General features: G+C 70.0%; 48 protein-coding genes, 1 tRNA gene and 1 pseudogene (2 of these 50 running past the window's edge). 19 read left to right on the top strand and 31 right to left on the bottom strand.

Annotated features, from left to right (window positions below; translation table 11 throughout):
* Together OHS58_RS45040 and OHS58_RS45035 are read right to left on the bottom strand one after the other, a co-directional pair.
* A protein-coding gene (locus OHS58_RS45040) for an isoniazid inducible protein IniA (protein ID WP_328646336.1) crosses the window boundary here: on the bottom strand, positions 1-670 show its 5' end (the start). Its footprint begins 1,112 nt before the window's first position; the window shows 670 of its 1,782 coding nt (coding positions 1-670); the start codon lies at positions 668-670; its stop codon lies off the left edge, out of view.
* 92 nt (positions 671-762) lie between these two features.
* Positions 763-1,758 carry an IniB N-terminal domain-containing protein gene (locus tag OHS58_RS45035; RefSeq protein WP_247061581.1) on the bottom strand — a complete coding sequence of 332 codons (996 nt, stop codon included), beginning with the start codon at positions 1,756-1,758 and terminating at the stop codon, positions 763-765.
* Positions 1,759-2,058: 300 nt separating this feature from the next.
* On the opposite strand from OHS58_RS45035, the gene OHS58_RS45030 reads away from it, so the two are divergent.
* Together OHS58_RS45030 and OHS58_RS45025 are read left to right on the top strand one after the other, a co-directional pair.
* Positions 2,059-3,204 (top strand): molecular chaperone DnaK, encoded by a 1,146-nt coding sequence (locus tag OHS58_RS45030; protein ID WP_326946704.1) that lies wholly within the window; start codon positions 2,059-2,061, stop codon positions 3,202-3,204.
* Positions 3,201-5,714 carry a helix-turn-helix transcriptional regulator gene (locus tag OHS58_RS45025; protein ID WP_328646335.1) on the top strand — a complete coding sequence of 838 codons (2,514 nt, stop codon included), beginning with the start codon at positions 3,201-3,203 and terminating at the stop codon, positions 5,712-5,714. The genes OHS58_RS45030 and OHS58_RS45025 overlap by 4 nt, the downstream gene beginning before the upstream one ends.
* A gap of 22 nt (positions 5,715-5,736) precedes the next feature.
* On the opposite strand, the gene OHS58_RS45020 is transcribed toward OHS58_RS45025, so the two are convergent.
* From OHS58_RS45020 to OHS58_RS45010, 3 genes are read right to left on the bottom strand one after another with little or no spacing between them, the layout of a single operon-like run.
* Entirely contained in the window at positions 5,737-6,480 is a 744-nt protein-coding gene (locus OHS58_RS45020) for a ferredoxin reductase (RefSeq protein ID WP_328646334.1), read from the bottom strand.
* Entirely contained in the window at positions 6,450-7,049 is a 600-nt protein-coding gene (locus OHS58_RS45015) for a sulfite oxidase-like oxidoreductase (protein WP_328646333.1), read from the bottom strand. The genes OHS58_RS45020 and OHS58_RS45015 overlap by 31 nt, the downstream gene beginning before the upstream one ends.
* 28 nt (positions 7,050-7,077) lie before the next feature.
* Positions 7,078-7,689: a pentapeptide repeat-containing protein gene (locus OHS58_RS45010; RefSeq protein WP_328646332.1), complete on the bottom strand. Its 612-nt coding sequence runs from the start codon at positions 7,687-7,689 to the stop codon at positions 7,078-7,080.
* Positions 7,690-7,732: 43 nt separating this feature from the next.
* Here OHS58_RS45010 and OHS58_RS45005 point away from each other — a divergent pair, with 43 nt between their 5' ends.
* Positions 7,733-8,626, top strand: a complete 894-nt coding sequence (locus OHS58_RS45005) for an ornithine cyclodeaminase family protein (protein WP_328646331.1) — start codon at positions 7,733-7,735, stop codon at positions 8,624-8,626.
* Between the two features lie 161 nt (positions 8,627-8,787).
* On the opposite strand, the pseudogene OHS58_RS45000 reads toward OHS58_RS45005, so the two are convergent.
* A pseudogene (locus tag OHS58_RS45000) lies at positions 8,788-9,655 on the bottom strand (IS5 family transposase).
* A 402-nt stretch (positions 9,656-10,057) separates the two neighbouring features.
* Here OHS58_RS45000 and OHS58_RS44995 point away from each other — a divergent pair.
* A complete protein-coding gene (locus OHS58_RS44995) occupies positions 10,058-10,312 on the top strand; it encodes a hypothetical protein (RefSeq protein ID WP_247061574.1) in 255 nt (84 codons plus the stop codon).
* Between the two features lie 285 nt (positions 10,313-10,597).
* Entirely contained in the window at positions 10,598-11,425 is an 828-nt protein-coding gene (locus tag OHS58_RS44990) for a hypothetical protein (RefSeq protein ID WP_328646330.1), read from the top strand.
* 105 nt (positions 11,426-11,530) lie between these two features.
* On the opposite strand, the gene OHS58_RS44985 is transcribed toward OHS58_RS44990, so the two are convergent.
* The 6 genes from OHS58_RS44985 to OHS58_RS44960 all read right to left on the bottom strand — a co-directional run bounded on the left by OHS58_RS44985 (position 11,531) and on the right by OHS58_RS44960 (position 18,888).
* Positions 11,531-12,097: a hypothetical protein gene (locus tag OHS58_RS44985; RefSeq protein ID WP_328646329.1), complete on the bottom strand. Its 567-nt coding sequence runs from the start codon at positions 12,095-12,097 to the stop codon at positions 11,531-11,533.
* On the bottom strand, positions 12,094-13,695 hold the full coding sequence (locus OHS58_RS44980; protein ID WP_328646328.1) for a substrate-binding domain-containing protein: 1,602 nt from the start codon (positions 13,693-13,695) through the stop codon (positions 12,094-12,096). Before OHS58_RS44980 ends, OHS58_RS44985 begins: the two co-directional genes overlap by 4 nt.
* Positions 13,692-14,807, bottom strand: a complete 1,116-nt coding sequence (locus OHS58_RS44975) for a toxic anion resistance protein (RefSeq protein ID WP_328646327.1) — start codon at positions 14,805-14,807, stop codon at positions 13,692-13,694. Before OHS58_RS44975 ends, OHS58_RS44980 begins: the two co-directional genes overlap by 4 nt.
* A gap of 1 nt (position 14,808) precedes the next feature.
* Positions 14,809-15,876: a hypothetical protein gene (locus OHS58_RS44970; protein ID WP_328646326.1), complete on the bottom strand. Its 1,068-nt coding sequence runs from the start codon at positions 15,874-15,876 to the stop codon at positions 14,809-14,811.
* A gap of 97 nt (positions 15,877-15,973) precedes the next feature.
* Positions 15,974-17,467 (bottom strand): carboxylesterase/lipase family protein, encoded by a 1,494-nt coding sequence (locus OHS58_RS44965; RefSeq protein WP_328646325.1) that lies wholly within the window; start codon positions 17,465-17,467, stop codon positions 15,974-15,976.
* On the bottom strand, positions 17,467-18,888 hold the full coding sequence (locus tag OHS58_RS44960; protein WP_326955586.1) for an ATP-binding protein: 1,422 nt from the start codon (positions 18,886-18,888) through the stop codon (positions 17,467-17,469). Before OHS58_RS44960 ends, OHS58_RS44965 begins: the two co-directional genes overlap by 1 nt.
* 44 nt (positions 18,889-18,932) lie before the next feature.
* Between OHS58_RS44960 and OHS58_RS44955 the strand changes: the two genes are divergently transcribed.
* Positions 18,933-20,150 (top strand): RNA-guided endonuclease InsQ/TnpB family protein, encoded by a 1,218-nt coding sequence (locus OHS58_RS44955; protein ID WP_328646324.1) that lies wholly within the window; start codon positions 18,933-18,935, stop codon positions 20,148-20,150.
* A 14-nt stretch (positions 20,151-20,164) separates the two neighbouring features.
* Here the strand turns inward: OHS58_RS44955 and OHS58_RS44950 are convergent, their stop codons facing one another.
* The 9 genes from OHS58_RS44950 to OHS58_RS44910 all read right to left on the bottom strand — a co-directional run bounded on the left by OHS58_RS44950 (position 20,165) and on the right by OHS58_RS44910 (position 31,299).
* On the bottom strand, positions 20,165-21,817 hold the full coding sequence (locus OHS58_RS44950) for an FAD-dependent oxidoreductase (RefSeq protein ID WP_328646323.1): 1,653 nt from the start codon (positions 21,815-21,817) through the stop codon (positions 20,165-20,167).
* Positions 21,818-21,826: 9 nt separating this feature from the next.
* The gene (locus OHS58_RS44945; RefSeq protein ID WP_326946689.1) at positions 21,827-22,753 is read right to left on the bottom strand and encodes a ribonuclease Z; all 927 of its coding nucleotides are present in this window, start codon (positions 22,751-22,753) and stop codon (positions 21,827-21,829) included.
* Between the two features lie 15 nt (positions 22,754-22,768).
* Positions 22,769-23,332 (bottom strand): HdeD family acid-resistance protein, encoded by a 564-nt coding sequence (locus OHS58_RS44940; RefSeq protein WP_328646322.1) that lies wholly within the window; start codon positions 23,330-23,332, stop codon positions 22,769-22,771.
* Positions 23,333-23,393: 61 nt separating this feature from the next.
* Positions 23,394-24,920 (bottom strand): TIGR03767 family metallophosphoesterase, encoded by a 1,527-nt coding sequence (locus OHS58_RS44935; protein WP_328646321.1) that lies wholly within the window; start codon positions 24,918-24,920, stop codon positions 23,394-23,396.
* Positions 24,920-25,984: an ABC transporter ATP-binding protein gene (locus tag OHS58_RS44930; RefSeq protein WP_326946686.1), complete on the bottom strand. Its 1,065-nt coding sequence runs from the start codon at positions 25,982-25,984 to the stop codon at positions 24,920-24,922. The genes OHS58_RS44935 and OHS58_RS44930 overlap by 1 nt, the downstream gene beginning before the upstream one ends.
* A complete protein-coding gene (locus OHS58_RS44925) occupies positions 25,984-26,787 on the bottom strand; it encodes an ABC transporter permease (protein ID WP_247061559.1) in 804 nt (267 codons plus the stop codon). The genes OHS58_RS44930 and OHS58_RS44925 overlap by 1 nt, the downstream gene beginning before the upstream one ends.
* The gene (locus OHS58_RS44920; protein ID WP_247061558.1) at positions 26,784-27,662 is read right to left on the bottom strand and encodes an ABC transporter permease; all 879 of its coding nucleotides are present in this window, start codon (positions 27,660-27,662) and stop codon (positions 26,784-26,786) included. Before OHS58_RS44920 ends, OHS58_RS44925 begins: the two co-directional genes overlap by 4 nt.
* Before the next feature lie 52 nt (positions 27,663-27,714).
* Entirely contained in the window at positions 27,715-28,845 is a 1,131-nt protein-coding gene (locus OHS58_RS44915) for an ABC transporter substrate-binding protein (RefSeq protein ID WP_326946684.1), read from the bottom strand.
* Positions 28,846-29,085: 240 nt separating this feature from the next.
* Positions 29,086-31,299, bottom strand: a complete 2,214-nt coding sequence (locus OHS58_RS44910; RefSeq protein WP_326955594.1) for an RICIN domain-containing protein — start codon at positions 31,297-31,299, stop codon at positions 29,086-29,088.
* Positions 31,300-31,579: 280 nt separating this feature from the next.
* On the opposite strand from OHS58_RS44910, the gene OHS58_RS44905 reads away from it, so the two are divergent.
* Positions 31,580-31,652: transfer RNA gene (locus tag OHS58_RS44905), tRNA-Ala, on the top strand.
* A gap of 462 nt (positions 31,653-32,114) precedes the next feature.
* Here the strand turns inward: OHS58_RS44905 and OHS58_RS44900 are convergent.
* Positions 32,115-32,441 carry a hypothetical protein gene (locus OHS58_RS44900; RefSeq protein WP_328646320.1) on the bottom strand — a complete coding sequence of 109 codons (327 nt, stop codon included), beginning with the start codon at positions 32,439-32,441 and terminating at the stop codon, positions 32,115-32,117.
* Positions 32,442-33,410: 969 nt separating this feature from the next.
* Between OHS58_RS44900 and OHS58_RS44895 the strand changes: the two genes are divergently transcribed.
* Positions 33,411-33,839: a hypothetical protein gene (locus OHS58_RS44895; protein ID WP_326955596.1), complete on the top strand. Its 429-nt coding sequence runs from the start codon at positions 33,411-33,413 to the stop codon at positions 33,837-33,839.
* Here OHS58_RS44895 and OHS58_RS44890 read toward each other — a convergent pair.
* The 4 genes from OHS58_RS44890 to OHS58_RS44875 form a co-directional block, all read right to left on the bottom strand.
* Positions 33,836-34,339, bottom strand: coding sequence for a hypothetical protein (locus OHS58_RS44890; protein WP_328646319.1), 504 nt, complete (start codon positions 34,337-34,339; stop codon positions 33,836-33,838). The genes OHS58_RS44895 and OHS58_RS44890 overlap by 4 nt on opposite strands.
* A 91-nt stretch (positions 34,340-34,430) precedes the next feature.
* Positions 34,431-36,635, bottom strand: coding sequence for a DEAD/DEAH box helicase family protein (locus tag OHS58_RS44885; RefSeq protein ID WP_326955598.1), 2,205 nt, complete (start codon positions 36,633-36,635; stop codon positions 34,431-34,433).
* A gap of 1,897 nt (positions 36,636-38,532) precedes the next feature.
* Entirely contained in the window at positions 38,533-38,733 is a 201-nt protein-coding gene (locus tag OHS58_RS44880; RefSeq protein ID WP_328646318.1) for a hypothetical protein, read from the bottom strand.
* Positions 38,734-38,942: 209 nt separating this feature from the next.
* The gene (locus OHS58_RS44875) at positions 38,943-39,170 is read right to left on the bottom strand and encodes a hypothetical protein (RefSeq protein WP_326955600.1); all 228 of its coding nucleotides are present in this window, start codon (positions 39,168-39,170) and stop codon (positions 38,943-38,945) included.
* A gap of 493 nt (positions 39,171-39,663) precedes the next feature.
* On the opposite strand from OHS58_RS44875, the gene OHS58_RS44870 reads away from it, so the two are divergent.
* Together OHS58_RS44870 and OHS58_RS44865 are read left to right on the top strand one after the other, a co-directional pair.
* On the top strand, positions 39,664-40,446 hold the full coding sequence (locus OHS58_RS44870; RefSeq protein ID WP_328646317.1) for a hypothetical protein: 783 nt from the start codon (positions 39,664-39,666) through the stop codon (positions 40,444-40,446).
* A gap of 98 nt (positions 40,447-40,544) precedes the next feature.
* Positions 40,545-41,093, top strand: coding sequence for a hypothetical protein (locus OHS58_RS44865; protein ID WP_328646316.1), 549 nt, complete (start codon positions 40,545-40,547; stop codon positions 41,091-41,093).
* A gap of 15 nt (positions 41,094-41,108) precedes the next feature.
* On the opposite strand, the gene OHS58_RS44860 is transcribed toward OHS58_RS44865, so the two are convergent.
* The 3 genes from OHS58_RS44860 to OHS58_RS44850 all read right to left on the bottom strand — a co-directional run bounded on the left by OHS58_RS44860 (position 41,109) and on the right by OHS58_RS44850 (position 45,734).
* Positions 41,109-43,901 carry a helix-turn-helix transcriptional regulator gene (locus OHS58_RS44860; protein WP_328646315.1) on the bottom strand — a complete coding sequence of 931 codons (2,793 nt, stop codon included), beginning with the start codon at positions 43,899-43,901 and terminating at the stop codon, positions 41,109-41,111.
* Positions 43,902-44,139: 238 nt separating this feature from the next.
* Positions 44,140-45,150, bottom strand: coding sequence for a hypothetical protein (locus OHS58_RS44855; RefSeq protein ID WP_328646314.1), 1,011 nt, complete (start codon positions 45,148-45,150; stop codon positions 44,140-44,142).
* Between the two features lie 29 nt (positions 45,151-45,179).
* On the bottom strand, positions 45,180-45,734 hold the full coding sequence (locus OHS58_RS44850; RefSeq protein ID WP_328646313.1) for an RNA polymerase sigma factor: 555 nt from the start codon (positions 45,732-45,734) through the stop codon (positions 45,180-45,182).
* On the opposite strand from OHS58_RS44850, the gene OHS58_RS44845 reads away from it, so the two are divergent.
* From OHS58_RS44845 to OHS58_RS44805, 9 genes are all read left to right on the top strand, one after another.
* Positions 45,733-47,358, top strand: a complete 1,626-nt coding sequence (locus tag OHS58_RS44845; protein WP_328646312.1) for an FAD-binding protein — start codon at positions 45,733-45,735, stop codon at positions 47,356-47,358. The two genes, OHS58_RS44850 and OHS58_RS44845, sit on opposite strands and share 2 nt — an antisense overlap.
* Before the next feature lie 126 nt (positions 47,359-47,484).
* Positions 47,485-48,108 (top strand): thermostable hemolysin, encoded by a 624-nt coding sequence (locus tag OHS58_RS44840; RefSeq protein WP_326955605.1) that lies wholly within the window; start codon positions 47,485-47,487, stop codon positions 48,106-48,108.
* Entirely contained in the window at positions 48,108-49,691 is a 1,584-nt protein-coding gene (locus tag OHS58_RS44835; protein WP_328646311.1) for an AMP-binding protein, read from the top strand. Before OHS58_RS44840 ends, OHS58_RS44835 begins: the two co-directional genes overlap by 1 nt.
* Before the next feature lie 2 nt (positions 49,692-49,693).
* Complete coding sequence (locus tag OHS58_RS44830; protein ID WP_326946634.1) at positions 49,694-50,635, top strand: TauD/TfdA family dioxygenase; 942 nt, start codon at positions 49,694-49,696, stop codon at positions 50,633-50,635.
* An 11-nt stretch (positions 50,636-50,646) separates the two neighbouring features.
* A complete protein-coding gene (locus tag OHS58_RS44825) occupies positions 50,647-51,390 on the top strand; it encodes a class I SAM-dependent methyltransferase (protein WP_326946633.1) in 744 nt (247 codons plus the stop codon).
* A 10-nt stretch (positions 51,391-51,400) separates the two neighbouring features.
* A complete protein-coding gene (locus tag OHS58_RS44820; RefSeq protein WP_326946632.1) occupies positions 51,401-52,474 on the top strand; it encodes a hypothetical protein in 1,074 nt (357 codons plus the stop codon).
* Positions 52,475-52,513: 39 nt separating this feature from the next.
* The gene (locus tag OHS58_RS44815) at positions 52,514-53,716 is read left to right on the top strand and encodes an MFS transporter (RefSeq protein WP_328646310.1); all 1,203 of its coding nucleotides are present in this window, start codon (positions 52,514-52,516) and stop codon (positions 53,714-53,716) included.
* Between the two features lie 167 nt (positions 53,717-53,883).
* The gene (locus OHS58_RS44810; protein WP_328646309.1) at positions 53,884-55,311 is read left to right on the top strand and encodes a M1 family metallopeptidase; all 1,428 of its coding nucleotides are present in this window, start codon (positions 53,884-53,886) and stop codon (positions 55,309-55,311) included.
* A 5-nt stretch (positions 55,312-55,316) separates the two neighbouring features.
* A complete protein-coding gene (locus OHS58_RS44805; RefSeq protein ID WP_328646308.1) occupies positions 55,317-56,402 on the top strand; it encodes an RNA polymerase subunit sigma-70 in 1,086 nt (361 codons plus the stop codon).
* Here the strand turns inward: OHS58_RS44805 and OHS58_RS44800 are convergent.
* Both OHS58_RS44800 and OHS58_RS44795 read right to left on the bottom strand, forming a co-directional pair.
* On the bottom strand, positions 56,308-56,853 hold the full coding sequence (locus OHS58_RS44800; RefSeq protein WP_328649963.1) for a dihydrofolate reductase family protein: 546 nt from the start codon (positions 56,851-56,853) through the stop codon (positions 56,308-56,310). The genes OHS58_RS44805 and OHS58_RS44800 overlap by 95 nt on opposite strands.
* A 101-nt stretch (positions 56,854-56,954) precedes the next feature.
* Positions 56,955-57,671, bottom strand: the 3' portion of a protein-coding gene (locus OHS58_RS44795; protein ID WP_328649962.1) for a DUF72 domain-containing protein. It continues 108 nt past the right edge of the window; 717 of the gene's 825 nt are visible here — the last part of the coding sequence; the start codon falls outside the window, past its right edge — the gene reads right to left on this strand; the stop codon is at positions 56,955-56,957.

Here is a 57,671-nt window from a genome sequence, read left to right as displayed (position 1 = left end):
GCAGCACCGGCGCGTCGATCCCCGCCTCGGCGAGCATCGCGCGGTCGCGTTCGGCGACGGCGCGCCAGCCCGGGGAAGCGTCGATCTTGGTCAGCGCCAGCACGACGTGCGGGCACCAGGTGCGCACGTGCCGGGCCAGCGCGAGCTCGGCGGGGCTCAGCGGCGCGGTCGCGTCGGAGACGAGGATCACCGCGTCCGCTTCGGCGAGCAGGTCGAGCGCGGCGGCGGTGCGCGGCGAGCGCGGGTCACCGACCGGCGGGGTGTCGACCAGGATGAGCCCGGCCGAGAGGAGTTCGCGGGGCACACCGACTTCGACGCGGCTGAGCGTGCCGGCGGGCCGGGCACCGAGCTCACCGGTGAGCCGTTCGACCGCGACGGGGATGCGTTCGAGGGACCGGCCGACCAGGGTGGCGGCGGGTTCGTCGGCGTACCCGATCTCGGTCGGCACGGCGGGGGTGGCGGCGTCGCCGACCGCGCACACCGGCGCGTTCAGGACGGCGTTGAGCAGGTAGCCCTTGCCCTGTTTGGGAAAGCCGAGCACGCCCAGCCGGATCTGCTCGGCGGGGGCGTCACGGCGTCTGCGCAGGAGCTCGGCGAGATCGGCGCGGCCGTGGGTGCGGCACGCGTCCAAGGTCTCGTTGAGCACTTCGAGCCAAGCTGGGGCGGTCACGACGAAGGAGTCTCCCCCGTACGAGTGATGGACGCGAGCCGGGTGCCCGTTCCGCGGTCGCACCCTGACCGCGGAACGGGCACCGGAGGGGATCAGTGACCCAGGTGGATGTCGTTGTGACCGAGGTCGCCGACGTGGATGTTGCCCAGCGCGTTGTGGCTGAGGTTGTCGGTGACGCCCGACACCACGTCGTGCACCGCGTCGACACCGTTGTTGCTCGCGATGTCGCCGACCGCGTTGTGGTCGACGCCGCCGACGGCACCGGTCACCGTGGTGACGGTGTTGTGGGTGATGTCGCCCAGGCTGTTCTGCACCGCGCTGGTCAGGTCGCCGCCGACGTGCTTGACGTCGAGGTCGCCCACGTTCTTCAGCGTGCCGGTGAAGTCGCCGATGTGGTTGGTGACCTCGCCGACGGGGCTCACCGCGCCGGTGACGGCACCGGCCAGGTCGCCGCCGTGGACCGGGGCCGCGACGGTGCCCGTGACGCCGGTGACGACCTGCTCGACCTGGCCGACGCCGTTGTGGCCGTCGACGGCGCCGGTGACGGCACTGCCCAGGCCGAGCGAACCGGCGTCGATGCCGTGGGCGAGGTCGCCGCCCAGGCCGAGGGAGTTGGTGACACTGCCCGCGAGGGCCGTCACGTTCGCGGCGTTGGTGACGTCGGTCACGCTCGACAGCTGCTGGCCGCCGAAGACCGCGCTGGTCGGCAGGCCGAGGTCGCCGACGACGGGCAGCTCGCCGACGCCGCCGACACCGAGGTCGCCGACACCCGGCAGCACCGAGGTGGCCGGCAGGCCGAGGCCCGCGGTCAGGGCGGTGAGCTGGTCGATCGCGCCCTGGATGCCCGTGGTGTCGGTGCCCAGCGAGGTCAGGTCGCCGACCACCGGGAGACCGCCGACGGCGGGGAGGCTGTCGACCGGGACGTAGTCGAGCACCAGCGGGATGACCTCGTGCACGTCGGCGGCACTGACGTCGCCGAGGCCGGCGAGGGCGAGCGCCTGCTGCGGGTCCGTCCCGAAGGCCGCGAGGGCGGTCGGGTCGTTGAGCAGGTTGAGGGCGAAATCGTGCAACGTCTGCACGGAGTCCATGGAGGTTCTCCTGATCCGGTGGTTCGGGGGACGGCATCGGCCGCTGGGACCGGTGTCCATGGCCAAGTTAGGGAGCCGGTCCCCCCACGCACATCGGGGATCACTCCGAGTCGCATCCGGCTCAGCCGATAGGGGATCGATATGTCATCGTTAGGGAGTTAGGGGCTCATCCGAGATGCTCGCAGTTGGGTTAAATCCCCCCAGACCCTTGCCTGACTAACCCGTTTGGGTGAGGATGCCCCGAGCCCTAGGGGGCTTTGCCGCCCCCGATCGGCCCCGCGAGGTGAGGAGGAAGCGCCGTTGCCCTACGTCCTCGGGATCGATGTGGCCCAGGGGCGGACCCACGCCGCGATCAGCCACCGCCACGGCCCCGGCTGGGGTGCCCCCGAACCCCTGTGGCTGGGTGAACGGTCCCCGGCCGCGGCGTCCGCGCTGTTCCTGGACGACGAGGGGTACCTGCTCACCGGCGACGCGGCGGCGCAGGCGGGCACCCGGGTCCCGTCCCGGCTGCTCACCGGCTTCCACCGGCGCATCGGCGACGACGTGCCGATGGTCGTCGAAGGTGAGTCCTTCCCGCCGGAGACGCTGACCACCGTGCTCGTCGAAGGCATCGCCGAGCACGCCGAGAACCAGTTCGGCGGCCCCCCGCAGCACCTGGTGATGACACACCCCGGCGACTGGGGCGGCTACCGCCGTGACGTGCTGCGGCGGGCACTGGCCGACGCCGGGTTCACCGCGGTCACGCTGGTCCCCGGCTCGATCGCGGCGCTCGGCGCGCACCTGCCCGTGCCCGGCCCGGGGGTGACCGGCGCCGGGGTCTGCGAGTTCGGCGCCGACGGCGTGAGCGTCACGCTGGCCACCCCGAGCGGCGCGAACGGCTGGCAGATCGGGGCGAGCGCCGAAGGCGTGTCCCCGGCGGCCGCGTTGAGCACGCTGTTCGCGCTCGCCGGCTCCGCGTCGACGTCCCCGAGGGGCCTCGCCGGCGTGGTCTTCTGCGGTGACGTCCCGCCGCACGCGCTGCCCGCCCGGCCGCCGTGCCCGATGTTCGCGGGACCGGTTCCGCCGGCCACCACCGCGCTCGGCGCGGCCGCCCTCGCCGGGCTGCGCGCCGAGGGCCGGGGCACCGCCCAGGAACCGCCCGCCGTCGAGACCACCCTGCTCCCCAAGATGGACACGCTCGGTGAGCTCGGCGAACGGCCACCCCGCCCGCCGGTCGAGATCACGCCGTTCGAGCTCCCCGAACGCACCGGCCCGATGGACCTGTTCCGGCGACGGCGTCCCCTCGCCGCCGCGGTCCTCGTGCTCGCCGCGGCCGTCTCGGCCGTCCTGATCACCATCACCGCCCGCGAAGCCACCGCCGGCCCCGACCAGCCCCCGGCTCCCAGCCAATCCACCCCGAGCCACTGCGCCGCTCCCGGCGCCCCCTCCGGTGAAGGTCACTGTTGAACACTCTGCTCACGCAGGCCGCCTCGCTCCACCCCGTCCCCGTGCACCCGGCGGCCCGGCAGCTGCTGCGCCAGGTCGCCGCCGACCCGGCCGCGCCGCTGCGGATCGCCGTCGTCGCCCCCGGCGGCTACGGCAAGAGCGTGCTGCTCGCCGCGCTCGCCCGCGCCTACCGGGACGCCGGCGCCGACGCGCTGCTCGTCGACGACGCCGACCGGATCGACGCCGACCAGCTCGAAGAGCTGCTGGCGGGCGCCGACGGCCCGATCGTCGTCGCGCACCGCCCGGCCGCGGTCGCGGCCGGCTGGACGCTGCTGCAGCTCGCCCCGCTCGGCGTCAACGATGTCGCGCGGCTGGTCGAGGCGCTGACGGGCACCCCGGCCGAGCCGGCCGCGGTGGCCGAGCTGCACCGGGTGAGCGGTGGCGTGCCCCGGCTGGCCGAGCGCGCGCTGCTCGGGCGGCTGGAGGAGTTCCGGCCCGAGCTCGACGAGCTCGACGACGACGTCCTGCGGTACCTGATCGCGGCGGAGGCCGGCGCGGGCCGCAACCTCGACCTGCTGTGCGTGCTGCTGGACCGCACGCCGGACCAGCTGCCGGGCATCGTCGACGGCGCCCGCGCGACGGGCCTGCTCGCCCCGGACGACACGCTGCTGCCGCTGGCCTCGGCCGCCGTCCGCGACTTCGGCCCGCCGGCGCGCCGGCTGACCACGGTGCAGCGGCTGGTCGAGCTGCAGCTGGCGAACGGCCTCCCGGTGCTCGACCTGGCGCGTTCGCTGCTGGGCACGGGCAGCACGGGCACGTCGGCGGCGGCCGCCTTCGCCGCGGCGGCCGCCGAAGCCCTGCCGACGGACGCCCGCCTGGCAACCAAGCTCTTCGAAGCCGCGGCCGAAGCGGGCGACCGTTCGGCGTCGGTCACCGCGGGCTGGGCCCGAGCGGCGGCGTTGTCGGGCGACCTGGACACGGCATTGCGCCTCGGCGACGGCATGCTCGGCGCCCCGGACGCCGAAACCCGCGCGGCGGGCGCGGAGATCGCGGCCACGGTGCTGGCCCACCGAGGCGAACTGGCCCGCGGCGCGGAGCTGTACCAGTGGGCCGCCCTGGGCGGGCAGACCCCGGGCCAGCACGCGGCCGACCCGTACTCGACGGGCCACGGCCCCAGCTCCCCGGCGGGGTGGACCGACCCACGGCACTCGACGGGCCACGGCACCGGCCCCGGCTCCCCAGCGGGGCGGGGTGGCACCGATGCCTTCGCGGTGATGGCCCTGGTCGGCACTGGTGACCTCGATGGTGCCCGCCGGCTGCTCGACTCCCCCGCTCCCGGCGTCGCGCCGACGTTGTTCGCCGGTGCGGCTACCCGGATGGCTCGCGGTATCGCCGACTCGGTGTCCGGCTGTGCGACCGAGACGTTGTCCACCCTGCTCGGCGCGGCGGCGATGCTGGAACCGGCGCTGGGCGGCACCTTGCTGCCCGACAGCCCCGCGGCGCTGGCCGCGCTCGCCGCGTTGCACACCGGCGAGCTGGCCCTGGCGGAGTCCGTGCTGACTCGTGCCCTGGACGGCCGGATCGGCGGTGACCTCCTCGCGGTGCGCCACCGCCTGCTGCTGGGCTGGGTGGCGATGACCGCGGGCGACCTCGCGACGGCGGCGGGGCACCGCGACGCCGTCGCCGGCCGGCCGCTGGAAGCCCGCGACGAGATGTTCTTCACGACCTTGGAGCTCGGGCTGGCCCGGCGGTCCAGCGACCTGGTCGGGCTGCAGCGGTCGTGGGACCGCGCGTACCAGGCGTCGATGCGCCAGCAGACGGACCTGTTCACGCTGCTGCCGCTGGGCGAGCTGGTGATCGCGGCGGCCCGCACCGGCGCCCACGCGAAGCTCGCCGGCCAGCTCGAACGCGCCCACACCCTGCTGGCCCGCCTCGGCGAACCTCCACTGTGGACGATTTCGCTGGTCTGGCACGAACTCCACGCGGCGATCACGCTGGAGGACGCGGAAGCGGCGAAGGCGCACCTGGCGACGTTGACGTCCCACGCCCACTGCGGCCGCCACCCGAGCGCGCTGGCCACGGCGGCCCGCGGCTGGCTCGCGGTGCTGAGCGGCACGTTCGCCCCGGACGAGATCTCGGCGGCCGCGGCGGAGCTGCACGATCTCGGGCTGCGCTGGGACGCGTCGCGCCTGGCCGGCCAGGCGGCGATCCGCACGTCCGACCGCAAGGCGATGGTCCAGCTGCTGGAGGCGGCCCGCCAGTTCCAGGGCACCGGCGTCCGCCGCGAGGCGGGAACGGCGGAACCGGCGTCCTCGGGCACCGGGCTCGCGGCGTTGAGCGAGCGCGAACTCGAAGTCGCGCGGCTGGTGGTCGAAGGCCTGACGTACAAGCAGGCGGGCAGCAAGCTGTTCATCTCGAGCAAGACGGTGGAGCACCACATGGCCCGGATCCGCGGGAAGCTGGGCGCGTCGGACCGCCGGGAGCTGCTGGCGACGTTGCGCGAGCTGCTGTCCCGCCCCGACGCCCCCTAGGCCCGGCGTTCGCGCGGGGCGATCAGTCGCGGCTGGGACCGAAGCGTTCGGTGCGGATGCGGTGCGGGTCGTGGCCCAGCGCGACCAGGATGTCCGCGACTGTCTCGACGAAGCCCGTGGGGCCGCAGACGAAGGACGTCGCGCCGAACTCGGCGGGCCAGCCCGCGGTGTTGAGCGTCGCGACGTCGATGCGGCGCGGGATCCCCTCGCGGCCGTCGGGCAGCTCGCGCGTGTAGACGTACGTGACGTCCAAGCCCACGACCGGCTTTCGCAGTTCGTCGGCGTAGTACAGCTCGGCCGGGGTGCGCAGCGAGTAGATCAGCTTGAACGGCGTGCGGACGCCCGCCGCGCGCTGGGCGCGGACCATGGCCATCAACGGGACGATGCCCGAGCCGCCGGCGACCAGCAGGACCGGTTCGGGGTCGGCAGGCCGCCAGACGAACCAGCCGCCCACCGGGCCGCGGATCTCGACCGGGTCGCCGATCGCGTACGGGCCGGTGAGGTGTTCGGACACCTCCCCGTCGGGGACGCGCTGCACCGTCAGTTCGATCCGGTCACCGTCGGCGGGGGCGGCGAGTGAGTAGCTGCGCTGCGCGCGATAGCCGTCGGCGGCGGTCAGCCGGACGTCGACGTGCTGTCCCGCGAGGTGCCCCGGCCAGCCCGGCAGGTCGAAGACGAGCGTGCGGGCTGTGGAGGTTTCGTCGCGGAACCCGGACAAGCGGGCGACCCGCCAGGCTAGTCGCCCTGATACCGCTGTTCGCGCCATGGATCCCCGTAGTCGTGGTAGCCGACGTTCTCCCAGAAGCCCGGCTCGTCGCGGGTCTTGAGCTCCAGCCCGCGCACCCACTTCGCGGACTTCCAGAAGTACAGGTGCGGCACGAGCAGCCGCGCCGGGCCGCCGTGCTCGGGAGTCAGCGGCTTGCCGCCGTACTCGTAAACGATCCAGGCCTGGCCGTCGAGCAGGTCGGCCAGCGGCAGATTCGTGGTGTAGCCGCCGTAGGAGTGCACCAGCACGTAGTCGGCCGCGGTGTCGAGCCCGCCGACCAGCGTGTCCACCGGGACGCCCCGCCACCGGGTGTCCAGTTTGGACCACTGGGTGACGCAGTGGATGTCCACAGTGAACTTCTCGCTCGGCAGAGCCGTCAGCTCCGCCCAGCTCCAGGCGTGTTTCTCACCGGTCTCGGTGGTGACCGTGAACTCCCACGCCTCGGTGCGCACGCGCGGGGTCGGGCCCGCCGACAGCACCGGGAAGTCCTCGGCCAGGTACTGCCCGGGCGGCAGGCGCGGGTTGCCGCTGCGGGCACGGCCCCGGAACCCCGGTGTCACGACGCCCATCCGGCTCTCCCTCCTGCTGCCGAGCAGTCTAAGCCCGCACCTGAAGCCCGAGCGACGTGACGAGCACCGCAGCCTGTTCGGGTGAAACGATCGCCGCGTGCAGCTCGGCGTTCAGCGGGTCGAGCGCCGAGAGGTCGCTGCCCCGCAGGTCGGCGCGCGGCAGCTTGACGGCGTGCAGTGTCGCCCCGGACAGGTCGACGTCGGCGAACACCGCGTCGCCGCAGTTCGCCCCGGTGAGGTCGGCTTCCCGCATCCGCACGCCGTGGAAGGCGACCGACCGCAGGTCGGCGCCCACCAGCCCGGCGAACGACCAGTCGCCGCCGGTCACTCGCAGCGGCCGAAGCTCGCACTCGGTGAACGTGGTCCCGACGAGCTTGCAGCCGGTGAACTCGGCGTCGAAGAAGTTGCACCGCTTGAAGGCGCACCCGGTGAAGGCCGAGTCGGTGTGCCGCGACGAGTTGAAGCGCACGTTGCCGAACACACAATCGGTGAACGTCGAGTTCCGGACGACCGCCTCGGAGAGGTCGACCTCGTGGAACTCGCACCGCACGTAATGCCGCCCGGCGAGCTCTTCGCCGTACCAGTCGTCACGGGAGAAGCGCTGGTCCTCGACGGGTGGATCTTGCGTGGCATCGGACACTCGGCCAGGCTAGCGGCCACCGACGACGAGGGGGTGCCGAAGCATGCTGGACGCCGACGACGTCCGAGCGGCCGTGCCGATGCGAGCGGCGGTCGACGCGGTGCGGGAGGCGTTCCTCGACCTCGCCGCGGGCCACTTCGAGGTGCCGCAACGCCTGTCCTTCGACGGCGGAACGACGCTCGTCATGAGCGCCTGCCACACCCCCACCGGCCGGACGGCGGTGAAGACGCTCAGCCTCGTCGCCGGCCGCGTCCCGATGATCCTCGGGACGCTGGTGTGGAACACCACCGAGGGACAGCTGGTCGCCGACGCGATCGCGGTGACGACCTTGCGCACCGGCGCGGTGTCCGGCGTCGCCACCGACCTGCTGGCCCCGCCCGGGGCGAGCCGCCTGGCCGTGATCGGCACCGGCGCCCAGGCCGCGGACCAAGTCCGCGCGGTGGCGGCGGTCCGCCCACTCCGGCAGGTGACGGTCTTCGGACGTTCGCCGGTACGGGCCGCGGAGTTCGCCGACCGGTTGCGAGGCGAGTTCCCCGGCGTACGCGTGGCACCGAGCGTCGAGGACGCCGTGTCCGACGCGGAGATCGTTTGTTGTGCTACTTCGTCCGCCACTCCTCTCTTCGACGTCGACGCCTTGCCGGAGCGCGTCCACGTCAACGCGATCGGGTCGTACCTGCCGTCGATGCGGGAACTGCCCGCCGAGCTGCTCGCGACGGCTGATTGTGTTGTGGTGGACCAGATCGACGCCGTCCTGGAGGAGGCCGGCGAGGTGATCCACGCGGTGGACAGCGGGCTGGTTTCGCGGGATTCGCTGGTGGAGCTGGGGAACGCGCTTCGGGAACCTCCGGTGGTCGGCGGGCGGACCGTCTTCAAGTCCGTGGGGGTCGCGGTGCAGGACTGGGCCATCGCGCGGTTGCTCGGTGAAGCGGGTCGTTGAGCGCCGCCGCGCGGATGGGGCCTTTCGGGGTTGAGTGGGCGGTCGCGCGGGCGTGAACGACGGTTGCCTCGTTGACCGGCGTTCAAGTCGCCAGAACTAGGCGGACCGGTCGTGCTCCGTTCTTCGAGGGGCGATGTCAGGACTAGGAGCTGTCCTGTAAGTCATCGGAGCCAGAGCACGATCGCCGCGATGGTGAGTTCGGCCTGGTAGTAAGCAGCGCGTTTGGCATAGCGGGTCGCCAAGTCGCGGAACTGTTTGAGGCGGTTGAAGCAGCGTTCAACCACGTTGCGCTGCTTGTAGACCTCGGCATTGAAAGCTGGTGGTCGCCCGCCACGGGAGCCCTTGGCCGCTCGGCGGGCGATCTGGTCATCCCGCTCGGGGCTGACGAAGCTGATCCGCCGGTCCCGCATCGCGCGGCGGGTCGAGGGATGCGAATATGCCTTGTCCGCGATCACCGTCTCCGGCCGGCACCGCGGACGCCCTGACCCGATCCGGTCGACGCTGATGCCGTCCAGCAGCGGCAGCAACTGCGGATTGTCCCCGGCTTGGCCCGCGGTGAGCAGGAACCGCATGGGCAGGCCACGCCCGTCCACGGCCAGGTGGATTTGGTGCTCAGCCCGCCGCGGGACCGGCCGAGTCCTTCGCCGTCGACGGCGAGGGCTTCGATGTCGCCTGCGCATCCCCTTTTTTCCGGGCGCCAGCGGAGTGCTGGTGCGCCCGGACCACGCTGGAGTCGATCGAGATGATCCATTCGAGGTCGCCGACGGCGTCGTCTTTGACGATCACCCGGTCCAGGATCCGAGCCCAGGTGCCGTCCTTGGTCCACAACCGAAGCCGCTCATGCGCAGTCTTCCACGGACCGTAACGTTCGGGCAGGTCGCGCCACGGAGCACCGGTGCGCAGCTTCCACAGGATCGCGTTGATCACCTGACGGTGATCCCGCCACCGCCGCCCACCGCCTTGCTGAGGCGGCAGCAACGGCTCGATCACCGCCCACGCCTTCTCCGTCAACTCACCGCGACCAACCACGTTCGCAATCCAACCGGACCGCAGCTAGATCACTTACAGGACACTCCCTAGACCACTCCACGGCCGCTCGGCGAGGCTGATGGATGAGCGCGTGAAGGTGACGAGCCGCGTGAACGAGGATGGGCCTTTCGGGTATCGGTGGGCGGCCGCGGTGCACTGGCAGTGGATGGGCGTCTTGAGTCGCCGGTGAGGGTCGCCGGGCCTGCGGCAGAGGGCGTGCCTTGGCGGATTGAGGGTGCTAAAGGCGGATTCTGGCTCACTGAGCGTGCCAGTGGCCCAGCAGAGAGCAATAACAGCGGCCAAACGGCGCAATCTGGGGCTTGAAGCGTTTGACAGGTCACCCAATCCGGGAATTTCGGCGGCATGTCTCCTTGGCGAACCACCACTCGACGGAACACGGCCGTGCGGGTCATCACGGCGATCGGCGCGATCTTCGCGGGGATCGAAGTTCTTTACATGATCATGGTGCTCGCCGGCGCGAATGCCGGTAACTCCTTCTTCGTCTTCATCAAGTCGTTGGCCGTTCCTCTCGCGTTGTTCTGGCCGGGCCTGTTCCCGGTGAGCAACCCGAGCCTGGCCGTGATCCTCGACTTCGGTCTGGCCGCCGTGTTCTGGCTGGTCGTCACGGGCATCATCGCCCGCTTCGCCGGTCGGTGACGGGCGCTCGCCGCCCGCGCCTTCCACTGGACTGCCGCCTGCCGTCGCCGACCCCTCCGGTGACGGCAGGTGGCTCACCACACTGACAGCGCGCACCACACTGACAACGAAACGCGCACGACTGCCTGGCGCATGTGACGAAGCAGGCGCCAGGCACCGGCCGAAACCGTCCGGGCTGGTCACGAAGGCCCTTGTCGACGCGCAACCGACGGCAGGCACGCTCCCACCCCTTCGGGCGGCCACCCGCCATCCCCGCCGACCGCGTTCTTCGGCGACACTGGACGGATGACTGACGGCAGATGGTTCGACGGCTGGGCACCTTGGCCTGAGCTGGCCGGGCTGGCCGCGGTCGGGCGTTCACTGCTTCCGAACGTCCCGGTCACGCCGGCCGCCGTCGTGCGGGCCGTCACCGAGCAGCTCGTCGGGCGCCGGTTGACCACCAAGGTCGACGGCCGCGAAGTGGGCCTCACCCTCACCGAACTCCACTACCCGGCCGACAGCCTGCGCCTGGCCACCGGACGCGTCGGCGACGTGCGCATCGTCGCCGAGGACGTCGACTGGCCCGAGCCCGCGGACGAGACCGGCAAGCAGAGCAGCATCCTCCTCAAGCGGGTCACCGTGCTCGCCGAGGACGTCCGCCTCCGCTCGCTGCCCACGCCGGCCGCCATTCCCGCGCGGGTCGAGCTGCGGATCGCCGTGGCCGCGGACGTGCTGCGTGAACGGGTGGCGGCAGTCCGCCCCGGGATCGTCGCCGCGCCCGCCGAAAGCGGGCTGCTCCAGATCCACTGGGCCAAGCGGCCGCAGTGGGGCCACCTGACCCTGGAGGCCCAGGTGGCGGACGACGCCGTGGTGCTCGTGCCGCGGACCCTCCACATCGGACGCCGGCAGCTGAAACCACCGGCACGCTTCCGCCCCATCGTGCTTCCCCTGCCGGAACTCCCGCCCGGGATAAAGCTGACGAAGGTGGAGCCCCGGCAGGACGAACTCGTGCTCCACACCGTGGCGGAGGAATGGCCGGAACGGCTTTCCCGCATTCCGCTGACCGACCTGCTGAGCTGGCTGACCACCGCGGCCATGACCCTGACTCTGCCGAAACTCGGTACGCGTTCATAACTCTCCTTCATCGACGTGGGCCCTACGCCAATGAAGCTACTCGAACGCCCGTTCGAACACATCACTCACACGGGTACAACCGGGAAACCCTTGCACAGCAAGGAATCAAGCGTCCCGGTCGCGCAGATAGCGCGTGTGATCCGCCTGCCGGTCGACGTCCGCCGCGTAGAACCGCTCGGCGATCCGATGCGCCTCCGCTTCGAGCAAGTCGAGCTGGGCCACCAGTTCCGCAGCCGCACCGGCCCGCCGGGACGCGAACCAGCGCGGCAGGTTCAGGAAGGATTCCACCGACAGCGGCAGATCCGTCCGCACCAGCCGGACCACGGAGTGCCGCAGGTCCGGATCGGCCGACAGCCGCGCGGGCTGCGCGAGCAGGTCGGCCAGCACTTCGGCGATCCGCCGCACGGTATCCACAGTGGACTCAGGCATCCGCGACGCTTGGGAGGACACCGAAGAAATCAGCGTCTCCAAGGACACGCGCAGCTCCCCCGAAGCGTCGGGCAGCAGCCGGACCTTCTCCGGCGGCGCGAGCAGCGCGCCTGCCGCGTACAGCGCGACCACGACCACCGGCCACAGCCAGCCGATCACCCCGGCCAGGTACAGGCCCAGGCCGGCGAGCCCGCCGACGCAGCCGGCGAGGTTCTTGGTCGAGCCCAGGTAGCGCAGCATCATTGGTACCCGCGAATCTCCTGGAAGACGCCCGCGAGCTGGACCTTCCGCGCGTCGAACACCTTGCCGCCGGTCATCGTCGCGACCTGCGTCAGCTCGTCGCTCGACCCCTCGCCGAACAGCACCGTGAACACCGGCACCCCCTTCATCGCGGCCGGTAGCGAGCCGAACGACGCCTGGAAATCGGACAGGGACGAGCCGTTCGCGTTCTCCCCGTCGGTCATCAGGACGATCGAGGTGAACCGATCGGGATCGCGCGCCGCCAAGGGTTCCAGCACCCGGTAAGCCTCGGAGAGACTGTCGTAGATCGCCGTCCCGCCGCGAGCGGAGAGCCCTTCGGCGAACGCCTTGATCCGCGCCAGCTCGGCCGCCGGGTCCTGCTCCGGCACGACGAACGTCGAAGCCGGCGAAGGCCCCGAGTTGAACGGCAGCATCGTCACCTCCTCCCGGCTCCGGAACCGCCGGTACCGGCCGGTGAGCGAGTTGTCGGCGCCCGTCAGCCCGGCCAGCGCGGTGCGCAGCGAGTCGATCCGGTCGCCCTCCATCGAGCCGGACGTGTCGAGCACGTACAGCGTCCGCGACGGCCTGCGGATCTTGTCGAAGTACGCCTGGAGCAGGGCGTCCACCGCCTGCTGCGTCGCCGGGAACGGCAGCTCGACGAGGTCCCGCCGCGCGAACTGCGACCCCAGCGCGACCCCGGGCACGACCGGACGTCGCTGGGTCGTGTCCATGATCCGCTTCTGGACGTCCGGCGTGCGCAGGTAGTCGGAAAGCCGCTGGTGCGACGAGCGCGCGTCGGAACCGGCGTCCGCCAGCAGGGTCAAGGGATAGTCCGCGGTGACGACGCCGTCGCTCGGGTAGATCAGCTTCAGCGGTTCCGGCAGCTTCCCGGACGCGTTCGCCGAGAGCAGCACGGACTCGTAGTTGATCAGCCCGTCGACCTTCTGCCCGGGGTCCTGGCCGGTCGCGCGCCGCGTGTACGCGTCCGACAACCAGCCCGACGATCCGGCCGAAAGCGCCTGTGCGCTGAAGAACTGCGTCAGCTGCGGGGTCACCGCGGCGATCTGCCGGGCGTCGATCGCGGTGCCCGCGCCCGCGAGCGCCGACGCGACGCCGACCAGCGCCGAGAACCCGGAGTTCGACGCCGACGGGTCGGTCATCCCGTACGTGAACGCCTTCTTACCGGCCTGCGCGGCGATCTCGCCCCAGCCGACCGGCTTGCCGGTCCAGCCGAGCCGTTGCGCGGACGACGCCGACAGCCCCAGCACCACCGGCGAGCTCATGATCTTGACCTGGTTGCCGAGCCGCTTCGCCGCATCGGGAATCCCGGCCGGGTAACGGTTCGACGAGAACCACACGGCGTCGTACTTGCTGTCGGCACTGCCGTTCGCGAGCGACTCGGCTCCTTCCAGGGTGCCGGTGAAGGTGAACTTGACCTTGACGCCGGTGGCCTTCGCGGCCTCGTCGAGCACCGGCTGCATGTCCGCCAGCTCGCTGCCCGCGAGGATCCTGAGCGTGCCCGGCTCAGGGCCGTCGGACGCCGCGGAGGAGCAGCCGGCCAGCAACACCGCGCTCAGCGCCAGTAAAACGAGCTTCTTCATACTTCCCCCTCGTGCGAACGCCGCAGGTGGTCCTCGGCGCGGCGCAGCTCGCCGGTCAGTGACTCAACCGTGGTCGCCATGGTGCGGACGGCGTCCGCGCGGAAGCCGTCGATCGCGTCGATCGAGGCGTAGATCCGGTCGAACGACGCGCGGATGGTCTCGGTCGCGACGGCCGGGTCGCTGCTCGCCTTGCGGATCTCCGCGGACTGCGTTTCCAGCAGCTCGGAGTTGGCGCGGATCAGCCCGTCGGTGGTCGACTGCAGCGCCGCCACCTCGTCCAGGACGTCCCGCTGGCCCGCCAAGGCGGCCGAGACGAGCAGCGCGACGCGCAGGGCGGACACGGTCGTCGAGACCGCCCGCTCGACGCCGCGGATCAGCTCGTCGTTGGTGCGGCGCACCAGGTCCAGCGCGAGGTACCCCTGCGCGCTCACCGCGAGCTGGGTGAGCAGGTCCTGGTGCCGCTGGCGGATCGGGTAGAGGATGTCGCCGCGCAACGCCTGCGCCCGCGACGGGTCGGCGAACTCGAACACCGACGCCTGACGCTCGATGGCCGCGTCGACGGCTTCGGCGAACACCGATGCTTCGGCGAGCTTCTCCAGCACCTTCCACAGCCGTTCGCGCTCGCCCTTGATCGCGGCGTTGTCCCGCCGCAACCGGTCCTGTCGCGTCCGCAGGTCGACGACCAGCGCGTTCACCGGCTCGTTCGCCGCGTGGTAGCGATCGAGAGCCCGCTTCGCGGCACCAGCCATCGGGAACATCCCGAGCAGTTTCCGCCCGGTGATCGGCAGTTTCGCCGGGTCCAGCTCGGCGACGGTCCGGCGCAGCCCGGCGAGGCTCGTCGTGACGCCGTCCTGTGGAGAAGCGGAACCACGCAACGAGCGGTCCAGCATCGCGCCCGCGACGCCGGCCGCGGCCCGCATGTCGGCCTCGCCGACGGCCAGCAGCTCGTCGAGGACGTCGGTGAACTCCGGCGACCGGACGTCCAGGGCTTCCAAGCGGGTCGCGAAGACGTCGGCGCGCGCGGTGATCTCGGCGCGGGTGTCGGCCCCGAGCGTGACGAGCCCGGCGGCGCGCTCGGGGGAAACCGCGGTGACGGGCGTGAGTTCGTCCATGTCAGTACTGCTTGCCGACGGCGTCGAGCAGGCGCTCGAGGGTCTCGAACGACGGCGGCTCGACGGCGTCCACCAGGTCGGCGGGCGCGTGCGCCGGCGCGGCGACGTCCGCGAAGAGCTTCGGGTCGGTGGTGCGGAAGCCGAACGTCGCGGCCAGCTTGCCCAGCTCCGGGTCGGTCGCGAGCAGCTGACCGACCTTGTCGCCGTCGGCGGACAGCGGGACCAGCGTGTGCTTCGAGTAGACCGTCGGTGCCGTGTAGATCATCCGCATGTCCGGCCGGATCGAGCCGTCGCCGCGGACGACGCGGTCCACGAACTGCGACTCGTAGATCAACGCCAGCGGCGTCTTGCCCATGCCCGCGGACAGGTAGTCCTCGAACGGCCCTTCGGTGCTGTTCTGCGTGTATCCCTGGTCCAGGAACAGTTTCGACACCGACGGCAGCACCTTCGCCTCCTGCTCGGGCGAGCTGACGACGGTGTTTCCGTTGGCCACGAAGGAAACGATCGAGAGGTACATCGCCGCAGAGTTCGACTCACGCGGGTCGGTGGTCGTGACCAGGACGTTCTTGCGGGCCGGGTACGCGGTGTTGCCGGGCAGCTGGTCCCAGCGCGTGCCGGCCTCCGCGACGTCCAGGTACTTCGCAACGTCGAGGACGTCGTAGTCACCTGCGCCTTTGCGCACCACGCCGTTCGCGCGCAGCAACGCGACGATCGGCTCGAAGGTGGCGATCGCCATCGGCGACTGGAACGGCGTGTAGACGGTCGTGACCTTGCGGTCGCGCTGGATCTTCTGCGCCGCGGGCGAGGACGACGGGAACGCGAACGCGTACTTCCCGAGGTCGACGGTCGTCGCGAGCTGCCGCGACCCGGCCGTGTCGACCTCGACCTTCAGCCCGTGGTGCGCGAAGGCGTCGACGACGCGCTGGTCGGTGAAGAAGGCCTGCTTCTCCGACCCGATGACCCCGCGCACCGTCGCAAGACCCGGCCCGGAGCCGTTGCCCCAGACGATCACCGCCACGACCGCGAGCAGCAGCACCACGGCCAGTCCGATCGATACCCGGCGTTTCACGAGCCACTCCCCTCGACGGCCCGATGATTCAGGGCCTTCGACTCGTTTGACGCGCGAACGAGCCGGTTCGAAGTGAACAGCGGGTGAAGGAACGGTGTCAGGTCACCGGGAACCAGGTTCCGGACGCCCATTCCGTGTCGCCCCAGGCTTTTCGCTCTTCGGCGCGTGGGTCGAGCACCAGATCCGTGTCTTCCCGGAAAACCAGCACCGGCCGCAGCTCCGGGCCGTACGGTGGCCATTCGGGGCCGTCGGCGGACGCGACGCCGTCGTGCACGAACCGCACCCAGCAGCGGTGGATCAGGAACGCCGCGCGCTCGCGGGCCGGGTTCACTTCGGTCGCCTCCGCGAACAACGGCAGCGGCGTCTTCCACGCCATCGTCGTCTCCGTGCCGTGCCCGCCGTCGAGCTGCTCGGGTACGCCGGGCGCCGCGATGTCGATGCGGTAGCGGTAGACGGGCGCGTGCGCGGACTGCGCGTCGGCGAGGCGCTGGGTCGGGACGCCGTAGCGTTCGTCGCCCATCGCGGCGATCTTCGCGGCGTTGAGGTCGGGGACGCGACGGAGGTACGTCTCGAGGAGCTGCGAAGCGCCTTCGTCACCGAGGATCGCGGAGAGGACGTCGTCAGCCGGCGCTGTCGCGGCGTCGTCACCCAGCATCATCGCGTACGTGCTGCCTTCGTTGCTGTTGCAGCCGACGAGCAGCGGGACGCCGGCCGCGCTGCCGCGACGGATCGGCTCGATCGGGACCTCGGGCAGCACACGGGGGTGCAGCGTCGGGCGCCACAGCCACAGCGCCTGGAAGCCGCTGAGGATCCGTTCCTGCGCCTCGACGAACTCCTTGGCCGGCAACGCCCGCAGCGCTTCGACGTCGTGGCAGCCGACCTCGTCGAGCAGCCGCCGGGCCAGCGCGGTGCCGGTTTCCGGCGTCGCCACGTGGTCCGCGCCGCCGCTGCTGCTGATCGCCTGCGCGAACAACCCCGCGCCGAGCGGGCTGCCCATCAGGTTCCCGACGCTCTTCGCACCCGCCGAGACGCCGTAGACGGTGATCCGCGACGGGTCCCCGCCGAACGCGGAGATGTTGCGGCGCACCCACTTCAGGGCGGCGATCTGGTCGAGCAGGCCGCCCACCCCGGCGTCCGCCTCGGCCTCGCCGAAGACGCCGGCGAGGTGCAGGAAGCCGAGCGAGCCGAGCCGGTAGTTGATCGTGACGACGACGATCCCGGCGCGCGCGAACTCCTCGCCGTCGCCCAGCTGTTCGCCGTGGCCGACGCGGTAACCGCCGCCGTGCAGCCAGAACAGCACCGGGTACCCGCCCTCGGGCGCGGGCTCCTCCGGCGTGCAGACGTTGAGGTACAGGCAGTCCTCGTCGCAGACCGCCCGCGGGTTCATCGGGTCGGGCGACTGCATCGCGTGCGGCCCGTACTCCGCCGCGACGTGCACGCCACCCGAGAGCGAGGGCGGCTGCGGCGCCTTCCACCGCAGCTCGCCCACCGGCGGCCGGGCGTACGGGATCCCGCGCCACCTGCGGACGCCGTCACCCGCCAGCCCCACCAGCGCCCCGAGCTCGGTCGTGACCGTCGGGACCGAGGCCATCAGAGGGAGGCCTGCTCTTCGGTCGGGAGGCACACCTCGAACCGGGTGCTCCCTGGCTCGGACTCGACGCGCAGGTCGCCCTGGTGCCGCTCGACGACGATCTTCCACGAGATGTCGAGGCCCAGCCCGGTGCCCTCGCCGACCGCCTTGGTCGTGAAGAACGGCTCGAAGATCCGGCCCTTGATGTCTTCCGGGATGCCCGGGCCGGTGTCGCCGATCTCCACGCGGACCTGGTCGTTGACGCCCCAGGTGCGCAGCGTGAGCGTGCCTTCGCCGCCCATCGCACCCAGCGCGTTGTCGATGATGTTCGTCCACACCTGGTTGAGCTCGCCCGCGTACGCCGGGATCTTCGGCAGGTCGCGGTCGTACTCCTTGACGACGCGGACGCCGTCGCCGATCTTGCCGGCGAGCATCACGAGCGTGGAGTCGAGGCCGTCGTGGACGTCGACCCACTGGTGCGGCGAGCGGTCCATCTGCGAGTACTGCTTGGCCTTGCCGACCAGCGCGGAGATCCGGGTGGTCGAGTCCTCGATCTCGCCCATCAGCATCTCGGTCTCGAGCGCGTAGGCGAGCCAGCGGACGGCGCCGTCCATGAAGGTGTCGCCGACCTGCTCCAGGACGTTGTCCAGGTCGGTCGTGGTGAGCCCGGCCCGGACGTAGATGTCGGCGAGGTCCCAGCCGCCGTCGATGTCGTGGTCCTCGAACCAGTCGCTGATCTGGTCCTCGCGGTCGGACTGCTGCATCGCGCTCAGCTTCGGGGCCTGCGCGACCTGCTTGACGAGCTTTTCCTGGACGTCGATCAGCTGGTAGAGCAGCTCGGGATCGATGGTCTTCTTCGCCAGGAACGCCAGCTTGTGCCGCATCCCGGCGACGCGCTCGCGCAGCGCGGACGTCGCCCGCACGGCGGCCGCGGCCGGGTTGTTCAGCTCGTGCGTCAGGCCGGCCGACAGCTCGCCCAGCGCCAGGAGACGGCGGCGCGATCCGATCACGGTGTCGCTGTTGCGCCAGCCGAGGTACATGCCTTCGAGCAGGTGCGTCGCCATCGGGAACCACCGGCGGAACTCGACGGAGAACTCCCGCGAGGGCAGCGCCAGGAACGTGACGTCGGACAGCGCGCGCACCGAGGCACCGTAGCGGTGGTCGGTGTCCTGGTGCACGAAGAACTGCGTCGCGCCGAAGTAGACGCCACGCTGGTCGGACCGGTTGGTCTCGACCTCGGTGCCGCTGACGAGCCGCGTCATCCGGATCGCGCCGCTCAGCAGGACGTAGAAGCAGGTCGCTTCGTCGCCTTCGCGGATGACGACGGTGTCGCCCTCGTACTCCTCGAGCACGGCGTTGTCGGCGATCCAGTCGAGCTGGTCCTCGGAAAGGTGTTCGAACAGGAAGAGGCCGCGAAGCTCTTCCCGCGGCAATGCGCTCATTCCTTCACCCCTGTTTTGTCGGTGGCCGGGGCTACGTTTCCCGCATGTCCCGCTTTCGCTTGACGCCCACAGCCGAACAGGAGGCTCGGCTGCTGGTCCATTGCGCCCACGCGCGGTTCGTCTGGAACCTCGCCGTGGAGCAGCACTCCCATTGGCGGCCCGGGCGGCCGCTCCCTCCAGGCTACGTCGAGCAGGCCCGGCAGCTGACCGAGATCCGGGACGAACACGCGTGGTTGCGCGAGGGCTCGGTCACCGTCCAGCAGCAGGCGCTGCGCGACTTCGCCCAGGCTCTGCGCAGCTTCTTCGGAGGCACCCACGGCAAGCCGACTTGGCGCCGAGCGGCGGTCCACCAGGGATTCCGGCAGGTCGCCGTCCGGCCTGAGCACGTACGAAGGCTCAACCGGCGGCGCGCCGCCGTGTGGGTGCCCAAGGTGGGCTGGGTCCGGTTCCGCTGGTCGCGGCGCCCGTCCGGCGAACTCGAGTCCTACCGGATCACCCGCGACCGCGCCGGGCGGTGGCACCTCGCGTTCGCCGCTGTCCCCGCGCCCGTTCCGGCGCCGGGCGACGGCAGCGCGGTCGGGATCGATCGAGGCGTTGCCGTGTCGGCGGCACTGTCGACCGGAGAGCTCCTGCACTGCCCCGGGCTGTCCCGCGCCGAGCGGGCGAGAGCGTTGCGGCTGCGACGGCGGCTCGCCCGGGCCGCCCGCGGATCGAACCGGCGCGCCCGGCTGCTCCGGGCGATCGCGCGGCTGACCGCCAAGGAGTCCGCACGCCGGAAGGACTGGGCGGAAAAGCTGACGACGCGTGTCGCCCGCGAGTTCGACGTGATCCGGGTCGAAGACCTGCGCATCACGCACATGACACGATCGGCGAAGGGCACCGCCGCGGCGCCGGGACGGCGAGTGCGGCAGAAGTCGGGCCTGAACCGGGCGATCCTCGCCCAGGGGTGGGGTCTGGTGGTCTCGCGCCTGGAGAACAAAGCTCCGGGCCGGGTCGAAAAGGTCCCCGCCGCCTTCACGTCGCAACGTTGTTCCGCCTGCGGGCACGTGGCGTCCGAATCCCGCGAGAGCCAAGCGGTGTTCCGGTGCGTCGCCTGTGGGTGCAGCGGCAACGCGGACGTGAACGCGGCCAGGAACATCGCCGCCGGACGGGCGGTGACCGCGCGGGGAGGCGGGACAGTGGTCCGGCCGGTGAACCGTGAACCTCGGCGACCCGACCCGGCCGTGCCGGGCTCGCGCCGCCGGAACCCCCTGGTCGGATGACTGCGGGGAGGACGTCAATGTTCCTCCAGGTACCGGTGTACCAGCGTCACGGCCATCGCGCCTTCGCCGACCGCGGAGGCCACCCGCTTGACCGACTGGGACCGCACGTCGCCCGCTACGAAGACGCCCGGGATCGACGACTCGAGGTAATGCGGGTCACGGTCCAGGGTCCAGCCCCGGGGGCGCTGGCCGGCGGCCAGCAGGTCCGGGCCGGTGCAGACGAAGCCGTGGTCGTCGCGGTGGAGGTCGTCGCCCAGCCACTCCGTGCGGGGGGCCGCGCCGATGAAGATGAACAGGTGGCCTGTGTCGACCTCCTCGGTGACGCCGTTTTCGCAGAGCGTGAGCCGCTCCAGGTGGTCGTCGCCGTGGGCCTGCTTGACCGTGGTGCGGGTGCGGACGTGGATGTTCTCGATGCCGGCGATCTGCTCGATCAGGTAGTGCGACATCGACGACTCGAGCGACTCGCCGCGCACCAGGATGCTGACGTCGCTGGCGTGCTTGGAGAAGAACACCGCGGCCTGGCCGGCGGAGTTCGCGCCGCCGACGATGTAGACGTGCTCGCCCTTGCACTCGGGCGCCTCGGTGGGCGCCGAGCCGTAGTAGACGCCGCGGCCGCTCAGCTCCTCGATGCCCTCGGCGTCGAGCGCCCGGTAGGTGACGCCGCTGGCGAGGATCACCGAGTGCGCGGCGATCTCGCTGCCGTCGCCGAAGGTGATGACCCGGGACGAGCCGCGGGCCTCCAGGCCGACGACGTCGCGGGCGGTGAGCACCTCGGCGCCGAACTTCTGCGCCTGGCGCCGCGCCCGGTCGGTCAGCTGCGCGCCGGAGACGCCGTCAGGGAAGCCGAGGTAGTTCTCGATGCGCGAGCTGGTGCCGGCCTGGCCGCCGGTGGCCTTCTTCTCGACGAGCACCGTGCGCAGGCCTTCAGACGCGCCGTACACCGCGGCGCCGAGCCCGGCCGGGCCGCCGCCGATGACGACGAGGTCGTAGAACTCCTGCGCGGGGCGGGTCGACAAGCCGACCGCGTCCGCGATCTCGCCGCTGGAGGGGTGCTTGAGCACGGTGCCGTCGGGGGTGACGATCACCGGGATGTCGGCTTCGACGGCGTCGGCGGCCTTGAGCAAGCGCTTGCCCTCGTCGTCCTCGACCGAGTACCAGCGGTAGGGCACGGCGTTGCGCGCGAGGAAGTCGCGCATGTGGAACGACGGCGACGAGTACCGGTGGCCGAGGAGCTTGACCTCGTCGACCGGCTTGTCGCCGACGGCCTTCCAGGTCTCGACGAGCGCGTCGATCACCGGGTAGAGCTTCTCCTCCGGCGGGTCCCACGGCTTGAGCAGGTAGTGGTCGACGTCGACGACGTTGATCGCCTGGATCGCGGCGTCGGTGTCGGCGTAGGCGGTCAGCAGGGCCCGGCGGGCGTGCGGGAACAGGTCCATCGCCTTCTCGAGGAAGGCGATGCCATCCATCTGCGGCATCCGGTAGTCGGCGAGGATCGCCGCGACGGCGTCGCCGCGCAGCTTGATCTCGCGCAGCGCGTCGAGGGCGTCGGCGCCCGAGTCGGCGCGGATGATGCGGTAGTCCTTGCCGTAGCGCCGGCGCAGGTCACGGGCGACCGAGCGGGACACGGCGGGATCGTCGTCGACGGTCATCAGGATCGGCTGGCTCACGCTTGCAGCCTACGGCGCGAGGGGCTCCGCTGGGGAGGACCGGCGTTTCGGCACCTGGACCCGCTCCAGGTCCGTGGCCACCACGATCTCGCCGTCGAACTCGGCCCGGGCTTCGTCGAAGAACCGCTGAGGCTCGGTGTAGCGCTGCGAAAAGTGGGTCAGCACGAGCAGCCGGACGCCGGACTCGGCGGCGACGCGGGCGGCCTGCTGGGCGGTCAGGTGGCCGAAGTCACGGGCCAGGGCGGTGTCCTCGGCGAGGAAGGTCGACTCGATCACGAGCATGTCCGCGTCCTCGGCGAGGGCGTAGACGCCGTCGCAGAGGCGGGTGTCCATGACGAACGCGAACCGCTGGCCGCGCCGGGGCACGCTGACGTCGTCGAGGCTCACCGTCCCCAGCCGGCCGTCGCGCTGGAGCTTGCCGACGTCCGGGCCCTGGATGCCGAACGAGCGCAGCCGCTCGGGGAGCATCGTCCGGCCGTCCGGCTCGACCAGCCGGTAGCCGAACGCCTCGACCGGGTGACTCAGCAGCCGGGTCTCCAGGACGCCGAACTTGCCCGACGCGATCTGGCCGCTCGAAGAGATGGGCTGTTCCCGCAGGTCGGCGGTCTCGTAGAACGACGTCGCGTGCCGCAGCCGCTCGAAGTAGTGCGCGCCGGACGCCGGGAAGTGCGCGTGCACCGGGTGCCGCACCTTGTCCAGCGACAGCCGCTGGATGACGCCGGACAGCCCGAGGCTGTGGTCGCCGTGGAAGTGCGTGACGCAGATCCGGGTGACGTCCGTGACCGCGACGCCGGCGTGCACCATCTGCCGCTGGGTGCCCTCGCCGGGGTCGAAGAGGAGGCCTTCGCCGTCCCAGCGCAGGAGGTAGCCGTTCTGGTTGCGGTGGCGCGTGGGCACCTGGCTCGCGGTGCCCAGCACCACCAGTTCGCGGGTCACATCCCCGCACGGTACTCAGACCGCGGCGGGCGTGTTCGCGATCTTCCGCAGCCGGAAGGCCAGCACGAGCAGCACGATCCCGTAGACCAGCGCGTAGATCCCGGCCAGCAGCGCGACGCCGTACGCGCCCGCGATCGGGTTGATCACGATGAGGATGCCGGCGAGCACGGAGATCGCGCCGGCCAGGATGAGGAACGCCTCGCCCCGGATCTGCTTGCGCAGGCGGATCGCGGCGGCGATCTCGGCGATGCCGGTGACGATCGCCCACAGCCCGACCAGCAGCGCCAGCAGCAGCACCGTGATGCCCGGCCACACCAGCACCACGATCCCGGCGACGATGCCGAGCACGCCCAGCACGCCGTACGCGGCGCGGTGGGCGCCGTCGCCCGGGCGGAACGCCTGCATCAGCCCGCCGATGCCGTCCACGATCGCGTAGACGCCGTAGAGGATCGCGAGCACCAGCACGGTCGCGCCCGGCCAGACGAGCGCGAAGATCCCGAACAGCACGGCGAACACCCCGCGCACGGCGGTGAGGAGCCAGGCTTGCCGGGGTTCGACGACGATTCCGAAGGCGGTCATGTCCCGCTCCTTTGCACTCCGGGAGCCCCAGTATCGCGACACCCGGGGCCCTCGGCGCGGTTCACCACCCGTTCGGGCGTGGATCCCGGAGCAGGAGCTCGACGTTGCGGTCGGCGGCGGTCCCGGCGCCCCGCTCGGGGCCGTCGCGGTGCTGCCAGTAGTTCGCCGACAGCTCGCGGGACAGCCCCGCCAACCCGATCGGGTCTTCACCGCCGCCCGTCACCGGTCCACTGTGGTCGACGATGGTGACCACAATGGACAGCGTGCCGTCGGCGTTGTCGCGGACCTCGACGAGCCGGGCCTGCTGCGGCCAGTCGATGTGCGACGCCGTCGTCACCTCCCAGAACGTCGCCTGCGGGGTCACCTTGTTCTCGTGGGTGTGGCCGTTCACCCACAGGACGACGTTCGGTGACGCGTGCAGCAGTGCGGCCAGCTCGTCGGCCAAGACCCGCCGGTCCGGGCCGTGGTCGTTGACCAGCGTGTCGAGGGGGTGGTGGCTGAACAGCACGACGAGCCGGTCCGCCGACGCCGCCAGCTCCGCGCGCAACCACTCGAACTGGGGAACGTCGAGCGAGCCCTGCCAGAAGCCGTGCGGGTTGACCGTGTCGAGCACCAGGCAGCGCAGGACGCCGTGGTCGAACGCGTAGTAGGCGGTGTCGGACTCGGCGTTCGCCCGGACGTACCCGTGGCCGTGGCAGTCGACGTGCGCGCCGATCCACTCGGCGCGGGAGACGTGCCGCCGCTCGGGATCGGGCGTCACGGGCACCGTCGCACCGTCCAGCAGCCGCGCGACGACGTCCCGCTCGGCCTGGTCGAAGCCGTGCAGCAGCTCGACGACGTCACCCTCGGGCAGCGCCGTCAGCTTGGCCCCGCCGACCGTGATCTCGCCCAGTTCCGGCCACGGCGGGACGACGCCCTGCAGCATGTTGTCGTGGTTGCCGTAGACGGCGTACCACGGCACGTGCAGCCCGGTCGCCTCGAACGGGCGCGCGGCCGCGTCGAGGACGCCCGGCGCTTCCGGGAAGCCGTAGCGGGCCCGCGCGTGGTCGTCTTCGCAGCCCTCCGGCGTGCCGCCGGGGTGCCAGTAGCGGACGTCGTAGGTCGCCGGGTCGCTCGCGTGGACGCCCTCCCAGTGCCCGCGCTCGCCGGAGTCGGGGTCGACCGGGCCGCCGTCGAGCGTGCCCAGGTAGGCGCGCAGTTCGTTGGCCTGGCAGGCGTCGGTCGCGTCGCCGGTGGACACCGCGAAGTCGACGTCGAACTCGTTGACCGCGCGGACCATCGCCTCGACGACGTGCGTCGTGAACACGTCCTGCGGCCGGTAGGTGCCGATCAACGGCAGGTAGGCCCGCAGCGGCGAGTCCGGGTCGGCGTGCCGTTCGAGGTACTCGACCCGGCTCGGCGACTGCGCGTCCATCACGTGCAGGTCCGACAGGTGCGCGAACCGCGCCAGCGGCGTCCCGGCCCGGGAGGCCGACGCCGGCGCGAGGTCCTCCCGGACGGCGTGCGGTTCGCCCGGCGCCTCGGCGAGCCGCCGGTAACCCAGCTCGCCCGCCTCGGCCCGGACGATCCGCCGGCGCGTCGTGTCCACTACGCGTCCGCGGCCAGCAGGACCGGGCGGCTGCCGAAGCCGACGGCCGCCGTGCTGCCCGGAAGCAGCTCCGCGGCCGTCACGCTCGGCAGGTCCACGAGCACCGTCGTACCGTCCGGCAGCACCGCCGTGAGGCGGGTGACCGCGCCGCGGAAGCTGTGGTCGGTGACGCGGGCCGGGCCGCCGGGTTCGAGCGTCACCGACTCGGGGCGGACCAGCACGCGCACGGCCGCGCCGTCCGCCCGCTCCCCCGGCTCGGCCAGCTTCAGCCGCTGCCCGGCGACGTCGACCTCGGTGCCGCCGCCGGTGACCGTGCCCGCGAGGTGGTTCATCGTGCCGACGAACTCCGCCACGAACGCCGTCGCCGGGCGCGCGTACAACGCGGCCGGGGTGTCGCACTGCTCGAGCCGGCCGTCCTTCATCACGCCGACGCGGTCGGCGATCGACAGCGCCTCCTCCTGGTCGTGCGTGACGAACAGCGTGGTGATGCCGACCCGCAGCTGCAGCCGGCGGATCTCGTCCCGCAGCTGCGTGCGCACCTGGGCGTCCAAAGCGGACAGTGGCTCGTCGAGCAGCAGCACGCGCGGTTCGATGGCCAGCGCCCTGGCGAGCGCGACGCGCTGCTGCTGGCCGCCGGAGAGCTGGTGCGGGTAGCGCTTGGCGTGGCTGTCCAGCCCGACCAGCTCCAGCAGCTCCTGCGCCCGCTGGTGCCGGGGCGCCGTGCCCTGGCCGCGCAGCCGCAGCCCGAACGCGACGTTGTCCCGCACGGTCAGGTTCGGGAACAGGCTGTAGGCCTGGAAGACCATGCCCATGTCGCGCTTGTTGGCCGGCACGCCGACGACGTCGGAGCCGTCGACGAGCACCTCGCCCGAGTCGACCTGCTCGAGGCCGGCCAGCACGCGCAACGCCGTCGTCTTGCCGCAGCCGGACGGCCCGAGGAGCGCGACCAGCTCGCCGGGCTCGATCAGCAGGTTCAGCCCGTCGAGGGCCTTGACGTCGCCGAATTCGCGGTGCAGCCCGCGAAACTCCACGGAGGCGCCCGTCTTGGTTTCGATCACGGTCATCAGGCGGTTCCTTGCGGTGCGGGGGCGATGGGCGCGGCCGGGTTGTGCTCACGACGGCGGCGGCCCGCGACGAGGGACAGGACGAACAGCAGCAGGAAGGCGACGAACAGGCTGAACAGCGACACCGCGACCGACACGCCGGCCTCGGACTGTCCGGTTTGGACGGTCCACACCGGGAAGGTGTCCATCAGCAGGATGCTGGCCAGGGTGTATTCGCCGAGCACCAGCGCCAGGTTGAGGAACGCGGCGCCGAACACCGCACTGCGGATGTTGGGCACGATCACCCGCAGCAGCACGGTGCCCCAGCCGGCGCCGAGGCTGCGCGCGGCCTCGACCAGCGTCGGCAGCGCGATCGCCTGCAGGCCCGCGTCGAGCGTGCGGTAGGTGAACGGCAGCGCCAGGACGACGTACTCCAGCACGAGGATCACGGGCGTCCCGTTGATCACCTCCGGCGCGTCCGCGAACACCACGAGCACGCCGTTGACCAGCACGATCGGCGGGATGACCAGCGGCAGCAGGCTGATCCCCTCCATCACCCGGCGCAGCTTCGGCTTGCGCAGGTGCACCCAGCTGACCGTCGGGACCATGATCAGCAGCGTGAGCACGACCGTGCCCGCGGCGACCCACAGTGACGTGCCCAGCGTCTCGAACAGGCCCGGCTCGTCGAGCAGCTTGCTCCACGAGACGAAGCTGTGCGTGTCGTTGACGTCGCGCAGGCTGAACTCGACCGACGCCGCCATCGGCACCAGGAAGTACAGGCCGAACAGGGTGAGAATGGTCCAGCGACCCCATTTGTTGGTCATCCGAGCCACCTCGACGCGCGCCGCTGCATCCACGAGTAGAACGCCATCACGATGGCGACCACGACGATCATGCCGAGGCCGAGCGCCTTCCCGAGGTTCTGCTGGTCCGCCACGACGTTGCCGGAGACCAGCGAGCCGATCTGGATCGGCACCAGCGGGATGATGCCGGTGGTCAGCGCGTACGCGGTGGCGTAGGCGCTGAACGCGTTGGCGAACAACAGGAGCGTCGAAGCCAGGAACGGCGGCAGCAGCACCGGGACGGCGATGAGCCGGAAGTACTGCGTGCGCGTCGCGCCCAGGTTCTCCGCCGCCTCGCGCCACTGCGCGCGCATGCCTTCCAGCGCCGGGGTGAACACGATGACCATCAACGGGATCTGGAAGTAGATGTAGACGATCGCGATGCCGGAGAAGCTGAACAGGCTGAACCCGGACGCGTAGAGGTCGAGGCCGAGCCCGGTCAGCGCCTTGGTGACGATGCCGATGCTGCCGAGCGTGGCGATGAACGCGAACGCCAGCGGCACGCCGCCGAAGTTGGCCAGCACGCCGGCCGCGCTGGAGACGACCTTGCGCAGCAGGCCGTCCGGCTTGGACCCGAGGACGGCGTGGGCGAGCAGCGCGCCGAGCACGGCGCCGACCACGGCGGTCAGCGCGGACAGCTCGATGGACGTCACGAACGACCGGCCGAACTGGTCCTTGAAGGCCGCGCCGAGGTTGTCGGTGGTGAACGCGCCGTCGTTGTCCTGGAAGGCACCGACCGCGACCATCACCACCGGCGCGCCGAGGAAGACGCCGGTGTAGGCGAGGAAGGGCAGCAGGCCGAGGTGGCCGGTCACCCACTTGAGCAAGCGCCGCGCGAACCCGGGGCGCACGGGCACGGCGGCAGGCGATGTCGCGCCTGCCGCCGTGGTGAGGGTCTCGGCCGTCACGTCAGCCGACGGCCTTCGCCCACTCGTCCGCGACGACCTTCTTGGCCGCGTCGATCTGGTCGTTGGTCGGGAACTTCGTCTCGCCGGGGATCTGCGGCAGGGCCGCGAGCGACGTCTTGTCCGCGGTGCCCGCCGTCTCCATCTTCGGCAGCCGCGCCGGGCGCGAAAGGCCCTTCAGGAAGAGGTTCTGGCCCTCGTCGGAGAACAGGAACTCCTGCCACAGCCGCGCGGCGGCCGGGTGCGGGGCGGTCTTGCTGACCGCCTGGCAGTAGAAGTTCGAGTAGACGCCGTCGGCCGGGACCGCGACCTTCCAGTCGACCTTGCCCTCGAGCTTCTTCGCGTAGCCGGCCTGCAGGTAGTCCCAGTCGAGCGTGATCGGCGTCTGGCCGCTCTCCACGGTCGCCGCGCTCGACTGCACCGGGATGAAGTTGCCGGACTTCTTGAGGTCACCGAAGTAGCTGATGCCGGGCTTGATGTCGGCGAACGAACCGCCGTTGGCCAGCGCCGCGGCGTACACGCCGGCGAACGCCGCGCCCGCCTTCGTCGGGTCGCCGTTCAGCGCGATCTTGCCCGCGTACTCCGGCTTCTTCAGGTCGGCGAAGGACGTCGGCGGGTTCGGCACCTTCTTGGCGTCGTAGCCGATGGAGATGTAGCCGCCGTAGTCGTTGACCCACTGGCCGTCGGCGTCCTTCTGGTTGTCCGGGACGTCGGCGAAGGTCGCGACCTTGTAGGGCGCGAGCAGGCCGTCCTTGGCCGCCGTCAGCGCGAAGGCGCCGCCGAGGTCGAGCACGTCGGGCGCACGGTCCTGGCCCTTGAGCTGCTTGACGGCGTTGACCTCGTCCTGGCTCGAGCCCTCGGGGTTGGCCTCGGTGACCTTGAGGCCGTACTTCTTCTTGAAGGCGTCGAGGACCTCGCCGTAGTTCGCCCAGTCGTGCGGGAGGGCGATGACGTTGAGGGTGCCTTCCTTCTTCGCCGCCTCGACGAGCTTGTCGAGCCCGCCGAGGTCGGCGGCCGACTTGGCGGTGCCGGCGGCACCGGAGTCCTTGTTGTCGCTGGAAGATCCGCCACAGGCGGTGAGTACCAGGGCACCTGCGGCGACCGCCGCGGTGAGCGCCGCGAAACGTCTGTTCACTTGCTACGTCCTCCGATACCCGGGGTGGCTGTGCGAGCGAACGCTCCCCGAGCAAGGTGAACAATCCATAACTTCCCGGTAAATATGTACTACCGTACGCATGCACGCTCTGTAATCACACTTTTCGCCCGTTCGGCGGTTGCCCGTTAACCCGGCCGACGGGTTTCGCGTGAGGACGTCCATTACGGAGAATGAGGACCGGCGTGCGCCGCGGCCGCCACCACGGCGCACGCCGGTTGATCAGGGGTAACTCACCAGGTTGACGGGCTTGGTCCCCGTCGGCGTCGTGTCACCGGTGGTGTTGATGACGTGCGTGATCGTCCCCTGGTAGTTCAGCGAGACGGTCACCATGTCGTGGAACTTGACACCCGGGGTGTTCGGCGCCTCGAAGGCGTGCGCGCTGGCGACCGAGGGGTTGGTGCTGAAGAAGCAGTAGCTGCCCAGCCCCCACGCCTCGTGACTCGTCACGTTCGGGCCCACCTTGTACGCGGAGTAGCCCTTCGTGGAGCCGTTCATCCAGCCCGCCTGGTTCGGCACGTCGTACGGCATCTCGTTCTGGAAGAAGTACGTCCGGCCGCCGTTGCCGTTCCAGACGACCTGCGTCTTCTGGTAGTGCTCGACGAACAGGCCGTACATCGTCACGTTGTTGCCGTTGACCGTGAGCCCGTTGTCGGCGGTGTTGGTGGTCCAGCCGACGTTGTTGCCGTTGTCGGCGTGGTCGGCGCGCCAGATCCACATGTGGTCGCCGATCACGTTGTTGCTGTTCACCACCAGGCTGTTGGTCGCCTTGCCGACGGCCGGGCCGCCGATCCGGAAGAACACGTCGTGCAGCGACGTCGGGTCGGCCGAGTGGTCGGCGGTCGAACCGGCCGCACCGACCTGCATGAGCGTGTTCGAGTTGGTCGTGCCGGCGTCGATCAGCAGGCCGGCCACCTTCACGCCGTTGACGTCGTCGACGTTCATCGCGGTCACGCCGCCGTCCGGCACCAGGGTCGCGATGCCGAGACCGAGCACGACGGTGTCGGGCCGGGTCACGTGCAGCGCCTGGTTGAGGTGGTAGACACCGGGCGTCACCAGCAGGTTCTTCCCGGCGGCCAGCGCGGCGTTCATGTCCGCCGCGGTCGCGCCGGGCTTGGCGATGTAGAACTGGTCGATCGGCAGCGAGGTGCCCGGCGCGGTGCCGTTCGCCCAGCTCGTGCCGGACGCGTTGGTCTTCACCCCGGGGACGAACACCTGGTAGTTGCCGGCGTTGTCGATGTAGAGGAACGGCTTCTCGCGCACGACCGGCGTCGAGGCGACGGTGGTGTAGGGCGGGCTCGGGAAGGTGTTCGAGGGAGCGCCCTGGACGCCGGCGAAGACCATGTTCCAGTTCGAGCCGTTCCAGCTGCCGAACTGCGAGTTGCGCGAGATCCACTGCTGCTGCGAGCCGGAGCGGACCTGGCCGTCGATCTTCGAGTCGGAGATCCAGCCGCCGCTGGCCCAGCCGCCGTCGTCGAGCTGCAGGTCACCACGGACGTGCATGCGGCGGTACGGCGCGGCCTGGCTGACCGCCCAGCGGTCGGCGCCGCCGGTCGGGTTGACGGACAGGTTCTCGGCGCCGCGCCAGAAGTTCTGCGTCGCGTTCTGCGGCGGGAACCAGTCGGCTTCGACGTGCACGGCGCCGTTGATCGTCACGGCGTCCGGGCTCAGCCCGAGGCCCAGCACCTGCGTGTAGAAGCCGACGTTCACGTCGTTCGAGTACGTGCCCGGCTTGAACATCACGGCGTAGCGCTGGCTGCCGAACTGGTTGCGTTCCTGCTGGCTGAAGATGCCGTTGAGCCGGCTCTGGATGCTGGAGCTCGACATCGACGGGTCGAAGATCACCACGTTCGGGCCGAGGTCCGGCTGACCGGAGGTCGGAGGAGTAGTGCCACCCACGGGGGTAAGTGTGAACGACTGCGCACTGGTGTTGTTACAGGAGTACTGCTGAAGCTGGACGGAGTCGGCGGTGGAGGCGCTCGGCACGTCGAGGCACTTCCCGCTGTTCCGGTTCACGAAGTGGTACCGCCCGCTGCCCTCGTCGACGGCCTGCCACTGCTGGTTGAGGCCGTTCGAGTAGCTCCACAGCTGCACGAGCCCGCCGTCGGCGGTCGAGACGCCGGTGACATCCCAGGCCGCGGCGGCGTTGTTGCGCGTGTTGACGCGGAAGTAGCCGTCCCCGGTCGACTGGAACTGCCACTCCTGGGAAGCGCTTTGATTGCAGCTGTACTGCTGCACGACGGTGCCGTTGGCACTGGCGGCAGCCCGAGCATCAACACACTTACCGCTGTTCACGGCGGCGACCGTGTACCACCCGTCAGGGGTGATCGCGGCCTGAGCCGCCGGCGCCGCCGCGACGACGGTGATCAAGCCCGCGACCAGGGTGGACGCTGCCGAGAGCACCGTCATCACCCGCCGTCGCACCGGACTCTTCATCGAAACCTCCTCTGCCGCACAGGCGGCGTTCTTCGAGCAGGAAACGGCAGAGGCATGCCCGGTGAAGACGCGGCGTAACGGGCGGGGACCTCGGCGTCACAACCGCCGAAAATGTAACGGCGGACACACCGGGAGTCAATACACGCCTAAAAATAAGTCCTAAAACTGCAGGTCACAAGGTTGTGCCCGAGTTGGTGACCATGCAGGCACCCCCGCGTCGAGGGCCTCGGGACGGCGTGTAGGGTATGGCCATACGAGATGCGGAGTACACCTTCGCCTCGGGGCTATGGCGCAGCTGGTAGCGCACCTCACTGGCAGTGAGGGGGTCAGGGGTTCGAGTCCCCTTAGCTCCACAGTGACGAAACACCGCTCACCGGGACAAGAGTTCCAGGTTGGGCGGTTTTTTCGTATCGGCGAACTTTGACTTTCGTCCAGAAGAAGTTCAGCTACCGGCGGGTAACTGGGGCAAAACTGGGGCACCGGCCCGAGGGCGGCGAAATGGGGTCACGAAAAGTGCCCCAGTAGCGTCCCCCGGACAGGTGGACGCCAAAGGTTCTTTGCGCGCACCTTCGTGCCATCGGCGGCAAGCTCAGCTCCTTCGCCGAGTCTCGTAACGAAGCGGTTCGCCGCCCATCACCGCAGTCCTGTCTCCTCCGATGCGGCTGGACGGAGTTAGCAGCGACCACGACCCGTCGCTCGATGCGAGGCAGCCATGCAGACCGACGATGAAGCCCTGCGGCGATCCGACCCCGTAGCGCTCGAGCAGGGCGAACCGACGAGTGACCGACACTGGCCGCCCACGACAACACCTGTTGTCAAGCGGTGAGTTTCCGGCACCTCCGGATTCGGAAGGTGCGGTAGACCGCGCCGCCGGTGCCGAGCACCACCGGCAAGCCGCCGAACGCGACGGTGAACCGCGCGCTGTCCGACCTCCGTTCGACGCAGTGCTCGGCCGGTCGGTACCGGACGTCCAGCCGGCAGCCGACCTGGTGGCGGTGCCGGGTTCCCGGGTTGAGGTCCACCCGGACTACACCCTCAGGGCCGACGAAGGCGATCTCGTACTCCGGCGCTTTCTGCGGCACCAGCACCTGGGCGGGTGTGTGCTGGACCCGCTGGACGCGTCGAGTAACTGGGAGATTCACGGCTATTCGGACTCCTGGGCCATTGTGGACGATCGCCGGATATAGCTGGTTAGCGGTGGCGCACTGAGCTTCACCAGGCCCGCTTCCGCGAAGGGCGCTTTCAAGAAGATCGACGCCCCTTCGACGCCGAGGCCAACCCCCGGGGTGCCGATTTCGCAGGTCGCGGCACGAGGCGCAAAGGTTCCCGTTTTTGGAGACCTTTCGGGCAGGGGTAAAACGTTCCGGGGCGTTGACGCCGTCTGGGTCATCGCTGATACGTTCAGTCGAACAAGAGTGCATCACCCGGCTGGGGTAGCAGAGGTGATTCCGGCACTCTCGGTAACTGGGGTTTGGTTTACGAGGGAAAGGCAGAAGACTTTATGGCGAGGAACGAAGGCCGAAGTGACCACGCCTCGCCGGCGCCGTCGATGACGAGCCTGTCGCCCGCAGTGGTTGCGCTGCCGGTGACCTGATGACCGGAGACCTGCGGTTCCGGCGAAAACGCCGACGCGCTTCTGCTGTTGTTGCGTGACCTGACGGAGGAAGCCGCGGGAGCCCCGCCGGCAACGCCGTTCGTGCCGAGACGGGGCACCGTGACGACGGTGTGCGCGCTCGTCCGAGCGGGGGTCTGGCCGAGCTGCGCAAGTTGAGCGGCACAGAAGCGGATTCTTCGGCAGTGAAGAAATGATCCGCGTGATCCTCCCAGGTGCTGAACCCACCCCGTCGGAGCCGCGCCACATCCACTGACTCCGCGGGTGCACCCATTCCGACTGTCCCAATCGGCGAGCGTCCTCAGCGAGGAACTGTTCATGCGGTGGCGCCGAACCGCAGCGGATAAGCCGGTCATTGTCGGGCGGACAGTGGTCCGATGCCGGTTGGCGCCGAGGTTGTTCGACTGCGGCGGGATCCTCTGCTGCTGCAGCAGATGATGTAAATCAAATACAGCTCGTCCAGATTTCCCTGTGCGAGTACAAGAATGGGAGTCATACGATGCGCAACAAGATCGCGGCCTTGGTCGCGACGACTGCTTTTGTCGCCGGCGGGACACTCATGACCGCGACGTCGGCGTCGGCAACTGTGGACCCTCCCGGCGGCAGCTGGGACCACACGTGGACCACCACGGACGCCAACAAGGGTGGCACTGTCTACGTCGAAGAAAACGGCGACGTCGTGTCCGTCTGCGACTCGTTCGCCGACGGACTTGCCGCCCGGGCGCGTGTCTCCGTCCAACAGAGTTCGGGCGCCTACCTCGAGCGTTACACGCTCGTCGCCTCCGGTGGATTGGGATCTTGCGCCACGGCCAGGGCTTCTGATGGCGGCACGCACGACCTCCCGGAACACGTGAGCATCGGCGTCACGGTTTACCTGGGTCCGGACTTCCAGCACGCGAGCGACCACTATTACCTCAACGATCACTAGGTTTCTTGCGTCCTGGCTTCGTGTGCTGAGCCGAAGCCTGTCGGACCAGGGGTGTAGTGCAGCCGAAGTCGGACTTGCTTCGGTAGTCCTGTTCGGACGGCCCGGTCGTTGGATCCCGACCGGGCCGTCTGCTCCGGCGTCGCCCAGATCCGCTCCGGCACGGCGCGTCGTGATCGCCGGCCACGACGCCTCCGCCGGCGCACCGGATTGAACGGAATCAGCCGCTCATCAGCTGCATCGGTCAGCAGCATCGACAACGGGTTGAGCTGCGAGCTCACCGTCGCCTGGGCGTAGCCGTCCCGATCCAGTTGTCGGGCCCATTCGGTCACGCCCAGCGCCGTGATCGCACCCAGCGGTAGTTGGCCGAACTTCGGCAGGATGTGACACCGCAGCCGGCTGCGGTAGCTCTCGATCGTCCGCGGATCCAGATCCATCGAGCGGAACCACCGCGCCACCCACTCGGCTACCGTGACCGCGCTGTCGGCCGGATCGATCCACACCCGCCGACGCCGATCCACCTCCAACTCGGCGGCATAGGCCTATCACCGGGTATTACGAGCTCGTCTCGCGGGTGAACACCTCACTCTCGTCTCATCCCGAGCGGCCGAGCAAGCCGCCGGTGTTCTTGTGGAGCTGGCCGCCCGGTTGCGGTGGTGGTGCCTGAAAGGCCCGGTAGCGTTGCTTGGTGACGCATCGGATGACTGCGTGCATAAATTTCGTGCGGTCGGGCACTCGTACTGCCCAGCGCTCGTCGGTACGGGTGTTCCACAACACGCCCGTCTCATGGCCGCCCATCACCAGATAGAGCGCCAGCTGGAGAAACATGGCGCGATCGAGTTCGGAGACGAACTTCAGCTCGAAGACCCGGCCATCGTGCACGGCGTCGGCGACACCAACGAACGTGATCGGCGTCGCCGCTGGTGACCCCAGAGCCATGCCGGAGAGGTTCATCGGCACCTGGGCCTCGCAGTCGCGGGGAAGCTGAGTCGCCAGCCGCCTGGTCAGCGCGTCGCGCACCTCCTCACTGACTTTCCGGGTGACCTGCTCGGCGTAGCGCATCTGGTCGGTGTCGACGGCGGTCAGCAGCAGCGCATCGTGCCAAGGGTCCTCGTTCAGCTTGACGCGCAGTTGCTTCGCGATCGGTTTGGGGTTCAGCATCACCTCGAGGGCCGGGTTGTACCGGTCGAAGAACACCGCTTCCTGGTAGTGCCCCACCACGGGAGAGAGATCGATCAGCCCGTCGACGCGGTCGATGACGATCTCCTCGCCCGAGCCGTCGTCGAGACGTCGCCGATCGAGCAGGGCGACACACGCCTGAAGGTTCTCCGCGTAGGTGAAGTCGAAACAATCCGAGGCCAGCAGCGGCTTGTCATACTTCGGCTGGTCCTCGTTCAGCAGTTGCGTGAACCGCTGCACGGGGATGAACCCGATGCTCTTGGGTTGCCGACGAGCATGTGCGGATCGCACAAAGACGACTTCGTGCTTCCCTCGGGATGCGGCGACCAGGAACACGTTGCGCAGGACGGTGATGTCCACGTTCGGGAAGCCGCAGCGCATATCCCACATGTTTTCGTCGTAGTCGAACACCACACTCGTCGGGCGTTCCAGGCCTTTGCTGGAGTCGAAGGTGGTGAACACGGCGGTGTTGTCGTTATAGGTGACCGACTTGTCGCCGTCGCGGATGGAGGCGTAGACGGTTTGCTTGTTGAAGACCTCGCTGTGGTGGTGTTCCAGGTGGTTCAGTGCCTCGGCCATCTGCCCGTTGCGTTTGCCCAGGCACAGCAGGTCGCCCGGGTTCTTCGCCCGCATCAGGTCGAGCGCCTCGCGGTAAGAGACATACCGGATAGTCTGCGCGGGGTTGACGCCCACCACCGGCTTGTTCCATGCCTCCGACAGCAGCGCGCCGAGTTCCTGACCTGCCCGGAAAGACTGTGTGAACGGCATCAGCTCAGCTTGACGGGTGATCTCCCGGGTGAACCGTTGGACATCCAGCGTGGTGTTCGACTGCACTTTCTGAGCCAGGTCGCCGACCAGAACGGTCTGCATCGACGGGTTCAGCGACTTGATGTTGCGCAGCAGCTGCGCGTACTCCTCGTTGATGTCCTGGTACTCGTCGACCACGAGCAGGTCGAAGCGGGGAAACCACGCCGAAATGCTGTTGAAGGCCGCGTTGAACCGCCGGATGGATTCATCGAGGCCGCAAGTGATGCCCGCCTTGAGCAGCGATGGATACACGATTCCGTGATAGTTCTGCACTTTCGCGTTCCGTACCCGGCGTTGCGCATCGGCCTTCAGCAGCTTGCTGTAGGTCAGGTACAAGACCTCCCGGCCTCGGCCCACTTCGCTGCACAATGCCTGGATCGCGGTGGTCTTGCCCGATCCCACCGTGGCGTCGACGATGACATCCCGCCCCGCGCGTACCGCGTCGATCATCCGCCGCTGCTCGCCACTCAGCGGCACGGGCGTGGGAGCCGCGGCAATGCGGCCGCGGCTCCCACGACGGCTGGACACCCGGGTCGGGCTGACGACCGCAGCGAAGTTCGGGTTGGCCGCGAGCTGCGCCCGTAGCACCGCCTCGCCATCAGCTCGCATCGCCGGCCGCAGGTCCGGCGGCAGAAGCACCTGGCACCGTGCCTGCACCGCACCGGGCGTGCGCTGCAGCGTCCCCGCCAGCGCCTCCAGCGCCACACCGCGCCTGAGCCCGTCCAGCAGCGTCGCGGTGTCCTCCGCCGACCAGGCTGCGCCCGCACGGCGTGGCGCAGGCTTGGAGTCGTCACTCCGGCTTTCAGTAGTCACCTTGTCACGCTATCGACAATCATCGACATAATGTGCCGGTATCGCGAATCCAGGCCGGGCTGCGCGCGTTCTGTTCGGGTGCCGGTGGGCGTGGCGCGGTAACACAGTGTGGGCCAGCGCGGCGACCTCAGAGTGCGCCGCGTTTCTTCTGCCGGGCCGATGCCGGCAATTTCCGACCGGTCACGAGAACCGATGCGGCTCCGCGATCAAGAAACCGCCGCCCCCGTGATCGATCTGACCAGTCTCGGCCTCGGCGCGGCCCGCACGGGGAGCCGGGCCACGACGCTGCGGTTCCACCAGAGCGCCGGGTCGCTACCCGTCATCAGATTGGGGAAACCACGTCCACGAAATCGGCGAGACCGACGATCCGGGGGCCTCCATACAGCGACAGGACCGACCGGCGGCCAGAGACCTGGCATGAGCGGATAGAGCCTCACCATCGCCTCTTCCCCGGGCGCGAGCGTCTTCACCTTCTCCAGCGTCAGAAAGGATCGGGGTGCGACGGCAGCCTTGGCGAGGTGGTCAGGAGCCACGATCGGGCGCGGACGTGTCCACACTCCGGTTCGGTCGCCGTCCACCTGTCCTGCTCACGATGGGGGTCCGTGCCGAAAATATGCCGTGACGTAGAACTCGGCGTTAGCATTCGGTTCATGCGGCGGCAACGCTTCACCAGGACGATCACCACCGGCCCCCGTGGCCGGGTGTACCTGCCGGTGCCGTTCGACCCGGACGAAGTGTGGGCCGAAAGGACACCCACCACGTCACCGGCACCCTCAACGGTCACCAGGTCCGCGGCCCGCTCGCACGCTTCGGCACCGACATCGGCCTGGGACTGGGACTGGGACTGGCGCCAAGTGTAGCGGCGGGACAACGGCATCGAAGCGGGCGACCGGGTCGACGCGGAGCTGCAGCCGGAGGGGCCCCAGCACCAGGACCTGGCCGACGACATCGCCGAAATGATCACTCTCCTCGAGCAGCGGAAGAAGCAACGGTGACCGCGACGCCCGGACCAGGTACACCGGTCGAGGACCGTCGGCGACCGTCCACACATGCCGCAGAACCCGGGTCTCGACCGACGCTCGGTAGCTCGACGCGGCGGCCGGCCAAGTGGCTGACGTAGCTTGTTACCGCGCCTTCCGGTGCACGTCGTCGCTCGCCTTGACTGCTCGACTGGCGCCAAGCCCGTGGTCGTGTGCCGATCACACGTTTGTTCGAAACAACCGCAAGCGGTCCTCTCACCAATTTCACCGGGGCACAGCTGGGGCAAACCTCCTGTTACAACTGCACTCAACAACACACAGTTGCCAACAACGGCACCGAAGCGCATCATCTGACTAGGCGATTCTCTATCGCCGCAGGTCAGAACCATGATCGACCCTCACTGGCAGTGAGGGGGTCAGAGGTTCGAGTCCCCTTAGCTCCACTTTCTTACAGAACCCCTTTGACCATGCCGTTTCGGCAGGTCGGAGGGGTTTCTTGCGTTCCGGGTTCGATCTTCGGTGATCGACCTTGCGGCGTGATCTTGTGCTCCTGGTGGGGCAGAACTGGAGCACCACCCCCTCGATACGGCGTCGGCGCGGTGTTCCTGCTGCTCCCGGGCCCGACCGGCGGGTGACCCCCACCGTGGCGAAGAGGGGGACAACCGGCGCAACCCGCCTGCTGTCGACCACACTCGGTGACGGTGTTGGGGCGCCGTGTGCCAGCGCAGCTCGAGATCGTCGAGCAGCCGCTGCTCGACCTCCGGGGCGACGTGGGAGTAGGTCTCGATGACCCGGTTGTCCAAGTGATGGCCGAGCCTGCGGGCCTGCGCGATCTCCGGTGCGCCGCCCGCGATCAGCCACGTCTTGTGACTGTGCCGCAGCCCGTGGAACATCAACCCGGGCCGCGCAGCCCGCCTTCATCCCGGACGCGTCGCTGCCCTCGACCGCCGGGCGGAAACCCGCCGCAGGAACGTCGAGCGCCACAACCACGTCCCGCTCGGCGCGGGGAACACGAACCCACGCCGGTGCCTCGCGAGGTGCTCGCGCAGCAACGCGGCCAAGAACGGCGGCCACGCGATCGGCCCACCGAGCAGACCGGCCTGATCGGCGATCCGCACCACCTGCTCCGCAGCCGATCGGCCGTCATCCAGGATGCGCGGACTGCGGCGACGGGTCCGAAGACACGCCCGTGCCGATGAGCGGACGTCCATCCGTTGTGTTGTCCCCGCCCGCTGGATGTCATCGTCTTGCGGATCGCAGACGGGCGGATCGCGGTACGAGGTCAACCGCAGGACCATCGCCAGGGCCGCCCTGCAACAAGTGCCTCTCAGCGACCCGGTGGAGGACCGTCCTCGACGACCACTTTCTCGGCGCCTCGCTTGGCGAACGCCGCCCACAGGCTGAAGCTCACGACGCCCACCGCGACCGCCAGCCAGAGCCAGACGAACGGCTCCCTCAGTGGGAACCGCACCAGTACGAAAACGATCATCGCGACCCCGACTACCGCGCCGAACACGGCGGAGGGCTTGGACGGCTTGATCCGGTACACGAGCATCACTCCCCAGACTGCAATTTTCGTGGCCCTCGACTACCCCCTGAACGATCTACCGAAACTTCACCGGCTTCCTCGATTGGAGCCGGTTCGACGTCGCCGTACGCCAGTCCCGTCACGGCGGCACGCGGTGGCTTCGGGTCGATCGCACCCTGTCGAGGTTCGAGCGGATGGTCCTGGTCGTGGGGTGGCCGGGTCTCAACACCCGCTGGCTGTCGGCAAGGGTCGCCTCGAACAGCGGGATCACCCGCCAGGTGGTGGGCAGCAGCGAGGTTGTTCCGCAAGCTCAGCTCACACTGGTTCCACAAACGCACCGGATTGGCGCCGCACCCTATCCTGCGCAGCTCGAACAGCCCCGATAGCGAAGATTAGGGTTTCGTGTAGGGGTTTCCCTGATGAGCGACCACTGTCTTCCTCCTAACCTTCGACAAGTGCGGCCGCGGTGGTACCCGAAATCGTGGCCAGCCGGCCGAAGTCGAATGATTCAGGAGGAAAAATGGCTCAGGAAACGACTTCTTTCGAAGAGTACGACAAGAAGGCCTACGAGTCGCAGGTTGCCGCCCTGCGGTTGAACGGGTCGGCTGTCGTCACCAACCTCAAGAACATGAAGCGGACGTTCATCAGTGTCAGCCTCGAAGGATCGAACGTCGCCGCCAGCATCGACGGCAAGCTGATCTACGACAAGGACGACAAACGAGGGTACTTCTGCGACCAGATCGACGTCGAACTCTCCATCGGCTCGCCGTACAAGATCGGCATCGACAGCCCGCAGACGACCATGGGCAGCGAATCGACGAGCACCAGTTCGCAGTGGCAGCTCGACGTCAACGCGGGAACGTTCGGGCCGGTGCCGACCACGGGCGTCAGCGGCGGCATCGTCATCGGCAGCTCGTTCAGCAAGGGCCTGCAGGACTGGAAGGTCGTCAACACCTCGACCAACGACATCATCCGGCACAGCTACCGGATGGCCGCATCCGAGCGCGCGGCCTACGAACAGCCCTCCGACCTCGTGGACCAGACGGCGGGCGGCCAGCTCCAGGGCTGCCCGCTCTTCCACGTACCGGACATCTCGGTGGCCAACATGCCGCTGCTGACCACGGGCATCTTCGTGAGCGACCGGCTCCAGGATCGTTCGCGCGTCAACCTGCAGGTGAAGGTCACCGGACACTTCGTCCGCGTCGAGAAGACCTTCGAGTTCTTCGTGGTCGACATCGAAACCCTCCGCAAGCCGTGGACCTGGCAGTACTCGGTCCCGGTCACCATCCCCGCGGCCGACTGACCTGTATTTCAGCACCACGCCTTGAACGGAGGGGAATCATGCCCGAGGAAGTTCCGACGTCCGAACTCCAGCGAATGCCAAGAGACATGTTCAACGAGATGGCCAGATACCTGTCCCCAGCCGACCTTTCGAGTCTGCTGACGACGTCATCGGACATGAACGAGAAGGTCGGCGCGTACATCGACAAGATCCTCCTGTCCGGCGACATCGTGCGGTCCAGCGGGATCCCGGTGGACCGCACGGAATCATGGCGCAAGATCGTCTCGTTCCTCGATCGGGGTGACTACCTGCGCAACCCGGGGCAGGACCCGAAGACCTCGATCCTCGACGTCCTGAAGAACCAGGAAAACCACGACCAGGCCGAAAAGTTCACCCAGTACATCGTGATCTGCACGTACGGGCTGGAGCGGGAAGCGAACCAGTTCAAGGCGTACGCACTGGACGCCCTGGAAAGGGTCAACTACACCTTCACCTGGTTCGAGGACGGCAAGTACCTCCGCACCGGGGACAAGGACGAAAACGGAGAAGGAGTCATCTTCTCGCGCCCGGAGGGTGAGACGATCCTGGACATGGCGCGGCGATGGCGCGTCATATCCGGAGTGCTGGCACCCCTCCCGGGAGAAGCGCCCGATCAGCGACACCGGTAAGGCCGGGCTCCAGGGTCAACCGGCGGCGAAGTGGGTGACGAGCTGGGTCCGCGAGCGGACACCGAGTTTGCGAAACGTCCTGCTCAGGTGAGCCTCGACGGTCTTCTCGCTGACGAACAGACGCTCGGCGATCTCACGGTTGGTCAACGCGTCCGCGGCCAACCGCGCGACCCGGCGTTCGGACGGCGTCAACCCGCGCACGCCGTTGATGCGAAGCTTGGGCGGCCGGCCACCACCTCGCGCCAGCCCGGCTTTCAGCCGCTCGGCCAGTTCGAGGGCGTGACACTCCACGGCCAGCTCGGCGGCACGCCGGACAGTGGCCCGAGCGGTGCCTCGATCGCCGTCCCGCAGCTGCAGGTCGCCGAGATCCGAGAGGGTCCTGGCCAGCTCCAGCCGGCCAGGGCCGTCTCGCAACAGGTCTGCTGCTTCAGCGAGATTCCGCAGTGCCTCGGCGGGGGCGGCGAGCTGGGCCGCGGCGCGCAGGGCGATCGCGATGTGCCTGGGAACAGCGAAATCACGGGCCAGCCGCAGTTGCTCGGCGACGAATGCGCCGGCTTCTTGCCGGTTGCCCGCGAGCAGATGGGCGCTCGCGGCCGCCAACCGCCACGGCACGTCCCAGATCAGGCTCATACCCCAACGTTCGTACCACTGTCCGCACAGCAGCGCGTCGGCGAGTGCGGCGGCGTGGTCACCTTCGGTCAGATGCAGCCGGATTCTGGCCTCCAGCAACCACATGAGGGTGGACGCGTGCGGTTGCCGCCCACCCGCGAGCTCGCCGCTTTCCAAGATCTGCCGCGCTTCCGGCAGCCGGCCCTCCTCCATTCGCAAGTGGACCGCGGTGGCGTCCAGCAACGGCAACCCGACGTTCGGCCGGGGTGTCGCCGCGGTGCCGAGTTCGACGTGTTCGACGGCCTCCGCCAGATCACCACGCGCCCAGGCGATCCGGCTCAAGTAGCCTCGGATGATGCCCATCGGCAACAGCAACCCGCGCTCGACGGCGGTGTCCAGCGCCCGTTGCATGCGCCGTTCGGCTTCGTCCAGCTGATCGGCCACCAACAGGGTGTGCACCGCCGCCCAGAGGGCGCACCGCTCGGGGGTGAGCGCGTCACCGGCGAGCGCCGAGCGTGCGAGCCGCAGCGCTTCGGCGACCGGGCGACCGGCGAAGATCGCCTCGATCGACCGCTGCGAGTCCGGTATCGCGCTTGGGCGGCCGCTTCGCCGTTCCAAGGACTCCAGGTGCCGCAGCAGCAGGGTGCGGCCGGCCGGATCGGCCCTGGCCATGCCGACCAGTTCGCCCTCGACCTCCAGCTCGAGGTCCGGGGCATCGGCACCGGCCAGATCGTCGAGCGCTTGGACCAGCAACGGGATGGCCGTGTGCGGGTCACCACTGGCGTTGCGGAACCGGGCGAGGCTGTAAGCGCACAAGGCCCGCTGCCTGCGGTCATCGGTGAGCGTGAGCGCTTCCCGCAGGTGGGTTTCGGCGTCGGTGACGGCCAGGTGGTGGGCCCGGCAGTTGCCCAGCTGCCGGCTGATCTCCGCCCGCAGTGCCGGTGCCGGCGGTTCGGCGCGCGCCCTCTCCAGGAACACGGCCGCGTCCTCCGGCGACCCGTGCTGGAACGCCTGCCTGGCCGCCGCGGCCAGCAGTGTGACGCGGTCGTGCACGCCGCGCGGGGCAGTGCGCAGCAGGTGCGAGGCGATCTGGACCAGTGGTCTTCCCGCCCGCTGCAACACCGCCGCCGCCCGTTCGTGTTCCGCGCCGCGGTCGTCCGCTGGGATCAGCGAGAGCGCGACATCGCCCACGACGGCATGCACGAAGGCAGGAGGGTCGAAACGCTCGAATATTCCCAACCGAGTGAGCTTCTGCGCGGCCGCCACGGTTCCGGACCCAGGCAGGCCGGCTTGTTCGGCCACGACAGCGACGGGCGTGTCGTCACCGAGCACGGCGACCGCCCGCGCCACAGCTTGGACCTCCGGTGTTTGGCGGCGCAACCGGCCGGCGACGTACCAGCGGATCGCGTCCGGGCCCGAATCCGCGACGGAGGCGGCGTTGGCCGCCTCCGGCCGTACACCGTCGGCGGCCAGCACTCGCAACAGTTCCCGGACGAACAGCGGGTTCCCGGCGGTGACGGCGTGACAGGCGACGCAGAACTCGTCGTGCGCGTCCCCGCCCAGCTCCCGCCGCACCAGTTCGGCGACCGCGACGCCGCTCAGGTTCTTGGGTCGCAGCAACGTCAGTTCCCCGGCGGCGAGGATGTCGTCGATCAACTCGTCGGCGCCGGGTTCCGCGGGCCGGATCGCGATGATCACCAGGGCCCGGGCCGAGTCGAGCCGGCGCGCCAGGAAACCCAGGAACTGCAAGGACGGCAGATCGGCCCACTGCGCGTCGTCCACCAGCACGACCAACGGCGCCCGCTCCGCCAGGTTGACCAACAGCCAGTACAACCCGTTCAACAACGGGTAGGGCGACCCGGGCGCGTCCTCCTGGCCGGTCTCTCCGAACAGGCACTCGGTGGCTTTGGCCGCACCCGTGAACACTTCGTCCCGCGCGGCCCGCGCCCTCGGCAGAACCGGCTCGAAGAGCTGCCGCACCACGCCGAAACCGAACTGGCGTTCCAGCTCCGCACCGCGCGCCCCCATCACCGCGCACCTCTGACCGGCCGCGAGCCTGCGCACCTCTCGTAGCAGTGTGGTCTTGCCCAGCCCCGGGCCCGCTTCCACCACCGCCAGACCACCCCGGCCGGCCGCCAATTCGGCCAACGACCGCTTGAGGTCGCGCAGCTCTCCGTCCCGCTCCACGAGCCGCGTCACCAGACGTTCACACTCCTGTGTCCGACACCCTGAGATCAAGAACTTCGTCGAGCCGGAAGTGTTGTCAGCATAACGACTCGCCACAGGGCTGATCCACGTCGAACACTGACGTTGCGGACGCGCAGGCGTTCATCGAGGCGATGATCGGGCTCGGGTGGCGGGCTCGGGTGATCGACATGGTGATGTCCTGGGAGGGCCGAGATGATCTCGGCCCTCCCAGGACAGTTCGGTACGAGGATCAGATCTTGCCCGCGGCGACGTCGGCGAGGGTGACGCGGAAGGACTTGTAGTTCACCACGTAGTGCTTGGACGATTCCGCCGAGGTGACCTCCTCACGGATCGGCAGGCCGTTGTCGGCGTTGATGATGAGGACGTCCGCACTGCCGCCCAGGATGGCGGGGGGCGCGGTGAGGGTCAGTGCGGCCTGGCCGTCGACTTCGGTCTTGCCGACGATCATGTCCGGGATGGTCGCGTACAGCTTCAGCACGCCCGCGCGGACCTCCGCATCGGCGGCGTTGGCGAACAGCGCGTGCTGGGTGTTGCTCCACAGGTGGTTGTTGATGAGGTTTTCCAGCTCCTGGCCCGTCGGACGCGGCCGGGGAGCGGGAACCGGCTTGCCGATCTTGCGGAGCACCTCCGCGGTCTCCGCTTGGGCGGCCGCCCAGGCCTTGTCGGCCTCGGCGGGGCTCAGGCCGATTCCCAGAGCGTTGCCGGCCGCGGTGATCATCGCGATCCTGGCCTTGTCCACGTCGCCGTTCGCGGCGAGACGGGCCGCCGCCATCACCTTCCCGTCGTACGGCGTAGCCGGCTCGGCGTCGCCCTTGGCGACCGCGTCCGCCAGGGTCTTCGCCGAGTCGCCCGTGAACTGCCGGCCCTTGTCGGTGTAGAGGGTGTAGTAGAGGTCCGGCTTGTTGTCCAGCCCGAACTTCGTGTTGATGATCAGCGACGCGTCTCCTGGCCGCGTGCCGGCCGCCTGGACCGCGGAGGCCAGCTTCACCAGCGGCGCCTCGACCGCCTGCGGGGCGGCGCCGGACGGGCCGGCCGGGACGCTGCCGGCTGACGTACCCATCACCACGGCCGCCGCGACGGCTGCCGCGCCCACGGCGGCGACGCCGACCTTGGGCCAGGAGAACCAGTGCTTCGGTCGCACGACCGTGGCCACGGGTTCCTCCATCGCCGTCCGCAGTGCCGAGCGGGCGCGGTCATAGGCCTCGGGACCGGGGGACGGCACGTCACGCAGATTCTTCATGAGATCCATTTCATCCATGAGTTTGTCTTTCACGTTGTCGGGACTTGCAGCAGCGCGATCACTTCGGGGGCTTCACGCAACGCCTTGCGCGCCTGGTGCAACAGGCGGCGGGCCGTGCCGGCCGGGATGTCGAGCACCCGCCCGGTCTCGGCGACGGTCAGGTCCTCCCAGGCGACCAGGCCCAGCACTTCCCGCTCTTCCGGTTTGAGCCGAGCCAGTGCCCTGCTCAGCAGGGCCTGCGTGTCCACGCGGGCATCCACCGCCGGCCAGGGATCCCAGCCACTCGCCACGCCGGTCAGGTCCGACGCCGGCTCCTCGGCCGGTGCGGACCGCCAGTGCCGGCGCAGCCTGTTCAGCGCGACGCCGTACAACCAGGGCCTGGCCTCGGGATACGAACGGTCGTAGTTCGCACGGGACTCGTAAGCCGCCACCCACACATCGCCGAGCACGTCCTCGGCGGCCTGCCGCCCCACTCTGCGCGCCAGATAGTTCCCGAGCGCGGTCTCGTGCCGGCTGATCACTTCCACGAAGGCATCGGTGTCCCCGCGCAGCGACCTGCCGATCAGTTCCGCGTCTGACGACATGAAGCTCCTCGGGTTTCGCTTCGCCCTGACACCCCGTCTTTGCCAACGCGCGCCCAAAGCGTTCAGGTCAGGTCACCCCACTGGGGCACAGCGAGCGAGTCCCGAGGCGGAGTCCAGCGGGTCACGCCCGCCTCAGCGCCGACTCCGGCACCGACGGCGCGGTGTCCGGTGCTGGTCACGTCGGGGGTTCCGCATCGGCTGTGGGCGGCCTACCTGTCAAACCCATTGTCCAGAACGTGCAGAATGCACTACTGCGCCGGCGGCTGTTCAGACAGGATCAGGGGAAGTCGAAATCGTCGGAGGATGCCTGATGACCGCACCGCACGCTGGTCGTGGAACGCCGCCCGATGATGACTTCGGGCACCTGGTCAGCCGACGTCCCGCTCTTGTGGAGCAGCCGGGTGGACCTGACGAGCTGGCCGCGCTCATCGTCGGCTCTGCCGCTCTCGGGCGGACGGTCGTCGCTCGGGGCGAGGGGCACTCGACCTTCGGGCAGGCGCAGTCCGCGGGAGGCGTGCTGGCGGACCTGCGGTCGTTGGCCGGGGTTCCCGAGGTTGGCGCGGATCGGGTTAGCGTGTTGGCCGGTACTCGCTGGTCGGCCCTTCTCGAGGCGACGCTCGCGGCCGGCCTGACGCCGCCCGTGCTTCCCAACTACCTCGAACTTTCGGTCGGTGGCACGCTCGTGGCGGGCGGCTTCGGCGGGACGGCTCACCAGCACGGCCCGCTGACCGACTCGGTGCTGGAGCTCGACGTCGTCACCGGTGACGGCCAGGTGCACACCTGCCACCGCGGCGACGAGCTGTTCGTCGCGACCCTCGGTGGCCTGGGGTTGTCCGGCGTGATCACGCGCGTGGTGCTGCGGCTGGTGCCGGCGCCCGAGCGCGTCCGGCGGCACCTGGTGCCGGTGCCGGACGCCGCGACCCTCATCGCGGCGCAGCGGGACCTGATCGGGAGCACGCAGTGGCCCTACGTCGAAGGCATGGTGCAGGCCCGCGCGGAGGGCAGCGGGTTCCTGCTCGACGTCGCCGCCTTCTACGACGCGGCCACGCCGCCTGACGACGCGAAAGCGCTGGGCGAGCTGGGCTTCGACCCGGCGGACGCGACCACGACGGACCTGACCTACTCGGAGTTCCTGCACCGCATGGCGGCCGGCGAGGCGACGTTCCGGGCTTCGGGAGACTGGTTCCACCCGCACCCGGGGCTCAACCTGCTGCTGCCCGACGAGGTGGCGGCCGAGTTCGTCGCCGAGGTCGCCGCCGAGCTGACCCCGGACCACATCGGGCCGAGCGGGGTCGTCCTGCTCTACCCCGTCAAGACCACCGACGCGCCGCTGCCGCGGATGCCGCGGGGTGCGACGGCGTTCTTCTTCGCCCTGCTCCGGACCGCGCCGCCGGACCCGGTCGCCGCGGAAGCGCTCGTCACCGCCAACGAAAAGCTGTACCACCGCGCCCGGTCGCTCGGCGCCGTGCAGTACCCCGTCGGCTCCGTCCCGATGCGCCCGGCCGACTGGATCGTCCACTTCGGACAGGCCTGGCCACTGGTGGAGTCGGCGAAGCAGCGCTACGACCCGGGCAACGTCCTCGGCAGCGGCCAGGGTGTCTTCACCGGCGAAGAAGCGGAGTGACCACAACGGGGCGTCGCTGACGTGAAGTGACCGCAATCCAGGAGCAGCCTGCTCCCGCGCCGTCGTGTGACCCTTACGGGCATGGCGGTTTCCCCCAGTATTGCGCGCGCTCCCGTGGTGGATCCGGTGCGCCGGCCGGTCGGTCCCGTCGTCGTGCGCGACCTGCGCGACGGCGTGGTGCCCGACGCCTGCGTCGTGTGGCCGGACGATCCGTACTACGACGTCTGCGTCGACACGGCCAAGGCCAAGTACCTGGCCGTGTACGGCGCCGTCATCGACCCGCACCCCGACTTCTTCGTCGCGGCTCGTGACGTCGTCCGTCCCTCGGCCGAACCCCTCGGCGTCGCCGGGATCACCTCGGCCGGCGGCCGGACGCTGCTTTCCGAGCAGTACCTCGACTGTCCGGCGCAGGACGCCTGCGCGCGGCTCAGCGCCGAAGTCCCGCCACGCGAACGCGTGTGCGAGCTCGGCCCGCTCGTGTCGAACGCGCGCGGGTGCGGGCTGTTCCTGATGCGCACCGTGCCCGAGATCGTGCGCTCGCTCGGCTTCGACTACCTCGTCGCCACGCTGACCGAACAGCTGCACGGTGTCGCCCACCGCGCCGGCTGGCGGTTCACCACGCTCGCGAACGCCTGCCCCTCGGACCTGCACGACACGGACCGAGAGCGCTGGGGCACCTACTACTCGACCCGGCCCCGCACCGGGATCCTGCTGTGCGCGTCGCACGGCACCGCGAAAGGAGCAGCTTGATGCGCTGGTTGAGGCAGGTCGACCTGGACGCCGCGGACGCGGTGGCGGTCGAGGAGCTCGCCGCCGACGGCACGGTCACGACCTACACCTACGGTGCGGTCTTCGGGGCGGCCGTCCGGCTGGCGGAGGCGCTCGACCTCCGCGCCCGCGGCCGGGGTGACGACGACAGCACCGTCGGCATCCTCACCGGCAACGGTGTCGCGGCCGTGATCGCCGACATCGCCTGCCAGCTCACGACGGTCAGTTCGGTCCCGATCCCGCTCGCGTTCGCCCGCGAGCAGGCGCGCCACCTGCTGCGCACGGCGATCACCGTGCTGGTCGACGAGCAGGGGACGCGGCAGCTGGAAGCGTGGGGCGGGGCCGCGGATCTGCTGCCGCAGAAGTGCGAGATCGTCCCGGTGGCCGCCGAGGCCGATGCCACGGCACTGGCGGACGCCTGCGAGCGCATCGCCCTGGCGGAAACGTTTTCCGAGGAGACGATCTGCAAGATCGTGCACACGTCGGGGACGACGTCGACGCCCAAGGGCGTCATGCTCCGCCGCGGCGCGGTCGACGACCTGCTCGATTCGGTCCGCTCCCGCGTCGGCGTCGAGGCCTGGCAACGCTACGTCTCGGTGGTGCCGATGAGCTTGCTCGTCGAGCAGGTCTTCGCCGTGTACCTGACCTTCCTGGCCGGCGGCACGGTGGTGTTCCTGCCCGAGGACGTCAAGCCGCTCGGCACGGCGGGATCCGATGTGGAGCGGGTCCGCGAGCTGCTCCCGCGCGTCCGCCCGACCGTCTCGCTGGTGCCACCGTCCCTGGTGGAGTCCCTGGCCCAGAAGGTGGACCGCACCGGGGAAGCCGGTACACGCGCGCTTTCCCTTTCGTTGTACGGCCGGGAAGACCCGATGCTGCTCTTCAGCGGCGGCGCGCCGGTCTCCGACACGGTCCTGCGGGCGATGTGGGATCGCGGGCTGCCCGTGTACGTCGCCTACGGCCTCAGCGAAAACGGTTCCGTCGCCACGCTGAACGCACCCGGCCAGGTGAAGCTGGGCACGGTCGGCCGGCCGCTGAACCACTGCCAGGCCCGGGTCGGCGAGTCGGGCGAGCTGCTCATCAAGAGCACGTCCCAGCTGTCGGGCTACCTCGGTTCGAGCGACCCGAGCGCCCTGCCGCTGGACGACGACGGGTGGCTGCACACCGGCGACATCGCGCTGCTCGACAACGACGGGTACGTGACGATCACCGGCCGCCTGAAGAACGTCATCATCACCTCGAACGGCCGCAACGTCAGCCCGGAATGGGTGGAGGCGCAGTACAAGAGCCGGCCGGCCATCGAGTCGGCGGTCGTGTTCGGGGACAACCTCGAACGCCTGGTCGCGGTGTTCGTGCTCGCACCCGGCGCGGCGCCCGGGGAAGCGCTTTCGCAGGTCCGGCAGGTGAACGCGGAGATCCTCTCCGAGATCGAGCAGGTCGCCAAAGCCGCCTTCGTCACCGGCGACGAGCTGTTCCACGCCGAGTTCTTCACCGTCACGGGACGTCCCCGCCGGACGGACATCTGGACCGCGGTGCAGGGGCACCGCTTCAACATGGTGGAGGTGTGAGCATGTCCGAGTTCGCCGAGTTCACCTTGGCCGACCACATCGACGGCCACGGCCTCGTGGTCGAGAGCGGCGCCCGCGACCCGTTGACCGCGGTCGACGGCGTCGAGCTGCTGACCGCGCTGTCCGAGCACGGCTACGCGGTCCTGCGCGGCTTCGACACCGCGCCGGAGTCGTTCTCCGGGCTCGTCGAACGGGTCTCCTCGCGGATCACCCTGGACCCGGCGCGCCGGTTCGCCGGCGGCAGCGTGGCCCAGAAGATCGAGGCCGGGCTGGTGCCGCAGGGCCTGCACGTCGAAAACGGGGCCACGCCGTGGGTGCCCGACCTGGTCTGGTTCTACTGCGAGCGGCCGGCGAAGATCGGTTCGCAGACCACGATCTGCGACGGCGCCCGCACCTGGGACCGGCTGTCGCCGCGGACCCAGGAGCGGTTCCTGGAACAGCGGATCTCGTTCGCCCGGCCGATGCCGGCGGACAAGTGGAAGAACCTGGTGTTCCGCCTGCTCGACGGCGCGAAGACCGCCGAACAGATCACGTTCGACGACCTGCTCGCGGTCACCGACGACGACGTCGACGTCAAGTACCTGCTCCGAGCGGACGGCTCGGTGCACTACACGTACTTCACCCACGCCGCCCACACCACGATGTTCGGTCAGGGCCCCGTCTTCGCCAACAGCATCCTCACCCCGTCGGTCAACTACGAGCCGCCGGTGATCGAGTTCGAGGACGGCACCCCGCTCGACGCCATGCTCATGCGCGAGATCATCGAAGCGACCGCGCTGGAGACCGACGAGATCGACTGGTACGCCGGCGATGTCGCGATCGTCGACAACAGCCGGGTGATGCACGGCCGGCGCAAGATCCGCGACGAGAACCGTTCGCTGTTCAACGCGCAGAGCTACGTCAAGCCCGAACTCCTCGCCGAGGCCCGGTCCCGGCTCTCCTGATCGGAGGCGCGATGGAAACCCAGTACGACGCGATCGGCCAGTCCTACGAGCGGCTGAAGAAGCAGATGCCGCTGGCCCGTTTCCCCGAGGGCGCGACCTTCCACCGGCTGGCCACCCGGCCCGCGGGCGCGGCGGCGGCCGAGGTCCTCGACCTCGCCTGCGGCACCGGCTGGTACAGCCGCGCGCTGGCCCACGGCGGCGCGCGGGCCGTGCACGGCGTCGACATCTCCCAGGAGATGGTCGCCTCGGCCCGGCGCACCGAGGACGCGGAACCGCGCGGGATCGAGTTCAGCGTCGGGGACGCGCGCTCGGCCGGCGTGCTCGGCGAGTTCGACGTCGTCACCGCCGTGTGGCTGCTGTGCTACGCCGAGACGCAGGCCGACCTGACGGCCATGGCCGCCACGGCGTACTCAAACCTCCGCGACGGGGGCGAGTACGTCGGGATCGAGATGAACCCGGCCTTCGACTGGAGCCGCGAGCCGGCGACGAAGTACGGCCTCACCCACCGGGTGCTGGAGGAGTTCGACGACGGCAAGCGGCTGGAGGTCACCGCGCACGTCGAGCCGGAGATCTCGTTCAAGGCCGTCTTCTGGTCGGCGAGCCCGATCGTGCGCGCGTTCCTCGACGCCGGCTTCCGGTCCGTGGAGTTCACCGCACCCGACCTCCCGGAAGCGGCGGTCGCCGAGTTCGGCGCCGGCTTCTGGGCGGAGTTCCTGGCCAACCCGACGATTCTGGGCCTGCGCGCCCGGAAGTGAGGAGGTCACCGTGCCCGCCGGACTCGAACCATTGCTGGAGTCGCTCGGCCGCGCACAGCGGAAGGGCTTCGAGTACAAGGGGTTCGTCGCCAACCACGCGCCGATGGGCGCCGAGGTGTTGTCCACAATGGACGTCGGCGAGGAGCTCGTCGGCTGGACCGACACGTACCTGACCTGGGTGGACGATCCCGAACCCGCGAAGCAGCGGATCGACGGCGATCCGGTTTCCCTCGCCTGCGCGCTCGGCGACATCGAGCGGTCGACGGACTGGATCGAGTTCTTCACCCGCGAACTGGCCGAAGCGCACTGGCGCGACGTCGTCGACGCGTGGTGGCCGCGGCTGCTGCGCGGCATCTCCGCGGCCGGCACCCACGGGTTCCTGCGCACCGCCCACGCGGTCCGCGCGATGAACGAGCACGGCAGCGAACACCCGTTGCTGCTCGACGAGATCGCGCACGGCCTCGGCTACTGGGCGGCGCGCTACCAGGAGCTGCCGGGTGTCTACGCGCAGGCCCGGCCGCTGCGCACGGCCCCGGGCGCGCTCGAAACGATCCCGTGGCTCCCGGCGACGGCCAAGTCCCGGCGTGAGGGCATCCCGGGCCGGCTCGACCTGCTGCGGGACGACCGCGAGTTCGCCGCCGGCGTGGAAAGCTTCCGCCCGACGGTGTCGTGGCCGGACCAGATCGGCCGGTTGACGCAGATCGGCGCCCGCGCGTTCGCCGCGCACCACAACACGCCGATCCCGTTCGTCCACCTGGTGACCGCGCCGTCGGCGTTGCGGATGCTGAGCAAGGACCTGACCGCCGAGGCCCTGGAGTCGACGGCCTGGCACCTGTGGCAGTTCTTCGCCGGGATCTTCGCCGGGTTCGGTGCGCTGACGCCGGAACCGGCGGCGGTGCCGGTGGAACCGGCGCCGTCGATCGACGCGCTCCGCACGGCCGCCGTCGAGCACGGCGACGAGCACGTCATCAAGTTCACCGACGCCTGTCTCACGGAGTTCACCATTTCCGGTGACGACATCTTCCTGCGTGCGGCATCTCTCGCGCCGGCTCGCTTCGGTGCGCTGCACTGTAAACCACGCTGATCGGCGCCGGCCGGTGCCGAGCCACGGAAAGAGGTCGGGATGCCGAGCGAACGGACCGCGCCGACGAGGTCGCTCGTCCTGGTGATGGCGATCGCGACCGGGGTGACGGTCGCGAGCCTCTACTACGTGCAGCCGCTGCTGCCGATCGTGGAGGCGGAGTTCCACGTCGGCTCGACGGCGGCCGGGCTGACCGTCTCCCTGTCCCAGCTGGGTTTCGCGGTCGGCCTGGCCGCGGTCGTCCCGCTCGCGGACGTGCTGGCCCGCCGCAAGCTGGCGGTGGGACTGCTGGCCCTGCTCGCCGCGGCGATGGTCGTGGCGGCGAGCAGCCCGTCGGTCGCGGTGCTCATCGGGGCGTCCGTGCTGATCGGGCTGGGCGTCACCGCGGCTCAGGTGATCGTGCCGTTCGCGGCGTCCATGGCCGACGACGCCTCACGCGGCCGCGTGGTCGGCACGGTGATGACGGGCATGCTCGTCGGCACCCTGCTGGCTCGCACGGTGGCCGGCCTGCTGGCCGACGCGGCCGGCTGGCGCATCGTCTACTGGGGCGGCGCCGTGCTGGTGACGCTCGTCGCGTGCGTCCTCGCCCGCCGCCTGCCGGCCGACGGCCCGCGCGAGCGCCTGAGCTACCCGGCGCTGCTGGTGTCGATCTACCGCGTGTTCCGCGCGGAACCGGTGCTGCGCAACCGGATGGCGATGGGTGCGGTCGGTTTCGCGACGTTCAGCCTGTTCTGGGCGACGATGGCGTTCATGCTCGCGGACGCGCCCCACCACTTCGACGCGAGCACGATCGGGCTCTTCGGCCTGGCCGGAGCGGCGGGCGCGCTCGCCGCGAACTTCGCGGGCCGCTTCTCCGACCGTGACCTGGGGCGCCGCCCGGGGGTGGCGTTCGCGGGGTGTGTGCTGCTCTCGTTCGGCCTGCTGGTGCTGGGCCGCCAGTCGGTGGTCCTGCTGGTGCTCGGGATCGTGGTGCTGGACGTCGGGGTGCAAGGCCTGCAGGTGACCAACCAGGCGACGATCTACCGCCTGGCCGCGGGCCGCAACGGCCGCATCACGGCGAACTACATGATCGCCTACTTCGTCGGCGGCGCGGCGGGCTCCGGCCTCGGCAACGCGGCGTACGTCGTGGCGGGCTGGACGGGCGTGTGCGCGGCGGGAGCGTTCCTGGGCGCGGTGCTGCTGGGCCTGGCCGCCCGCGCTCGCCTGCCGCGACCGGCGCCGGCGGACCGGGTACCCGCGCGCTGAGCACCGATCGGGGCGCTACCCGGCGGCGGTGGATCACACCGGGAGTCCTTTGTAGGCACAACCGGCCAGGAACCGCCCGAACCGGACTCCGAGGCCGCCACGGCAGGGTTGATCCGCGTGTCGGATCGGACCTACTCTTCAGCGTCGATGACTGCCGAGGAGGACCGATGCGAGGCATCAACCGTAGCCGTGGCCACCTGGTGATCATCTCCTGCGCGCTGACCGCCGGCCTGCTGGCCGCGACGGGCCCGGCGGCGGAGGCGGCGCCCGCACAAGCGCCGCGGTACTCCCCCGGTGCGCCGGGCGCCGGGGACCCGTACTTCCCCGACATGGGCAACGGCGGCTACGACGTCGGCCACTACGACATCCGGCTGGCGTTCAGCCCCGCCACCCAGGCGATCGACGCGACCACGACGATCTTCGCCACGGCCACCCAGGACCTCTCCCGCTTCGACCTGGACTTCCAGGGACCGCTGAAGATCAGCAGGCTCTCGGTGAACGGCCGGAACGCCGCCTTCACCCGCAGCGGCGCCCAGGAGCTGGTGATCACCCCGCCGTACGGCCTGCGGAAGGGCAGCGCGTTCGTCGTCTCGGTGAGCTACGCCGGTGTCCCGCGGAAGATCGACGACCCCGCGCTGGGCCTGTCCGGCTGGGTCGCCACGAAGGACGGCGCGGTCGCGCTCAACCAGCCGATCGGCGCGGCGACCTACTACCCGGTGAACGACACCACCGACGACAAAGCGACCTACACGCAGACCATCACCGTGCCCACCGGGCTCACCGTGCTGGCCAACGGCGAACCCGGGCCCACCACCACCCGCGACCACCAGACGACCTTCCGCTGGTCCATGAACCGGCCGATGTCCAGCGAGCTGAGCATGCTCGCGATCGGCGACTACGACGTCACCCGCGGCGTGGCGGCCGGCGGCCTGCCGAACATCACCGCGATCGGCAAGTCGATCGACACCAAGCCCGGTCAGGGCAAGGTGTTCAACCAGACCACGGCGCAGGTCATCCAGTGGGAATCCTCGATGTACGGGCAGTACCCGTTCGACTCGACCGGCGGCATCCTCGCCGACGTCGGCGTCGACTACGCCCTCGAGACGCAGAGCCGCCCGGTCTACGACCAGAGCACCAGCGACGTCGACGGCGACCTGCTCGCCCACGAGCTCGGCCACCAGTGGTTCGGCGACAGCCTCACCCCGGTGCACTGGTCGGACATCTGGCTCAACGAAGGCTTCGCGACCTACTCGGAGTGGCTCTACCAGGAGAAGTTCGACAAGGTTCCCGTGCAGCAGACCTTCGCGAAGGCCTACGCCGACGAGAAGGACTGGAGCGGCGAAGTCGCCGACCCGGGGCGTGACCACATCTTCGACGACCTGGTCTACAACCGCGGCGCGATGGCCCTGCAGGCGCTGCGCATGAAGATCGGCGACCGCGCCTTCTTCAAGGTGCTCACGCAGTGGCCGACGGCCCACCGGTACGGCAACGTCTCGACGCGGCAGTTCATCCAGTTCGTCGAGCGGCTGACCGGCCGCGACCTCGGCTCGTTCTTCCACACCTGGCTCTACCAGCCGGGCAAGCCGGCGCTCTGACGACCATGACCGACGCCGGGCCGCCGGACGCCGACGAGGCCACGTTCATCGCGGCGGTCCGCTCCGGCGACACGGCGCGGTTCGCGGTCGTCACCGAACGCCACCGGCGTGAGCTGCAGGTGCACTGCTACCGGATGCTCGCGAACTACGAGGACGCCCAGGACATGACGCAGGAGACGTTCCTGCGGGCGTGGCACAAGCGGGAGACGTTCAAGGGCCACGCGGCGCCGCGGACCTGGCTGTACCGGATCGCGACGAACGTCTGCCTCGACTTCCTGGACAAGCGCACGCTCGTGGCGTCGGAGCTGCCGGACCCCGGCTCCGAGGTGCCGTACCTGCAGCCCTACCCCGACCGGATGCTCCCCGCGGACCCGCAGGAATCGGTGGTGGCGCGGGAGACGATCGAGCTGGCGTTCATCGTCGCCGTCCAGCACCTGCCACCGCGGCAGCGGGCGGTGCTCATCCTGCGCGACGTCCTCGGCTGGCCGGCGTCGACGGCCGCCGACGCCCTCGAGCTGACCGTCGCGTCGGTGACCAGCGCGCTGCAACGGGCGCGCGTGACCATGCGCGAGCAGCTGCCCGGCCGCCGCCTCGACTGGCGGAACCCCGCCACCCACGAGCTGTCGGACGACGAGCGCGGCGTGGTGAAGGCCTACATCGACGCCCACGAGCGCGACGACGTCGACGCGCTGACGGCCCTGCTGCGCGACGACCTGCGCTTCGCGATGCTGCCGGATCCGGGCACCGTGACCGTGGGGGCCGGGGACGCGGTGGACGGCTGGGTCGCCGGTGGGCTCTTCCTTCCCGGCCACGACTGGCGCTGCGTCGCCACGACGGTCAACCGCATGCCCGCCGCCGTGCTGTACCGCCGCACCCCCGACGACCCGGAGTACCGGTTGCTGAACATCGCGGTCCTGCACATCGTCGACGGGAAGATCGCCGAGCTCACCGGCTTCGACGTCACCGGCAAGCCCTGGCTGGGCCTGCCCCCGACCCTCAGCGCCTCGTCTCGTACCGGGTCAGCACCACGCCGCCGGGGAACGTCCGCGTCTCCACGAGGTTCAGGTTCACCCAGCTGTCCAGCGCCGTGAACAACGGCGTGCCGCCGCCCACCAGGACCGGGTGGGTGACGATCTCGTAGGCGTCGACCAGCCCGGCCCGCACGGCCGCCCCGGCCAGCGTCGCCCCGCCGACCCGCATCGGGCCGCCGTCCCCGGCCTTGAGCCGGGTGATCTCGGCGACGGCGTCGCCGGTGACCAGGCGGGTGTTCCAGCCGACCTCGTCGATCGTCGAGGAGAACACCACCTTCGGCGTGTCCCGCCAGTTCCGCGCGAACTCGGCCTGCGCCGGGGTGACGCCGGGCTGCTGGTCGCCGGTCGGCCAGTGGGAGCTCATCGCTTCCCACAGCCCGCGCCCGTACAGCGACAGCGTGCCCGCCAGCTCCTGGTCGAGCCACCACTGGAACATCTCGTCGCTCGGCGGCCCGCTCCAGCCGAGGTCGTCGCCGGGCGCGGCGACGTAGCCGTCCACCGTCACGTTCATGCCGAAGATCAGTTTCCGGGTCAAGCCAGCCTCCTGTGAGTCGATCTCACACGTATAGACGGGCGCGGCGCGAGAATCTAATCGGTGCGCGGCGACGTCCCTCAGAACAGGGTCGCGGGCTCGATCGGCTCCGGCTCGGGCAGTGGTTCGAGGGTGGGCACCAGTGCTCGGACGTCGTCGTGGAAGTGGCGGGCCAGTGCCGGTGCGTCGTTGTTGTCGGGGGTGTGCAGGAAGACCGTCGGTGACCGGCCTTCGCGCAGCCAGCCGGCGACCACCTCGGCCCACGACCGCCAACCTTCGACCGTCTCCTCGACCGAGTCGCGGCCCAGGTAGCGGACCACCGGCTGGTCGGTCAGGGCGCGCGTCCGCCGTGGCAGCCGCGGCTTCTTCGTCCAGGCTTCCTGCTCGGCCTCGCTGGTCGGCGGGGTCCCGAAGAAGACCGTCGTGTCGAACGGCACCCACTCGGCGTCCGCGGCGGCCAGCGCCCCCTCCAACAGCGACGTCGAGGCGGCGTCGGTGAAGAACCCGGGGTGGCGCACCTCCACCGCGCGCCGGCGGTCGGCGGGGAGCCGGCGCAGGAAGCGGACCAGGGCGTCGACGTCCGCGGGGCCGAACGAGCCCGGCAGCTGGGTCCACAGGACCACCCGGTCGCCGAGGGGTTCGATCGCGTCCAGGAACGCCCGCATCTCGGCCTCGACGCCGGCGAACCGGCGCTCGTGCGTGACGACCTTGGGCAGCTTGAGCACGAACCGGAAGCCGGGATCGGTCTGCTCCGCCCACGTCGCGACGGTGTTGCGGGCGGGCGTCGCGTAGAAGGT

It is taken from the genome of Amycolatopsis sp. NBC_00348 (genome assembly GCF_036114655.1).
Lineage (GTDB): Bacteria > Actinomycetota > Actinomycetes > Mycobacteriales > Pseudonocardiaceae > Amycolatopsis.
Note: the sequence above shows the minus strand (reverse complement) of the source record. Positions and strands in the feature narration are given on the sequence as shown.

Bases quoted from the DNA above. Each gene is read 5' to 3' on its own strand.
- OHS58_RS44985 (WP_328646329.1), bottom strand. From the start codon at position 12,097: ATGATGCTGCGCTACCTGGGCTCGACCAAGAACCTCGCCGGCTGCGTC.
- OHS58_RS44960 (WP_326955586.1), bottom strand. From the start codon at position 18,888: ATGAGCGCATTGCCGCGGGAAGAGCTTCGCGGCCTCTTCCTGTTCGAA.
- OHS58_RS44830 (WP_326946634.1), top strand. From the start codon at position 49,694: ATGTCCGAGTTCGCCGAGTTCACCTTGGCCGACCACATCGACGGCCAC.
- OHS58_RS44930 (WP_326946686.1), bottom strand. From the start codon at position 25,984: ATGACCGTGATCGAAACCAAGACGGGCGCCTCCGTGGAGTTTCGCGGG.
- OHS58_RS44800 (WP_328649963.1), bottom strand. From the start codon at position 56,853: ATGAACGTGACGGTGGACGGCTACGTCGCCGCGCCCGGCGACGACCTC.
- OHS58_RS44910 (WP_326955594.1), bottom strand. From the start codon at position 31,299: ATGAAGAGTCCGGTGCGACGGCGGGTGATGACGGTGCTCTCGGCAGCG.
- OHS58_RS44855 (WP_328646314.1), bottom strand. From the start codon at position 45,150: ATGAAGAATCTGCGTGACGTGCCGTCCCCCGGTCCCGAGGCCTATGAC.
- OHS58_RS45005 (WP_328646331.1), top strand. From the start codon at position 7,733: ATGCTGGACGCCGACGACGTCCGAGCGGCCGTGCCGATGCGAGCGGCG.
- OHS58_RS44980 (WP_328646328.1), bottom strand. From the start codon at position 13,695: ATGAAGAAGCTCGTTTTACTGGCGCTGAGCGCGGTGTTGCTGGCCGGC.
- OHS58_RS45035 (WP_247061581.1), bottom strand. From the start codon at position 1,758: ATGGACTCCGTGCAGACGTTGCACGATTTCGCCCTCAACCTGCTCAAC.
- OHS58_RS44825 (WP_326946633.1), top strand. From the start codon at position 50,647: ATGGAAACCCAGTACGACGCGATCGGCCAGTCCTACGAGCGGCTGAAG.
- OHS58_RS44990 (WP_328646330.1), top strand. From the start codon at position 10,598: ATGACTGACGGCAGATGGTTCGACGGCTGGGCACCTTGGCCTGAGCTG.
- OHS58_RS44805 (WP_328646308.1), top strand. From the start codon at position 55,317: ATGACCGACGCCGGGCCGCCGGACGCCGACGAGGCCACGTTCATCGCG.
- OHS58_RS44955 (WP_328646324.1), top strand. From the start codon at position 18,933: ATGTCCCGCTTTCGCTTGACGCCCACAGCCGAACAGGAGGCTCGGCTG.
- OHS58_RS44975 (WP_328646327.1), bottom strand. From the start codon at position 14,807: ATGGACGAACTCACGCCCGTCACCGCGGTTTCCCCCGAGCGCGCCGCC.
- OHS58_RS44850 (WP_328646313.1), bottom strand. From the start codon at position 45,734: ATGTCGTCAGACGCGGAACTGATCGGCAGGTCGCTGCGCGGGGACACC.
- OHS58_RS44875 (WP_326955600.1), bottom strand. From the start codon at position 39,170: ATGCTCGTGTACCGGATCAAGCCGTCCAAGCCCTCCGCCGTGTTCGGC.
- OHS58_RS44895 (WP_326955596.1), top strand. From the start codon at position 33,411: ATGCGCAACAAGATCGCGGCCTTGGTCGCGACGACTGCTTTTGTCGCC.
- OHS58_RS45015 (WP_328646333.1), bottom strand. From the start codon at position 7,049: ATGGGCGTCGTGACACCGGGGTTCCGGGGCCGTGCCCGCAGCGGCAAC.
- OHS58_RS44940 (WP_328646322.1), bottom strand. From the start codon at position 23,332: ATGACCGCCTTCGGAATCGTCGTCGAACCCCGGCAAGCCTGGCTCCTC.
- OHS58_RS44865 (WP_328646316.1), top strand. From the start codon at position 40,545: ATGGCCAGATACCTGTCCCCAGCCGACCTTTCGAGTCTGCTGACGACG.
- OHS58_RS44870 (WP_328646317.1), top strand. From the start codon at position 39,664: ATGGCTCAGGAAACGACTTCTTTCGAAGAGTACGACAAGAAGGCCTAC.
- OHS58_RS44835 (WP_328646311.1), top strand. From the start codon at position 48,108: ATGCGCTGGTTGAGGCAGGTCGACCTGGACGCCGCGGACGCGGTGGCG.
- OHS58_RS44810 (WP_328646309.1), top strand. From the start codon at position 53,884: ATGCGAGGCATCAACCGTAGCCGTGGCCACCTGGTGATCATCTCCTGC.
- OHS58_RS44965 (WP_328646325.1), bottom strand. From the start codon at position 17,467: ATGGCCTCGGTCCCGACGGTCACGACCGAGCTCGGGGCGCTGGTGGGG.
- OHS58_RS44925 (WP_247061559.1), bottom strand. From the start codon at position 26,787: ATGACCAACAAATGGGGTCGCTGGACCATTCTCACCCTGTTCGGCCTG.
- OHS58_RS44815 (WP_328646310.1), top strand. From the start codon at position 52,514: ATGCCGAGCGAACGGACCGCGCCGACGAGGTCGCTCGTCCTGGTGATG.
- OHS58_RS45020 (WP_328646334.1), bottom strand. From the start codon at position 6,480: ATGGCGCGAACAGCGGTATCAGGGCGACTAGCCTGGCGGGTCGCCCGC.
- OHS58_RS44845 (WP_328646312.1), top strand. From the start codon at position 45,733: ATGAAGCTCCTCGGGTTTCGCTTCGCCCTGACACCCCGTCTTTGCCAA.